The organism is uncultured Eudoraea sp., assembly GCF_947490415.1.
Classification (GTDB): Bacteria; Bacteroidota; Bacteroidia; order Flavobacteriales; family Flavobacteriaceae; genus Eudoraea.
In genome coordinates, this window is the sequence record NZ_CANLGX010000001.1 from 461372 (window position 1) to 519042 (window position 57671).

Annotated in this window: 52 protein-coding genes (2 of these 52 running past the window's edge); 35 read left to right on the forward strand and 17 right to left on the reverse strand. The window is 36.6% G+C overall.

The window, feature by feature from the left end:
• On the reverse strand, window positions 1-896 hold the 5' portion of the coding sequence (locus tag Q0874_RS01990) for a phytanoyl-CoA dioxygenase family protein (protein ID WP_299158718.1). It extends 79 nt beyond the left edge of the window; the window shows 896 of its 975 coding nt (coding positions 1-896); the start codon lies at window positions 894-896; its stop codon lies beyond the left edge, outside the window.
• A gap of 146 nt (window positions 897-1042) precedes the next feature.
• Here Q0874_RS01990 and Q0874_RS01995 point away from each other — a divergent pair, with 146 nt between their 5' ends.
• From Q0874_RS01995 to Q0874_RS02010, 4 genes are all read left to right on the forward strand, one after another.
• The gene (locus tag Q0874_RS01995; RefSeq protein WP_299158721.1) at window positions 1043-1897 is read left to right on the forward strand and encodes an AraC family transcriptional regulator; all 855 of its coding nucleotides are present in this window, start codon (window positions 1043-1045) and stop codon (window positions 1895-1897) included.
• A 386-nt stretch (window positions 1898-2283) separates the two neighbouring features.
• Window positions 2284-3285: an NAD(P)H-dependent glycerol-3-phosphate dehydrogenase gene (locus Q0874_RS02000; protein ID WP_299158724.1), complete on the forward strand. Its 1002-nt coding sequence runs from the start codon at window positions 2284-2286 to the stop codon at window positions 3283-3285.
• Between the two features lie 78 nt (window positions 3286-3363).
• Complete coding sequence (locus tag Q0874_RS02005) at window positions 3364-4380, forward strand: SUMF1/EgtB/PvdO family nonheme iron enzyme (protein ID WP_299158727.1); 1017 nt, start codon at window positions 3364-3366, stop codon at window positions 4378-4380.
• 11 nt (window positions 4381-4391) lie between these two features.
• On the forward strand, window positions 4392-5744 hold the full coding sequence (locus tag Q0874_RS02010) for a Gfo/Idh/MocA family oxidoreductase (protein ID WP_299158730.1): 1353 nt from the start codon (window positions 4392-4394) through the stop codon (window positions 5742-5744).
• A gap of 2 nt (window positions 5745-5746) precedes the next feature.
• Here Q0874_RS02010 and Q0874_RS02015 read toward each other — a convergent pair whose 3' ends face one another.
• The 3 genes from Q0874_RS02015 to Q0874_RS02025 all read right to left on the reverse strand — a co-directional run bounded on the left by Q0874_RS02015 (window position 5747) and on the right by Q0874_RS02025 (window position 8228).
• The gene (locus Q0874_RS02015; protein ID WP_299158733.1) at window positions 5747-7414 is read right to left on the reverse strand and encodes a glycerol-3-phosphate dehydrogenase/oxidase; all 1668 of its coding nucleotides are present in this window, start codon (window positions 7412-7414) and stop codon (window positions 5747-5749) included.
• Window positions 7415-7556: 142 nt separating this feature from the next.
• Window positions 7557-7865 (reverse strand): antibiotic biosynthesis monooxygenase, encoded by a 309-nt coding sequence (locus Q0874_RS02020; protein WP_299158734.1) that lies wholly within the window; start codon window positions 7863-7865, stop codon window positions 7557-7559.
• Window positions 7866-7871: 6 nt separating this feature from the next.
• Window positions 7872-8228 (reverse strand): hypothetical protein, encoded by a 357-nt coding sequence (locus Q0874_RS02025; protein WP_299158736.1) that lies wholly within the window; start codon window positions 8226-8228, stop codon window positions 7872-7874.
• 86 nt (window positions 8229-8314) lie between these two features.
• Between Q0874_RS02025 and Q0874_RS02030 the strand changes: the two genes are divergently transcribed.
• The 6 genes from Q0874_RS02030 to Q0874_RS02055 all read left to right on the forward strand — a co-directional run bounded on the left by Q0874_RS02030 (window position 8315) and on the right by Q0874_RS02055 (window position 13592).
• Window positions 8315-8824, forward strand: coding sequence for a CvpA family protein (locus Q0874_RS02030; protein ID WP_367275382.1), 510 nt, complete (start codon window positions 8315-8317; stop codon window positions 8822-8824).
• Window positions 8825-8973: 149 nt separating this feature from the next.
• Window positions 8974-9450 (forward strand): CAP domain-containing protein, encoded by a 477-nt coding sequence (locus Q0874_RS02035; protein WP_299158739.1) that lies wholly within the window; start codon window positions 8974-8976, stop codon window positions 9448-9450.
• Window positions 9451-9539: 89 nt separating this feature from the next.
• Window positions 9540-10085: a 3-hydroxyanthranilate 3,4-dioxygenase gene (locus tag Q0874_RS02040; protein ID WP_299158742.1), complete on the forward strand. Its 546-nt coding sequence runs from the start codon at window positions 9540-9542 to the stop codon at window positions 10083-10085.
• 3 nt (window positions 10086-10088) lie between these two features.
• Window positions 10089-10457, forward strand: coding sequence for a DUF1304 domain-containing protein (locus Q0874_RS02045; protein WP_299158745.1), 369 nt, complete (start codon window positions 10089-10091; stop codon window positions 10455-10457).
• A gap of 83 nt (window positions 10458-10540) precedes the next feature.
• The gene (locus Q0874_RS02050; protein WP_299158747.1) at window positions 10541-12094 is read left to right on the forward strand and encodes an aldehyde dehydrogenase family protein; all 1554 of its coding nucleotides are present in this window, start codon (window positions 10541-10543) and stop codon (window positions 12092-12094) included.
• 973 nt (window positions 12095-13067) lie between these two features.
• Entirely contained in the window at window positions 13068-13592 is a 525-nt protein-coding gene (locus Q0874_RS02055; RefSeq protein WP_299158749.1) for a hypothetical protein, read from the forward strand.
• A gap of 33 nt (window positions 13593-13625) precedes the next feature.
• Here the strand turns inward: Q0874_RS02055 and Q0874_RS02060 are convergent, their stop codons facing one another.
• Window positions 13626-14621: an acyl-ACP desaturase gene (locus tag Q0874_RS02060; protein ID WP_299158752.1), complete on the reverse strand. Its 996-nt coding sequence runs from the start codon at window positions 14619-14621 to the stop codon at window positions 13626-13628.
• Between the two features lie 64 nt (window positions 14622-14685).
• The gene (locus tag Q0874_RS02065; RefSeq protein WP_299158755.1) at window positions 14686-15411 is read right to left on the reverse strand and encodes a metallophosphoesterase family protein; all 726 of its coding nucleotides are present in this window, start codon (window positions 15409-15411) and stop codon (window positions 14686-14688) included.
• A gap of 238 nt (window positions 15412-15649) precedes the next feature.
• On the opposite strand from Q0874_RS02065, the gene Q0874_RS02070 reads away from it, so the two are divergent.
• Together Q0874_RS02070 and Q0874_RS02075 are read left to right on the forward strand one after the other, a co-directional pair.
• Window positions 15650-16594 carry a carbohydrate kinase gene (locus Q0874_RS02070; RefSeq protein WP_299158759.1) on the forward strand — a complete coding sequence of 315 codons (945 nt, stop codon included), beginning with the start codon at window positions 15650-15652 and terminating at the stop codon, window positions 16592-16594.
• Window position 16595: 1 nt separating this feature from the next.
• Window positions 16596-18533, forward strand: coding sequence for an alpha-amylase family protein (locus Q0874_RS02075; protein WP_299158762.1), 1938 nt, complete (start codon window positions 16596-16598; stop codon window positions 18531-18533).
• Here the strand turns inward: Q0874_RS02075 and Q0874_RS02080 are convergent.
• Genes Q0874_RS02080 through Q0874_RS02090 form a run of 3 tightly spaced genes read right to left on the reverse strand, consistent with a single transcriptional unit; the run spans window position 18530 to window position 21319 of the window.
• Entirely contained in the window at window positions 18530-19666 is a 1137-nt protein-coding gene (locus Q0874_RS02080; RefSeq protein ID WP_299158765.1) for an ATP-binding protein, read from the reverse strand. The genes Q0874_RS02075 and Q0874_RS02080 overlap by 4 nt on opposite strands.
• Window positions 19663-20418, reverse strand: a complete 756-nt coding sequence (locus Q0874_RS02085; protein WP_299158768.1) for an SDR family NAD(P)-dependent oxidoreductase — start codon at window positions 20416-20418, stop codon at window positions 19663-19665. The genes Q0874_RS02080 and Q0874_RS02085 overlap by 4 nt, the downstream gene beginning before the upstream one ends.
• Window positions 20419-20443: 25 nt before the next feature.
• Window positions 20444-21319, reverse strand: a complete 876-nt coding sequence (locus Q0874_RS02090; RefSeq protein WP_299158770.1) for an aldo/keto reductase — start codon at window positions 21317-21319, stop codon at window positions 20444-20446.
• 159 nt (window positions 21320-21478) lie between these two features.
• Here Q0874_RS02090 and Q0874_RS02095 point away from each other — a divergent pair, with 159 nt between their 5' ends.
• From Q0874_RS02095 to pheS, 13 genes are all read left to right on the forward strand, one after another.
• Window positions 21479-22480: a MoxR family ATPase gene (locus Q0874_RS02095; RefSeq protein ID WP_299158772.1), complete on the forward strand. Its 1002-nt coding sequence runs from the start codon at window positions 21479-21481 to the stop codon at window positions 22478-22480.
• A 67-nt stretch (window positions 22481-22547) separates the two neighbouring features.
• Window positions 22548-23414, forward strand: a complete 867-nt coding sequence (locus tag Q0874_RS02100; RefSeq protein WP_299158774.1) for a DUF58 domain-containing protein — start codon at window positions 22548-22550, stop codon at window positions 23412-23414.
• 15 nt (window positions 23415-23429) lie between these two features.
• Window positions 23430-25073: a BatD family protein gene (locus Q0874_RS02105; RefSeq protein ID WP_367275384.1), complete on the forward strand. Its 1644-nt coding sequence runs from the start codon at window positions 23430-23432 to the stop codon at window positions 25071-25073.
• A complete protein-coding gene (locus Q0874_RS02110; protein WP_299158777.1) occupies window positions 25074-26072 on the forward strand; it encodes a VWA domain-containing protein in 999 nt (332 codons plus the stop codon). It begins immediately after the preceding gene.
• 3 nt (window positions 26073-26075) lie between these two features.
• On the forward strand, window positions 26076-27122 hold the full coding sequence (locus Q0874_RS02115; protein WP_299158780.1) for a VWA domain-containing protein: 1047 nt from the start codon (window positions 26076-26078) through the stop codon (window positions 27120-27122).
• A gap of 1 nt (window position 27123) precedes the next feature.
• Window positions 27124-27975: a tetratricopeptide repeat protein gene (locus tag Q0874_RS02120; RefSeq protein WP_299158783.1), complete on the forward strand. Its 852-nt coding sequence runs from the start codon at window positions 27124-27126 to the stop codon at window positions 27973-27975.
• Window positions 27976-28040: 65 nt separating this feature from the next.
• The gene (locus Q0874_RS02125; protein ID WP_299158785.1) at window positions 28041-29762 is read left to right on the forward strand and encodes a BatD family protein; all 1722 of its coding nucleotides are present in this window, start codon (window positions 28041-28043) and stop codon (window positions 29760-29762) included.
• Window positions 29763-29764: 2 nt separating this feature from the next.
• Window positions 29765-30523 (forward strand): tetratricopeptide repeat protein, encoded by a 759-nt coding sequence (locus Q0874_RS02130; protein WP_299158788.1) that lies wholly within the window; start codon window positions 29765-29767, stop codon window positions 30521-30523.
• A 59-nt stretch (window positions 30524-30582) separates the two neighbouring features.
• The gene (locus tag Q0874_RS02135; protein WP_299158790.1) at window positions 30583-30894 is read left to right on the forward strand and encodes a hypothetical protein; all 312 of its coding nucleotides are present in this window, start codon (window positions 30583-30585) and stop codon (window positions 30892-30894) included.
• Between the two features lie 65 nt (window positions 30895-30959).
• Entirely contained in the window at window positions 30960-32546 is a 1587-nt protein-coding gene (locus Q0874_RS02140; RefSeq protein ID WP_299158792.1) for a SulP family inorganic anion transporter, read from the forward strand.
• 31 nt (window positions 32547-32577) lie between these two features.
• Window positions 32578-33204 (forward strand): carbonic anhydrase, encoded by a 627-nt coding sequence (locus Q0874_RS02145; RefSeq protein ID WP_299158794.1) that lies wholly within the window; start codon window positions 32578-32580, stop codon window positions 33202-33204.
• 101 nt (window positions 33205-33305) lie between these two features.
• Window positions 33306-35207, forward strand: a complete 1902-nt coding sequence (locus Q0874_RS02150; protein WP_299158796.1) for a SulP family inorganic anion transporter — start codon at window positions 33306-33308, stop codon at window positions 35205-35207.
• 73 nt (window positions 35208-35280) lie between these two features.
• Entirely contained in the window at window positions 35281-36300 is a 1020-nt protein-coding gene (pheS, locus tag Q0874_RS02155; RefSeq protein WP_299160085.1) for a phenylalanine--tRNA ligase subunit alpha, read from the forward strand.
• Between the two features lie 27 nt (window positions 36301-36327).
• Here pheS and Q0874_RS02160 read toward each other — a convergent pair whose 3' ends face one another.
• A complete protein-coding gene (locus Q0874_RS02160; protein ID WP_299158798.1) occupies window positions 36328-36801 on the reverse strand; it encodes a CYTH domain-containing protein in 474 nt (157 codons plus the stop codon).
• A gap of 36 nt (window positions 36802-36837) precedes the next feature.
• Window positions 36838-37506 carry an NAD-dependent epimerase/dehydratase family protein gene (locus tag Q0874_RS02165; protein WP_299158801.1) on the reverse strand — a complete coding sequence of 223 codons (669 nt, stop codon included), beginning with the start codon at window positions 37504-37506 and terminating at the stop codon, window positions 36838-36840.
• Window positions 37507-37539: 33 nt separating this feature from the next.
• Between Q0874_RS02165 and dinB the strand changes: the two genes are divergently transcribed.
• The 3 genes from dinB to Q0874_RS02180 all read left to right on the forward strand — a co-directional run bounded on the left by dinB (window position 37540) and on the right by Q0874_RS02180 (window position 41899).
• On the forward strand, window positions 37540-38640 hold the full coding sequence (gene dinB, locus Q0874_RS02170) for a DNA polymerase IV (protein WP_299158804.1): 1101 nt from the start codon (window positions 37540-37542) through the stop codon (window positions 38638-38640).
• A gap of 338 nt (window positions 38641-38978) precedes the next feature.
• A complete protein-coding gene (locus Q0874_RS02175) occupies window positions 38979-41315 on the forward strand; it encodes an arylsulfatase (RefSeq protein WP_299158807.1) in 2337 nt (778 codons plus the stop codon).
• Between the two features lie 62 nt (window positions 41316-41377).
• Window positions 41378-41899, forward strand: coding sequence for a PAS domain-containing protein (locus Q0874_RS02180; RefSeq protein WP_299158809.1), 522 nt, complete (start codon window positions 41378-41380; stop codon window positions 41897-41899).
• 31 nt (window positions 41900-41930) lie between these two features.
• Here Q0874_RS02180 and pyk read toward each other — a convergent pair whose 3' ends face one another.
• The 5 genes from pyk to Q0874_RS02205 form a co-directional block, all read right to left on the reverse strand.
• A complete protein-coding gene (gene pyk / locus Q0874_RS02185; RefSeq protein ID WP_299158812.1) occupies window positions 41931-43373 on the reverse strand; it encodes a pyruvate kinase in 1443 nt (480 codons plus the stop codon).
• A gap of 4 nt (window positions 43374-43377) precedes the next feature.
• Window positions 43378-43833 (reverse strand): IPExxxVDY family protein, encoded by a 456-nt coding sequence (locus tag Q0874_RS02190; RefSeq protein WP_299158814.1) that lies wholly within the window; start codon window positions 43831-43833, stop codon window positions 43378-43380.
• A gap of 39 nt (window positions 43834-43872) precedes the next feature.
• Window positions 43873-44616, reverse strand: a complete 744-nt coding sequence (gene rnc / locus Q0874_RS02195; protein ID WP_299158816.1) for a ribonuclease III — start codon at window positions 44614-44616, stop codon at window positions 43873-43875.
• Window positions 44617-44624: 8 nt separating this feature from the next.
• Complete coding sequence (gene fabF / locus Q0874_RS02200; protein ID WP_299158818.1) at window positions 44625-45875, reverse strand: beta-ketoacyl-ACP synthase II; 1251 nt, start codon at window positions 45873-45875, stop codon at window positions 44625-44627.
• Window positions 45876-45985: 110 nt separating this feature from the next.
• Window positions 45986-46219, reverse strand: a complete 234-nt coding sequence (locus Q0874_RS02205) for an acyl carrier protein (RefSeq protein ID WP_009778413.1) — start codon at window positions 46217-46219, stop codon at window positions 45986-45988.
• Window positions 46220-46485: 266 nt separating this feature from the next.
• Between Q0874_RS02205 and Q0874_RS02210 the strand changes: the two genes are divergently transcribed.
• The 4 genes from Q0874_RS02210 to Q0874_RS02225 all read left to right on the forward strand — a co-directional run bounded on the left by Q0874_RS02210 (window position 46486) and on the right by Q0874_RS02225 (window position 50643).
• Complete coding sequence (locus Q0874_RS02210) at window positions 46486-47055, forward strand: phosphoribosylglycinamide formyltransferase (RefSeq protein WP_299158820.1); 570 nt, start codon at window positions 46486-46488, stop codon at window positions 47053-47055.
• The gene (locus Q0874_RS02215) at window positions 47055-47690 is read left to right on the forward strand and encodes a ribonuclease H family protein (protein WP_299158822.1); all 636 of its coding nucleotides are present in this window, start codon (window positions 47055-47057) and stop codon (window positions 47688-47690) included. The genes Q0874_RS02210 and Q0874_RS02215 overlap by 1 nt, the downstream gene beginning before the upstream one ends.
• Window positions 47691-47771: 81 nt before the next feature.
• Window positions 47772-48698 carry a PfkB family carbohydrate kinase gene (locus tag Q0874_RS02220; protein WP_299158824.1) on the forward strand — a complete coding sequence of 309 codons (927 nt, stop codon included), beginning with the start codon at window positions 47772-47774 and terminating at the stop codon, window positions 48696-48698.
• 46 nt (window positions 48699-48744) lie between these two features.
• Window positions 48745-50643 carry an amidophosphoribosyltransferase gene (locus Q0874_RS02225; protein WP_299158826.1) on the forward strand — a complete coding sequence of 633 codons (1899 nt, stop codon included), beginning with the start codon at window positions 48745-48747 and terminating at the stop codon, window positions 50641-50643.
• Between the two features lie 906 nt (window positions 50644-51549).
• On the opposite strand, the gene Q0874_RS02230 is transcribed toward Q0874_RS02225, so the two are convergent.
• Entirely contained in the window at window positions 51550-52158 is a 609-nt protein-coding gene (locus Q0874_RS02230; protein WP_299158829.1) for a superoxide dismutase, read from the reverse strand.
• 118 nt (window positions 52159-52276) lie between these two features.
• Here Q0874_RS02230 and Q0874_RS02235 point away from each other — a divergent pair, with 118 nt between their 5' ends.
• The 3 genes from Q0874_RS02235 to Q0874_RS02245 form a co-directional block, all read left to right on the forward strand.
• Window positions 52277-55384 carry an exodeoxyribonuclease V subunit beta gene (locus tag Q0874_RS02235; protein ID WP_299158831.1) on the forward strand — a complete coding sequence of 1036 codons (3108 nt, stop codon included), beginning with the start codon at window positions 52277-52279 and terminating at the stop codon, window positions 55382-55384.
• 2 nt (window positions 55385-55386) lie between these two features.
• Window positions 55387-56580 carry a glycine C-acetyltransferase gene (gene kbl / locus Q0874_RS02240; RefSeq protein WP_299158834.1) on the forward strand — a complete coding sequence of 398 codons (1194 nt, stop codon included), beginning with the start codon at window positions 55387-55389 and terminating at the stop codon, window positions 56578-56580.
• Window positions 56581-56694: 114 nt separating this feature from the next.
• On the forward strand, window positions 56695-57671 hold the 5' portion of the coding sequence (locus tag Q0874_RS02245) for an OmpA family protein (protein ID WP_299158836.1). The gene runs 367 nt beyond the window's last position; only the first 977 of its 1344 coding nucleotides appear in the window; the start codon lies at window positions 56695-56697; the stop codon falls past the right edge of the window.

Consider the following 57671-nt stretch of genomic DNA (forward strand, 5'->3'; position numbering starts at 1 on the left):
CTTGGATCACCTGGAAATGCATAACCTTCAGGGGCTATTCTGTTTTTCCAGGAATTAATGCGCCATTGCCTTAGTTCTTCATTTTCTTCCTCTGCAGGCATCATAGAAATGTATTGGGCAATCCTAACTTTATCCGCAGATTTATTTGGTCTGATCCCATGTGGCTGCGTACTATTAAAAATTAGAAGATCACCAATTTCCAGTTTTACTTTTACAATTTTATCCTCTAATTCTGAAATGTCTGGTTGAAAGTGATCCCGATCTTCTGGTTGTGTAAGCTTCCAACTATTATAATTCCGGTACAACCATGGAATGCATTGAAAACCTCCCATATTCTCATCCGTTTGGTCTGCAAGTGCCAATACTCCCTGCACATTCTGTGGTTTAGTTTCAGGGTCATAATCCCAGTGAATAAATCCCTTCCTTTCAAATCCCGGCCTTTGAGGAAAGTTAAGGTTTGCCCTATCAATTGTAACCCATAATTTTTCGGTCCCCCAAACGTCAACAAAAGCATCATACACACGTTGCATTTGCCTGTTATTCCATAGGTGCTGGTTATTGTAAACCTCAACCATCCCTGTTCCTGTTAGTTCTTTCATTTGCATTTCAGCCCTTGGTGGAGCATACCATGTTTCACTATCGTTAGGGTCCTTTTCATCAAATTCCCACAAAAAATCTGCTGTTGCCTTTGCCTGGGCTACAGGGACCGCATTTTTAATTACTATATAGCCATTATGCTTCCAAAATTCCCAGTCCTTTTCGCTAAGAACCCTTAAAGGAACTTTATTAGACCGATCATTTAATTCTATTTTGCTACTTGTTGCTGTTGAAGGGTTTCCAGGAATATCTTTATGGGCCTTATTGGCCATTTCCAGTTTGGATGCTGCTTTTTCCATAATAATTCAGTATTGTGATTAAAAGATAGTCAAAACTAAATAGATCAAATGCTGATCTCCACCTTGATTTTGATCAATATTTGAATTATATTGATATTTTCTGTCATTATTACAGTCCATAATAACAACTTTGTTAAATTTTTGATTTGAAAATTCAATTAGAACAAATAAATCCGGATGCTAAAAGCTCCTTCCGATTACTACACAATCCCAGGTTGAATGATTTATTCTATTGGCATTTTCATCCGGAATATGAACTGGTGTATATAGAAGGTGCCAATGGAACGAGGCATGTAGGAGACCATATCTCTCAATATGAACATAGCGATCTGGTGTTAATAGGGTCAAACATACCCCATCTAAACTTTGATTATGGCATACAGACCGAGTACAAAAAAGAAGTTTTACATGTTAGTTCAGCATTCAAGAACAAAATATTTACTGAAATCCCGGAGCTATCAGATGTATTTGAACTTTTTGAAAAATCACAGCATGGAATAGCCTTCACGGGAAATACCAAAGTAACTATTGGTTCGAGGCTGAAAAAACTTCATGTTTTGAGTCCTTTTACACAGTTTCTGGAAGTATTGCATATCTTCTCAATTTTAGCTGCCACTAAAGAATATGTATTGTTGCATGATTATCCGGTAATAAATAAATACAGTCAAAAACAACAGGACCGTTTAAAAAACATTTATGCCTTTATAGATGAAAACTACCAAAGAAAAATAGAGCTTAAAGAAATGGCTGCGCTTTGCAATTTGAGTAAAGAGGCTTTTTGCAGATATTTTAAAGGTGCCACGGGTAGTCCTTTTACCTCTTTTTTAAACCAATATCGCATAAGCCAGGCAAAGCGTTTGCTTTTGAAAGGAAAAAATATCAGTGAGACTTGCTACGACTGTGGTTATGAAAGTCTTTCCTATTTCAATCGTGCTTTTAAAAAAATTACTGCAGAAAATCCTTCTGATTTTAAAAAAAGATACCTCAAAAGACAACTATAATCAATACCCAAATTCCGGGAAATTTACTTTTACACTTAACCTCCTAAATAGTTTTTCTTTACTAGTAGCAACCAAAATTATTGATAACACAAAAAAACCGCCCTGAATTTTAATCCGGGGCGGTTTCTAACTAAATAACCAACCAAAAATAATTTTTCATTAGCATACCATTCTCTACTATCTTAAATAACGCATAATCCAAAGTTTTCATTGTACAGAAACAGGTAAACCAGTGTTAAAGTTTTGAGCATTTCATCGTTTTCTAAATTGAACGTTTGATAGTCTATGTTAAAATATACTTACATGCAAATTGTTATAAACTCATGATTATCAATTAAGTAAGCCGTTACTTTTTTTAGTTACATTTGATGGTCTAATTTAATTTGATGGAAAAAGAATTAAAAATTGCAGTTCTGGGTGGTGGAAGCTGGGCAACAGCCATTGTAAAAATGCTCACAGAAAACCAGGATAAAGTAATCTGGTATATGCGCAATGAGGATGCTTTAGAGTATATAAAAGCCAATAGACACAACCCAAATTATCTTACTTCTGTTGAGTTTCAACTGAAACAGTTAGTCCTTACCAATAATATGGACGAGGCGGTTTCTATGGCCAATCTGTTGATTTTTGCAATTCCATCTGCTTTTTTAGAGAGTGAACTCAAAAAACTTACTATCCCTTTAAGGGATAAAATTATATTCTCAGCTATCAAAGGAATTGTTCCGGAAACAGGCTTAATTGTTGGTGAGCATTTTCATAAAAAATATGGTATCCCAATTGAAAATATTGGGGTGATTACAGGTCCCTGTCATGCTGAGGAAGTAGCTTTAGAGCGCCTGTCCTATTTAACAATAGCCTGCGCGGATACTGCAAAGGCCAGGATGCTCTCTGAACATCTGAACAGCCATTATATTAAAACCAAGATTTCTGATGATATCATAGGAACCGAATATGCTGCAATGCTTAAAAATATTTACGCGTTAGCAGCAGGTATAGCTCACGGATTAGGATATGGCGATAATTTTCAAGCTGTTTTAATGAGCAATGCCATCCGCGAAATGAAGCGTTATATTTTCAGGGTTCACAAGATGAAACGGAATATTAACAATTCTGCCTATTTAGGAGATTTACTTGTTACAGGTTATTCAACTTTTAGCCGCAACAGGATGTTTGGAAATATGATTGGCAAAGGGTATAGAGTAAAAAGTGCTATGATGGAAATGAAAATGATAGCAGAAGGTTATTATGCAACCGAAAGTGCCTATAAATTAAAATCAACATTTAAAAAGAAAGTTAAGACGCCAATTATTGATGCAGTATATGATATACTTTATAACCAGAAGAGCGCCAAAATAACTTTCAAAGCACTTACAGATAAATTAGATTGAGCCTGAAATTTTTTTATTAGCTTCTAAATGAATATTTTAGAAATATTTTGGTGCCACGTTATTTCTAAATATTTTGAAATGAATCTAAAATATATCATTCTTTTTATAGCGGTATCTGTCATTTTTTTAACCATGGCTTTCACTTCTGATGGAAGCTCTGAATCTCCGGAAATGACAAAAAAAATAAATTCCTTCATTGCTTATTCGCAAGAAATTCCAGGAAGTGAAATTACTGTTAAAATGAACCCTATTAAAGGAGGTAAATTTTTCATGGGAAGTGATAGCCATAAAGAAGATGAAAAACCTCGACACAAGGTTTTGGTAAATGATTTCTGGATTAGTGTGTTTGAAATAACATGGGATCAATATGAACTTTTTTTAGAGAGACAAATCGATACTTTTGGATTGAAAGATTTAGGTACTGAAGTTACTATAGATATTGATGCCATATCTTCCGCAACAACCCCATATGTAGATATGAGTCACGGCATGGGTAAAAAGGGGTATCCAGTTGTAAATATCACCCAATATGCAGCAATAACATTTTGCAAATGGCTTAGCGCAAAAACAGGGAATTTCTATAGACTGCCCACAGAAGCAGAATGGGAATATGCGGCCAGGGCGGGTAGTACTTCCGCCTATTATTTTGGTGATGACCCCCTGGAATTAAATATTTATGCCTGGTACGAATACAATAGTGAAGGCAAATATCAGCAAGTAGGTGCTAAGCAACCTAATAAGTATGGCCTTTATGATATGCACGGAAATGTTGCTGAATGGACCATGGACCAATACGCTGCTGATACATATGCCAATAGATCAGGAAAAACGACCGACAATCCTTGGGTAAAACCTACAAAACTATATCCAAGATCTGTTCGAGGGGGCTCCTGGATGGATTCCGCTACAGTGCTCAGATCATCTGCCCGGATAGGCTCTTCAGCAGAATGGAAAAGAATTGACCCTCAAATTCCCAAAAGCCGCTGGTGGTTTACCAATGCCCCAAATATTGGCTTTAGAGTTATTCGCCCGAAAGAAACCCCTCCAAAGGAAGAAATTGAGGCTTATTGGCTTACCGCAATTGATGATTATTAAAAACTTTAAAAATGGAAAATAAAAAGCAAGCCCTTACCCGTAGAAATTTTTGCAAAAACACTGCTCTGGCAGCAGGTGGAATATTAGCTGTCCCTTTAGACGTCGCAGCTTCAGCACATGTCCTTGGGGACGATGCCATTAAAATTGCACTGGTTGGATGCGGTGGCAGAGGTACCGGCGCCGCCGCGCAAGCCTTGAGCACCAAAGAAAATGTAAAATTGGTTGCGATGGCCGATGCATTTCAGGATCGATTGGATAACTGTTATGAAATTTTATCCAAAAAATTTATTGATACAGATAAAATTGCGGTTAAAGATGAAGATAAACACCAGGGTTTTGATGCCTATAAAGCAGCTATTGATAAAGCAGATGTGGTAATACTAACTACTACACCTGGTTTCAGGCCTATTCATTTTGAGTATGCAATAAGTAAAAATAAGCACGTTTTTATGGAGAAACCAGTAGCTACGGATGCCCGGGGAATACGAAGCGTATTGGAAACTGCCAAAATTGCGAAAATGAAAAGACTGAATGTTGTGGTTGGACTGCAACGACATTATCAAAGGAATTATTTAGCATGCCTTGAAGAGATAAGAGCTGATAAAATTGGCCAGATCGTTTCAGGACAGGTGTATTGGAACAGTTCTGGGGTATGGGTGAAAGAGCGTCAGGAAAACCAAACAGAAATGGAATATCAAATGCGGAATTGGTATTATTTTAACTGGTTATGTGGTGATCATATCGTAGAACAACACATTCACAATATAGATGTTGCTAATTGGTTTATTGGGGAGTTCCCCATACATGCCCAGGGGATGGGTGGCAGAGAAGTGAGAAAAGGAAAAGAATTCGGCCAGATATTTGACCACCATTTTGTGGAATTCACTTATCCCTCCGGTGCGGTAATTTCCAGTCAGTGCAGACATCAAAAAGGTTGTTTAGACAATGTGTCCGAAAGTTTTATGGGTACTAAGGGAAAAATTTACACCGATTCACAGAATAAAGGCATTATTACCGGCTATGATGGCAGCACCATTTATGAACATCAGGGGAATAATGATCCGAATCCTTATCAGACAGAACATGATGCCTTGTTCGCTTCTATTAAAGCTGGAGGAGTTATAAGTGATGCAGAACATGCTGCAAAAACAACTATGACAGCAATTCTTGGGAGAATGGCCACCTATTCAGGGCAGTTAATCACTTTTGAAGATGCCTTGAACAAAGGAAGGAGTCTAATGCCTGAAACATATAGTTGGGATACTGTGCCTCCCGTAATACCTGATGAGAATGGCTTTTATCCAATTCCAGTACCCGGAGTGACTGAAGTATTAGAAAAAGGTTCCGGAGTAATGGAAAAATAGCATTAACCCCTGTCCAAAGAAAAAACAGAATGCTCATGTATTTCTTGCAGCATTTTTTCTTTCCAGGCCCGGATTTGTGAATCATCCAATTTAAAAATTGACTTGAATTCACCCAGAATCGGATCCAATAGAAATGGTATGCTCTCAATATCGAAATATAAGCGACCCGTCCTGCGGATAAAAAAGTCCATGGGAGTAGTTATCATCTCATAATTAATTCCATAATGAAGTTCGGCTTTGGCCATTCTTATGTAGGGATCTTTATCTTTCTGAATTGAATAATCCTCCAAAATAACCTCGGTTTGCTTGCCATAGGTTGTTACCAGATACCAGGCATCATATTCTGTAAAACCATCTGCTCCAATTCGCTGAAATATTTCTGAAATGTACTTTTTGACGTGTTTGGATTTTTTGAAATCATTGCCACATAGAGGGATCTGTACCGTTGTACATTCCGCCAGCTCAATTCCTTCTTCCTCTTCCATTTTTTTGGATAGCAGGTTTACGACTCTTTCTGCCATCTTTCGATACCCGGTAAGTTTGCCTCCAGCCATACTTATTAGACCAGTATCTGAAATAAATATCTCATCCTTACGGGATAATTCGGAGGTAGATTTTCCCTCTTCATGGATTAAGGGTCGCAAACCAGCCCAGGAAGAGATAATATCGTCCAATTCCAATTGAATTTTAGGAAACATATTATTAACGGCGGAAATTAAATAAAGGGCGTCTGCCAAATCCAGTTTAACATTGTCTTTATCCTGATCATAGTTAGTATCTGTTGTACCCACATAGGTTATTTTACCACGGGGGATTGCAAAAATCATCCGTCCGTCAGGAACGTCAAAATAAACAGATTGATTTACAGGTAATTTTGTATGTGGAAATACCAAATGAACTCCTTTTGTCAGATGAAGGCGTTTTCCCTTTTTTGAGTTATTTAAACTTCGTAATTCATCTACCCATGGGCCGGCAGCACTTATCACATATTTTGATTTAATAGTAAATTCATGACCGGACATAAGGTCCTTAAAATGTAACCCTGAAATAATATTGTCAGTATAATCAAAGGCCGAGACCTCTGCATAATTCAATGCAATCGCACCGAATGAAAGACTAGTCTTTATATTTTCAATTGTAAGCCTGGAGTCGTCTGTGCGATATTCAGCATAATAACCGGCCCCTTTTAATTTTTTCTTTGGCAATAAGGGCTCCAGTTCTAATGCTTCTTTTTTTTCAAGCATTTTACGCTTGTCATCGCCTGATACCTGGGCCAAAATATCATAGACCTTTAACCCAATAGATGTAAGCCATTTTCCATAAGACCCACCATCAATTAAAGGAAGTAACATTTTTTCGGGAAGTACCAGATGCGGCGCGAGTTTGTGTACTATGGCCCGTTCAGATCCAACCTCTTTAACTAACCAAAAATCAAATTGCTTAAGATATCGAAGGCCTCCATGAATTAACTTAGTAGATTTACTACTCGTCCCTGATGCAAAATCCCCCTTTTCTAGCAGAGCCACTTTTAGTCCCCTTGCAGCTGCGTCAAGGGCAATACCCCCTCCTGTAATTCCACCTCCAATTATTACAAGATCGAATTTGGTTTTGGTTAGGTTTTGAATGATTTTATTCCGGTCCAGGTTTGAAAATGGTACGTTCTCCTTCATGTTTTGCAATTCAAGGTATCTAATTATTTATACCCTATTACAAATGTAAAGGTTTATACCCCCAATACAAATGCACAGGTTTTAAGCAAATGTTATCTTTAATTTACCGTTGAAATATTGAACAAAAAAATGATAGCTTGTTTTAAGATGCGGCAGTAAATTCATATTCCCTTTCAACAAGGCAGATTCTTATTTTGTACCATTTATACCATTCTTTTTTCCCAAGTTCCTGTGCAGCCAGGTGTTTAAGATTTGATTTCCATCCTGAAATAGATTCCAGGCTTTCCCAATAACTTACAGATATCCCAAGTTCCCCTGTTGCACTATCAAATCCCAAATAACCAGGTTGCTTTTTGGCCAGTTCTTCCATTTGCTTGGCCATTAGGCCATATCCTTTATCCCCGTAAGTCCTGGTGCTGGTAAAGATTACGGCATAATAGGGTTTTATCATGACGGTTTATAAAATAAAAGCTCGTTCTACAAAATAATTCACTATTGCCTCTTTCATTAATACAGATTGCTCTCCTGCTTTTAAAGGCGGAAGTGTCTCCTTGACACTATAATGTGGCCAACCTTCCTCATCAAAAAACTCAAACTCATAGTAGCCATAGGGTTCCAATAGTCTGCAAATGGCAATATGCATCAGATTAACTTTCTCATCCTTTTTATACTCCCTGTGATATTGACCCAACTCCTGGATGCCAATAAGGTATATTATCCCATCTATATCCATTGGATCTCCATCGGAAAACCTGGCAGATAATTTCTTAATGAGTTCTTCCCACCTATCTTTTAATTGACTATCTCTACTCATTTTTAGTATCAAAAATGATTTAAAAATTAAAATTAAACCTGAACCCTTCTTTTAAAAAATCAAAGGTACAAATCAAAATTCTATATTTGTGCAAACGAATTTCCGTGAATCTTCTGGATATTATTTTGGGTTTATTACTGGCTTATGGCCTTTATAAAGGTCTGAAAAATGGACTCTTTGTTGAAATCGCCTCGCTCGCCGCTGTTATTATTGGGCTTTATGGTGCAATTCAATTTTCTTACTTAACGGGGAGCTACCTTTCTCAAAATATGGACTGGGATGAAAATTACATTAATTTGACGGCGTTTATTATTACTTTTCTGGCTATTGTCATTCTGGTGAATATGGCTGGAAAAATACTTACTAAAATTGCAGATTTTGCTATGCTTGGATTACTCAATAAACTTGCAGGTGGTTTATTTGGTGTATTAAAAACTGCCGTTATCCTCGGTACGCTTTTGTATTTTTTTGAAAGTGCAAGTTGGTCATTTAATCTAATTGAAAATAATACGGTTGCAGAATCTATTCTTTATAAACCCGTCAGAGATATTGGTGCTCTGGTTTTTGGAAACGTAATTGAAGTATTTAATGACTGATAATTGATAAAAAGTGCAGTTCATCGAAAAAAAAAGGTTTTTCATACGCCTTTTTCATAATTTCTTTAATATTACCTAGATGATCTTTTTAATAAGATCTCAGAGAACACCCCACTCTTCCTTTACCCTACTTACAAATAGAACACTATATGAAAATGAGATTGCCTATAGCTGTCTCGGTTTTATTTGTATTGTTGGCTGGATCTTGTAATACTGAGTCCATTGAAAATACAAATATCCCGAGTTCTGAAAATGCCGTATTGGTGGAACAGGAACTTTTAGGTATAGTGAATGACCATAGAATCAGCTTGGGTTATTCATCATTACTTTATAGTAAAGTTGCCTATGAGTATGCCAATACTCATACCGATTATATGATTGCCAAAGGCAGTTTAAGTCATGACAACTTTAGTTCAAGAGCCTCCAGAATTTCCAGTGAAGTTAATGCTGAATACGTAGCCGAAAATGTTGCCAAAGATTATCCGGATGCTGCCACAGCTTTAGAGAATTGGCTTGAAAGTCCTAATCATCGTAAAACAATTGAAGGTGAATTTACGCATACTGCCGTAAGCGTAAAAAAAGACTCTAGTGGTAAATTCTATTTTACTCAGTTGTTCTACCGATAATCTACTCCGGAAAATTTTCTTTTCTTACATTTGATAGGGAATATTACTTTTAGTATTTCCCAATAACATTCCTTAATAATTAGAAAACAATGGCAATAATACCTCCATTTAATCTTTACAAGTGGATTGAAGAAAACAGAGACTTACTAAAACCTCCGGTTGGAAATAAGAATTTATATAAAGATGCCGATGACTATATAGTCATGATCGTTGCCGGCCCAAATGCGCGAAAAGACTATCACTACAACGAAACAGAGGAACTTTTTTTTCAATTAGAAGGGCATATAGAAATACATGTCCAGGAAGACAGACAAAAAAAAACTATGAAACTGGGGCCTGGCGATATGTATCTGCATCCTGCAAAAGTCCCACATTCTCCTCTAAGGCATGCAGGCTCCATTGGCCTGGTAATAGAACGAAAAAGGGACCATATGCAAATAAAGGACGGTCTTCTTTGGTTTTGCGATAATTGCAACCATAAACTTTACGAAACTTATTTTACACTTCACGATATTGAAAAGGACTTTTTACCACATTTTTTATATTTCTACGGCTCTGAAGAGTTAAGGACCTGTGATAATTGCGGAACAGTTATGCCTGTTGATGCCAGGTTTACTGCTATAGAAGAAAGATAAACAATGAAATTTACGATTACTATTTTTATCGGAATTGTCGCAGCACTGCACCTATATTTTCTTTGGTTCGAAATGTTTGCCTGGACTACCAGGGGTAAAAAGATCTTTAAAAAATTCCCCAAGGACATGTTTGAACCAACAAAATCTCTGGCAGCAAACCAGGGCCTGTATAACGGATTTTTAGCTGCTGGCCTTATTTGGACTTTTTTTATTCAGGATATATTTTGGAATGCAAATATTTCTATATTTTTTCTGAGTTGTGTTGCAATTGCCGGCATTTATGGGGCTCTAACTGCGGATAAAAAAATATTCATTGTGCAAGCATTACCTGCCTTAATTGCACTGCTTCTAATCTTTATTAATCAGGCCTAAGATTCCATAACTTTCGGATTACATAATCACTATTATTCGTAGCTTTGTCAGAATCTAACAAATTACCTTTTAAAAGTTATAAAATGACACTAGTAGCCGTGGATTTTGGAATTGACCAAGCATTAGAAAAATTAGGAATAAAGGAAATCAATAATGGCACTTCAACCGGTTCCGATTATTTTTCCTCAGGGGAAATTATCGCATCATATTCCCCGGTAGATGGTGCTTTAATTGGTAAAGTTAAAAGCACGTCCCAAAACGATTATGAAAAAGTTATAGAGACTGCTTCTAAAGCTTTTCATCTTTGGCGATTAAAACCCGCTCCTCAAAGAGGCGAAATTGTCCGCCAGTTTGGTGATAAACTCCGCGAATTAAAGGAGCCCTTAGGTAAGTTAGTATCTTATGAAATGGGGAAGTCTTATCAGGAGGGTCTAGGCGAAGTACAGGAAATGATAGACATATGTGATTTTGCTGTAGGGCTCTCTCGGCAATTGCATGGACTGACTATGCATTCAGAAAGACCAGGACATAGAATGTATGAACAATACCATTCTTTGGGAATAGTAGGAATAATTTCGGCTTTTAATTTCCCTGTCGCTGTCTGGGCTTGGAATACAGCACTTGCATGGATTTGCGGCGATGTTTGTGTTTGGAAGCCTTCAGAAAAAACGCCACTTTGTGGTATAGCTTGTCAAAATATAGCCGCTGAGGTATTCAAAGCAAATGGACTTCCCGAAGGTATTTCCTGTTTGATAAATGGGGATTATAGAGTTGGTGAAATGATGACAAATGACGCTAGAGTTCCTTTAATTTCCGCAACAGGTTCTATTCGCATGGGAAAAATTGTTGCCCAGGCAGTTGCCGCTAGGTTAGGTAAATCTCTCCTTGAATTAGGTGGTAATAATGCAATTATTGTTACCCCGGATGCGGATATAAAAATGACAGTTATCGGAGCAGTATTCGGAGCGGTTGGTACAGCAGGCCAACGGTGCACCTCTACAAGAAGACTTATCATACATGAATCTATTTACAACCAGGTAAAAGATTCATTAGTTACTGCCTATAAACAATTGCGTATTGGGAACCCGCTGGACGAGAATAATCATGTAGGTCCCTTAATAGATAAAGATGCCGTAGCTATGTATAAAAAGGCCCTTGAGCAAGTAGTGGCCGAAGGTGGAAACCTGATCGTGGAAGGCGGTGTTTTAGAGGGGGAAGGTTACGAAAGTGGTTGTTATGTATATCCGGCCATTGCCGAAGCGGATAACAACTATGAAATAGTACAACATGAAACTTTTGCACCTATTCTTTATTTGATAAAATATTCAGGTGATGTAGAAAATGCGATAAAGATTCAAAATGGTGTTGTTCAGGGACTTTCCTCGGCCATTATGACCAATAATTTAAGGGAAGCCGAGAATTTTCTTTCAGTCGCCGGCAGTGATTGTGGTATAGCCAATGTAAATATTGGTACCTCGGGCGCCGAGATTGGTGGAGCTTTTGGAGGAGAAAAGGAGACAGGAGGTGGACGTGAAAGTGGTTCTGATGCATGGAAAGTATATATGCGAAGACAGACAAATACGATTAACTATACTACTGAATTACCTTTAGCCCAGGGGATAAAATTCGATCTTTAAACCTAATACCTGCAGAAACTTTAGCTTTTTCATTTCACAAGAAATGCCGCTGCCTCAAAGTTTCTGCAGGTATTTTTAATAAAACACTAAGACTTATTGTGTTTAATATCGCGGGGTGTAATTAAAAGAATTATATTCTGATCTTATTGAATTTGGCTACTTAATCTTCCGGCTATCTTGGAACATAGTTTGAATTCCAGGTAATCGTATCATGCAGCAGAAAGTGAAACCTTCCTTAATTTGTTTTTTTAAGTTTCTCATTTCCCTCGGATATGTTAATTTATCTTTAAAAAACAAATTCTTAGTAAGGGGCCATCAAAATCATGTTTCGCTTGCAGTAAAAATTATACAATTGGAAGATGGAGTTGTATGTTTTCAATAATTTAAAAAAAACCGCTGTTATTTATGGACGAAATAACAACGGGATTCTTTAACTAACTCAAAGTATTAAGAAGCAGTAGACCCTATTTCAATACCGGATCATTGTCGGGATAAATAGCAGTGCAGCTTAATTTTTAACAAATGTCCTAAATGGTGGTTTATTTCAGTTAAAGAAAGTTATAAATGGATCAAAAAAATGTGTAATTGGTAGTTATTAAGGTATGTCTTGTATTTATTTCTGTCCATTAGGAGCATCTTAATCATTATTAGAGGGTTAACCAGGTAACTCAAAGTATAAAGCCTTTCAATTTTAACAAAATTTAAGATTTTTTTAATACATTGTATACAGAACAACAAATAGTCAATTACTTATGACAAAAAAGACTACGAACCTGCTTGGGATTATAATTACCATATTAGCAGGGATTTATTTTTTTATAATGTACTGTAGTGAATGTGGATTATAAGATGACCTTGCCGCCTTAAAAAGTGTCTATTCTTTTGTCGCTATAAAAGGCAATAGATTTTGAAAAGCCAATGATAATAACACGGAAAACTTATTGTATAAGAACTAATTAATTAATATCAACTTATGAATTTTGAAAGTATAAACATTTGGTGTTGGCTCATCCCTCTTCTTGTAGGGGTTCTTTGTGCTATTTTTGGATATTTATTGGGTAAAGGCAGTAATACAGGCATTGACCATTCTTCAGAACTAAATTCACTCAAAGATTTAAATGCAAAATTAGAAGCAGATCTTGCTGCCTGTAATAAAAAAATGACTGCTGAAAGTTCAGCAGTGATTTCTTCTGAAATTGCGTTTAATAAAAGTGCCGCTAAGGCGGCTTTTGGTAAAAATATAAAACCAGATGATCTGAAGGTGGTGGAAGGAATAGGTCCCAAAATTGAAGGCCTTTTTCACAATTATGATATTAAGACCTGGAAGGACTTGTCTAAAACTTCTGTTTCCAAGTGTCAGGAAGTATTGGATTCAGGAGGTGATCGTTACAAAGTTCACGATCCGGCATCCTGGCCAATGCAAGCAAGAATGTGTTATGAAGGTAAATGGAAAGAATTATACAAATGGCAGGTAGAACATAAACGTGGTAAATTATAATAAAAGAGACCGGATTAAATCCGGTCTCTTTTATTATAGCATTCCGTTGGCCTCAACCCATTTAAATCGGAATTGATCCTCACTTAATTTCATTCTTTCGGCGATTCGCTCTAAACGATCTGGCATTCCCAAAAGGTAATCCCTGGCTTTTTGGGCCTCATCTGAAAGGCTTCTAAGTGTCTCCAGATCCCAATACTGGTTCAATTTATTAAAGATGTCTATATAATCCTGCGAAGTATAAACCCCCAACCTTTGTGCGCAGTTGGAAAAATTTTCAAACGCAAGTCCGATTCCCTCTCCAGATTCCCTTAAAAAATGAGCCGGCATTACAATTTTTCTCTTCATCATATCTGCATATGCAAGCATCATGCCATTGGGATCTTGTCCAAATATGGTCTTTACGAATTCTCTATAGGCCAAATGATGACGCATTTCATCGCCCGCAATTATGCTGCACATTTTACTTAGAAGTATATTTCCTTTTTTCTTGGCCATCTGACCTACCCTTTTATGAGAAATATTGGTAGCTAATTCCTGAAACGAAGTATATACAAAATTCTTATATGGGTCTCTGTCTGTCCCTATGTCAAACCCATCATTAAGCAAGTACTGAGTTGAGATCTCAACTTCTCTCATATTTACTCTTCCTGAGAGGTAAAGAAATTTGTTAAGTACATCACCATGCCTGTTTTCTTCTGCTGTCCATGCTCTCACCCATTTGGACCATCCACTGGGTTCTTCAGTGTGTTGATTAATTCCCTCAACATCCATTAACCAGGATTCATACGTTGGTAAGGCTTCTTCCGTAATTGTATCGGCAACCATGGTTACCCAAAAATCATATCCCAACTCTTTAGATTCCTCTCGGATCTGTTCAACCTCATCAAAAAAATTTTCACTACGTGAATCGGGAAGAAAATCTGACGGTTGCCATATCTCATCAATAGGAATCAAAAAAGAATCCATAAACCCGGCAACCTTAGGTTCGATTGCCTGCATCACCTCCAGCCTTATATTTTTAGTGGACATATATTATTTTCTTTCAAAGTTACGACAATAAAATCATGAAATTATTGCAGTTATAATTCAAATATTAATTTCTTCCGCTTTCATCAGGGTAAAAAAGATGGACCGGATCACTTTGCCAAACTTGTTTTGAATTTACATCCATAATTGACAAAGGTCCTTTAAAAGCAGCTCCTGTATCCATATTCCAGACATTTGCTGCCCTTTGAGGTATGGTTTTTCCAATTCTGGTTACAGGTGTATGACCAATGAAAATTTCCTGGTAATTGGCAAGTCGTTCCGGATAAAATAAATCCGTTTGGGCTAGTTCCGGATCCAGAGATAATGCCAGCTCCCATAAAGTTCTGTCCCAGTAAAATATTTTGGGAAAATATTCAAATTTTACGCCTTTTAAGTTGGTAAATCCTGCATGTACAAACAGACGGTTTTTATCATCCAGGTAGTAATTATCCAGATTATCATAAAAATCCATATGAACTCTCTGCGAACCATCCTCCAGTACCTGATAGGAAGTCTTGCTCGCCATACCCCCGTGTTGCAACCACATAGGTTTATCCTCTCCCGTTCTCAACCATTCATAACAAAGCTCATCATGGTTGCCCCTTAAAAAAATACATTGATGCGTTACTCTTAGTTCAATCAAAAAATTAACGGTTTCAACAGCCTGACTCCATCCGTCAACATAATCTCCTAAAAAAATAAGTTGATCATCCTCACTAACCCTGGCCCTTTCCAAAACTTGTTGCAAAGCTTTGAGTCCTGAATGTATATCTCCGATTACCAAAGTTCTCATTCTGCAAAATTCGTAATAATTCCAATTATGTCAACAAAAAAAGACAAGAAAGAATACTTCCCAAAAGGTAGAGGTTCCTATACCTTGAATATGGTCGGTTTATCCATTTATATAAAAATTGTATTCGTTTATTGGTACTATAGCAACTTTATTTAACCGGTATTTACAAATAGTAGAACTTTTTTTGGAGTAACACCTTATTTCTCATTACTTTGGGAATTGCTTTAAGTATAGATCCATGAAAGAAGTGTTTTGTATAGGTGAATTGCTCATAGACTTTGTTGCCGAAAAACAAGGTAGTAATTTATCTTTAGCCAAAGAATTCACAAAAAAAGCAGGTGGTGCTCCGGCTAATGTAGCGTGTGCTATAGCCAAACTGGGAGGAAAAAGTGCTTTTATTGGTTGTGTTGGTAAAGATCCGTTTGGTACATTTTTATTAAAGGTGTTGGAAAATGAAGGCGTGGACATTTCTTTAGCTCAACGTTCAGAAATTTTTACCACCCTTGCCTTTGTCTCTATTGATGAAGACGGAGAACGTGATTTTGTCTTTAGCAGGGGTGCCGATAAGGAACTTAAATACAGTCCGGCAATTAAGAAAAAATTTAATAAAAATATTGTCCATTTTGGAGCTGCTACGGCACTTTTGGGGGGAAGTTTAGAAGAAGCTTATGGACGATATTTATTTGATGCCATAACTCAAGAGGCCTTTATCAGTTTTGATCCTAATTACAGAGCAGACCTATGGAAAAACAAAACGGATATCTTTATAAAAAAATGTATGCCATTTATTCAAAAATCTACACTATGTAAGTTTAGTTTGGAAGAAGCAAAATTACTTTCAGGAAAGGAAAATATGTTGGAAGCATGTGAATTTTTTCATGAAGCCGGCTCCCCCATCATTACCATTACTCTTGGTTCTGAAGGCACATTTGTAAGTGCTCAAGGGCATTCACAAACAATCCCCAGTGTCATGGTAAAGCCTGTTGATACCACAGGTGCCGGAGATGCCTTTATTGGCTGTTTGTTAAAACAAATTTCTACACTGGATAAAATAGAGAGCGCTATAAGCAATACGGATTTACTTTTCAAAATGATCGCTAAAGCAAATAAAGCCGGGGCAATAACAACAATGAATTACGGAGCAATAAAGTCATTGCCAACCCAAATTCAACTTGACAATTAGAATGAACCAAACCTCATTACACAGGTTGTTGGCTTCAAATGAGCTCGATAACCCGGAGAAAGCAAATCTAAAAGAATTATTTGATTTAAGGTTATCCACTAACCTTTCTATTATACAAAACCTATTCTTATCGCTATACCCTGAGCCAATCTTACCAAATTCATTTCCTTTACTGGAACTTTTACCAGAACTTTTTAAGAAAAGACCTGTAAACCTCCAGATTCAGGACTTGAAAAGACTTAAAAATGCTAATTGGTATCAGTCAGAAAAAATGGTTGGGATGCAATTGTATGTCGATCACTTCAATAAGGATCTGAAAGGTCTTGAAACTAAAATTCCATATTTTGAAAAATTAGGTGTCAATCTTTTACATATCATGCCTGTCACTACAAGGCCCAAAGGAGAAAATGATGGAGGATATGCCGTCAATAGTTATACCCAGGTAGACAAAAAGTATGGTTCTAAAACAGACTTGTTGAATCTAACCAAAAAATTGCGTTCCAAAAATATGCATCTGATGATGGATTTTGTGGTAAACCATACTTCAGATGAGTTTCCCTGGGCAAAAAAAGCAATGGCCGGAGATAAAAAATACCAGGACTATTATTATACCTACCCAGACAGGAATTTGCCCGATGAATTTGAACATTCCTTGCCGGAAGTGTTTCCTCAAACCTCCCCGGGAAACTTTACTTTTAATACGAAGATGAACAGGTGGGTTATGACTGTATTTAATGACTATCAATGGGATCTCAATTATACAAACCCAAAGGTATTTATGGATATGCTTACTAATCTGGTAGAATTGGCCAACTTAGGGGTAGATGTTATTCGCTTTGACGCCCTGGCGTTCCTGTGGAAAAAATTGGGTACAAATTCTCAAAATCTTCCAGAAGCACATAGTCTAATTACCCTCTTTCGCATGTGTTTACAAGTCGTTGCACCGGGGGTTGTTCTATTGGCTGAAGCAATAGTTTCTCCTCAGGAAATTATCAAGTATTTTGGTGAAGGCATTAAAAAAGGTAATGAATGTGAAATTGCTTACAACGCCACCTTGATGGCACTACTATGGAATTCAGTAGCTACAAAAAAAACTCATCTTTTGTACAAAAACCTGATGAATTTGCCAATGAAACCCATAGAGGGGACCTGGATAAATTATATCAGATGTCACGACGACATTGGACTTAGTTTTGATGACCGCTATATATATGAAGTGGGCTGGGACGCGTCTTCGCATAGAAAGTTTTTATTGGATTACTATTGTCAAAAACTGGATTGGTCACCCGCTATGGGAGAAATTTTTATGTATAATCCAAAAAATGGTGATGGGAGGATTACCGGTAGTGCCGCCTCTTTGCTGGGATTGGAAAAAGGATTAGCGCAGAACAATCAGGAATTGATAAAATTGGCAGTAAATAAAATTCTAATGCTACATGCCATTATATTATCCTATGGAGGAATTCCAATGATCTATGCCGGTGATGAAATAGGGACATTAAACGATTATTCTTATCTTAAAAATAAAGCTTTAAAAGAAGATAGCAGATGGGCTAACAGACCCAAACAGGATTGGAAAATTGTGTCTGAATTAGATAAAATTGATACCCCTCAGACACAAATATTCCACTCCCTTAAAAAACTAATTAGGATTAGAAAAAATACTCCGGTATTTGCTGACAAGAATAATTTAGTGCTACATCAAACCTCAAACCCACATATTTTTATGTTTGAAAGAACAAGTAATTCTGATAAAGATGTGCTTGTAATTTGCAATTTTGATGAAAGTATTCACGTGATTGATGCCGCCCTTGTTACCTCCAAGGGTTATGCGACAAAGGGTAAATTGAAGGACTTGGTATTAGGTGAAAGTATCACTTTAAAAAGTGGCTTATTAGAAATAAATCCCTTTCAAATTCTATGGCTCAGTAAGTCTTAGCTATATTTTACTTTTCTTAAAATTCGAAAAGACTCCTTTAAGGATTCATAAATGTTTACATCGTATTTCTTTAATAGTGGACGAGCAGTTTCCATTAAATCTTTTGCCTCTTCAAAACCATTAAAATAGCAAATAAGATACGTTGCCGGTAATAGTTTTAAATCTAATTCTTCTGAACGTTTAAGTAATACACCCTTTTCAATTTTTTGAAGTAGAGCCCTGTTTGAATTAAAAATATGATACAAGGTCTTTTTGTCATATTGTGGTGGTTCAAAAATTAAATCACTTTGAATTTGATAGGTTCCGTTATCTGTGAAATATATATCCACTTTTTCCAAGGGATAGTATTTTTGTTGATTCCCCAAGCCCAACTTCACATACTCCATGATAGTAAAAGATTCATCATTATAGCTTATTGAGATTTCATCCAGTGCAGAAAAGAAAAGTTTAACCTGTTCATTAATAAGTTCTATATCAACTCTTGAATAAAAAACTTCATTTTTTACTTTTTTTTGATTCCCCGCCCAGCAGAGTACAAATTGTTCTTTAAAAACTTTATAGCTGCTAATCAGATCCCTATGTCTATGATTTATAAAATCTATTACGCCATCAAGGGTAAGTTCAATATTATTTCGGGCATGCTGTTCTATTGTAGCAACGGTTTCTGAGTTGATATCTTTTAATACAATATCAAAAGCCTTTGGCATGCTTATACTCCCATCTCTGAAAAAAACTGCGCCTCCGTAATACTTCCATATATTGCGCCGCAATGCGCAAACTTTGCCAGTAGAGCTTATCGTAACCAACCCCACAACCTTGCCTTCAGGCAAGTGCGGAAACGGAATATTTTCATAAGAGATCAAAGGAGGGTTGTCAAGATAGGCATTTACCAGGTTTTGAATTTTACTGTCATCAAAGAAATCTACCCCAACAATTTTATTGTCTTCATCCTCAACTCCAACAACAATAAATGAATTATTATTTGGATTGCTATTTGCCAATGCGCAAACATGCTTTAGGAATTTAGCTTTACCTTCTCGCTTACCTATATTGATAAACCTTTTTTTATCATAAAAACTATTCTCGTCATTATGAGCCAAAAGGTTTTTTACCAGTAGGCGCTTATTAATCATATTGTTTTCTTCACTATAGTACTACTTGCCTGTGCAGTGGGCATTACTACAAGATCTGCAATATTTACATGGGGAGGTCGTGATATTACAAAGTAAATTATATCTGCTATATCTTCAGGCTTTAAAGGTTGAAACCCCTCGTAAACACTATCGGCTCGTTCAACATCCCCTTTAAATCTGACATTGCTAAACTCTGTCTCTACCAAGCCCGGGTTAACAGCGCCCACGCGTATTCCATAAGTGTTCAAATCTATTCGCATTCCCTGATTAATTGCATCAACCGCATGTTTGCTGGCACAATAAACATTCCCTTTGGGATAAACCTCTTTGCCGGCGGTTGAACCTATATTTATTATATGTCCGGAACGGCGCTCCACCATTTGTGGCAAAATTGCCCTGGATACATATAAAAGTCCTTTAACATTAATATCCAACATCGCATCCCAATCTTCAAGGCTGCCTTTTTCTATAGGATCCATTCCATGAGCGTTACCCGCATTATTTATCAAAATATCTATATGAGAAAATTTCTCGGGCAATGAGTTAATGGCATTTGAAACAGCATTTTTGTCCCTGACATCAAAATTCAAGATATAGACATCAGTAAGTGGTTCCAATTGCTTCTGTAATTTTATTAAAAGTTCTTTTCTTCGCCCACAAATTACCAATCGGATATCTTTTGATGCGAAAAGTAGCGCCGTAGCCTTTCCTATGCCACTGGTTGCGCCTGTAATAAATGCTGTTTTTTTCATTAAATTTATTTGGAATGATTACTAATTAGGGAACCTTATGTCCCTGAGATGCAACTAATAATAAAAACCAATCTTCCAACTCCAGATCAATTTCAGTAGCTCTTACAGAAGCCATTAATCGTTCTTTGTTGGTGGTGCCAACAACTGGGTGAACATGGCAAGGGTGTTTTAAGATCCATGCCAGAAGAATTTGACTACTATCTGCTTTATATTTCTTTTTAAGGCGTTTTAACACCTTTTTTATTCGTTTCCTTCTTTTGTTATCCTCCCTAAAATAGCTACCCAAGGGACTCCACGCCATGGCAGTCCGATTATGAATAATACAATCATCAAAAGTACCGTCATACATTAACTTTTCGGATGTTAAGGAAAATTCAACCTGATTAGCGGTTACTGGTAATGCCGCCTCCAATAGATTAATCTGTGAAGGTGAAAAATTAGACACTCCAAACTCTCGTACTTTACCTTCTTTCTGCAAATAAAGAATGGCCTCTGCAATTTCATCGGGTTGCATTAACGGACTGGGTCTGTGCAGTAAAAAAAGGTCTAAATAGTCAGTTTTAAGTTTGGACAGAGAACGCTCTGCAGACCAAACAATGTAATCTTTTGAATAATCATAATGTTTTACATTATTATCTCTGGCCTTACACACATATTGTATTCCACATTTAGTAATAAGTTGTATCTGCTCCCTGGGGATTGAACTTTGAATAAAAGCGTTTCCAAACGCTTCTTCATTTTCATAACCTCCGTAAATATCTGCATGGTCGAAAGTTGTTATTCCATTTTCGAAACAGTAGCCAAAAAGGTCAGTCATTTCCTTTTTTGTAAGATTCTTTCCCCAACTTCCCCATGTCATGGTTCCAGCAATAATTTTTGAATAAGATATCCTGTTTTTCATAAGTATGTGAAAATATAAAATAAATCCCTTAAATACTTCATAAAACTTAGGGTTCTAGACAATTTTTAACCAATCATTAACAGCACTTATATAAATAAATTTTCAATTTGCGCCCTACTGTAAGACCAACAGGTTAAAAACCAAAAAATAAAAATATTAATGGAGGAAAATACTACTATAGATATTAGTGCTGTTAATGAGAAGATTGCACAGGAAAGTGCTTTTATAGACCTGCTTATTCTGGAAATGAATAAAGCTATTGTAGGTCAAAAGCATATGATAGAACGATTGTTGATCGGACTTTTGGGACAGGGTCATATTTTGCTGGAAGGAGTCCCCGGACTTGCAAAGACACTTGCTATAACCACTCTGTCAAAGGCGGTTAAAGGTAGTTTTAGCAGAATTCAGTTTACTCCTGATCTTCTGCCAGCAGATGTCGTGGGAACAATGATATACAATATGAAAGAAAATGACTTCTCCATTAAGAGAGGTCCAATATTCGCCAATTTTGTATTAGCTGATGAAATTAACCGTGCTCCTGCCAAAGTGCAGTCAGCACTGTTGGAAGCCATGCAGGAAAAACAAGTTACCATAGGTGATGAAACTTTTATACTTGATAAACCGTTCCTCGTTATGGCTACTCAAAACCCGGTGGAACAGGAAGGAACATATCCGCTCCCTGAGGCTCAGGTGGATCGTTTTATGTTAAAAACGGTTATTGATTATCCAAAGATGAATGAAGAACAGCTTATTATAAGACAAAATCTTCAGGGTATACTTCAGGAAGTTAAACCTGTTATATCACTTAAACAAATTCTCAGCGCTCAACAGGCGGTTCGGGAAGTCTACATGGATGAAAAAATTGAAAAATATATCCTCGATATAGTATTTGCCACAAGATATCCGGAAAAATATGATTTGGCAGATCTTAAGCCACTCATAAGTTTTGGAGCATCACCACGTGGGAGTATTAATCTGGCAAATGCCGCTAAATGTTATGCTTTCATAAAAAGACGTGGGTATGTGGTACCCGAAGATGTGCGTGCAGTTGTGCATGATGTACTTAGGCATCGAATTGGAATTACCTATGAAGCAGAGGCCGAAAATATTACTTCAGAAGAAATAATCAACCGGATTGTTAACGAAATTGAAGTGCCATAATAGTTCAACCTATGTAGTTCAATGCCGTAATGGGCATTTGCTTATAAACTAAAAAGCTTGAACCCGAATGGATACCAAGGAGTTATTAAAAAAAGTTCGTAAGATTGAAATTAAGACCCGTCGTCTTTCAGATCACATATTTGGAGGGGAATACCATTCTACTTTTAAAGGTCGTGGAATGACTTTTAGCGAGGTCCGCCAATATCAGTTTGGCGATGACGTAAGAAGCATTGATTGGAATGTCACAGCCAGATATAACGAACCTTATGTAAAAGTTTTTGAGGAGGAAAGGGAGCTAACCATGATGCTTATGGTAGATGTCAGTGGCTCTGAACTTTTTGGTACAACGAATAGTTTTAAAAAAGATATAATTACAGAAATATCGGCCACACTTGCATTTTCCGCTCTCCAAAACAATGACAAAATTGGTCTACTCCTTTTTACTGATGAAATTGAACTTTTTATACCTCCAAAAAAAGGTAAAAGCCATGTCTTGAGAATAATAAGAGAATTACTGGAATTTTCACCGAAAAGCAATAAGACGAATATCGCGGAAGCTCTTAAATATTTAACTAACGTCATGAAGAAAAAAGCAATTGTATTTGTGCTTTCAGATTTTATGGCTGCAGATTATAAACAAACGCTCAGAATTACAGGCAAAAAACACGATGTTACTGGTATTCGTATTTATGACGAAAAAGAAGAATATATTCCAAATTTAGGAGTAGTACAAATGCTGGATTCGGAAACCGGTTCAGTAAAACTTGTAAATACACAATCTAAAAACGTTCGGAATGCTTACGGGGAATACTACAGAAATCGGGTAGACTATTTTAAAGATACTTTCAATAAATCGGGATGTGGTGTTTTGGATTGTCGAGTAGATGAGAGTTATGTTAAAAAGTTATTGGGTTATTTTAAGCGAAGAGGATAAATGGATATGATTTCAATGAATTTAAGAGGTATTATCAGTTCCTGGTCTGGACCGGTGTTCCTGTTATATCTTTTATTTTTTGGGAGTCCTATTTTTGCTCAGTCGCAACCCGTAATAAGCTCAAAAGTAGACACGACGAACATTAAAATTGGTGAACAAATTCATTTTACGGTTACTGTTGAAGTAGATACAACTGCCCAGGTATTCTTCCCTGAAGGGCAAACCTTTTCACCCTTGGAAACTGTTGAAGCTTTTAAAACAGATACAACCCGAAAAAAAGATAGGATAACTCTCCAGAAAATATACGCGCTAACACAATTTGATTCCGGATCATACGTGCTGCCAGCTCAGCGCATTGAAATTAACGGGGCCGGATTTTTTACTGACTCCCTAAAAGTTGATGTTGCCACGATACCGGTTGATACGGTCAACCAAAAAATGTATGATATAAAACCTTTAATAAGCGTACAAAAAAGCAATAGTGAATTTTGGAAAATCCTCCTGATTGTTTTACTTATTGCGGGAATTGCGGGTGGCCTTATTTATTGGTTCATACTTCGAAAAAAACCATTGACAGAAGAGGAAAAGGTAGCATTGCTCCCTCCTTATGACAGGGCGCTTTTGGAATTGAAACGATTAGAAAATTCTAAATATTTAATTCAGGATAAGTACAAAGTGTATTATTCAGAATTAACCGCAATAGTACGATCCTATCTTGAAGAAGAGGTGCATATTTCAGCTCTGGAAAGTACCACAGGTGAATTGATTCAAAAATTAGAATTACTGCAGGATGCTGGTGAATTAAAACTTCAGGACAATACAATCAAACAATTTGAAAAAATACTACAAACAGCAGATCTTGTAAAATTTGCAAGGTCCAAACCTCCTACAGCGGTGGCCGAGCAGGATAGAAAAGCAATTGAAGAGATCCTCGTTAAAACAAAAGAAGCCCTGCCTGAACCTACCGAAGAAGATTTATTAGAACAGGAAGAGTATCAGGAAATTGTTGCTCAGAAAAAACGGAAAAAGAAAATAATATCAATTGTGTCTGCTGCGGCAATTGTATTGCTAGTCTCCCTTGGGGGACTTATAACCTATTTGGGTCCTTCTTATGTTTGGGATACCATTACGGGACATCCTACAAAAACACTTTTAGAAGGAGAATGGGTTTCCAGTTCGTACGGATATCCGCCAATTATTGTTGAAACTCCAGAAGTATTAGTACGACAAGACGTTAAGCTCCCCCCGGATGCAAAGGCAAATATCAAAGAGCTGCAGGCTTTTATGTTCAGGAGTGAAAAAGGTTTACTCACTATTGGCACTACTTCGACCACATTAAATAAACCTGAAGAACCTGATTTCAATCAGGTTGTTGAACAAATATTGAAAAATTTTGAAGACCAGGGTGCAAAAAATATAATTACTAAACAAGAAGAATTCGTTACAGTATCCGGTGTAAAAGGAATTAAAGTTTTTGGCCGTGGAAAATTTGTAGTCCCCGACTCAAAAGATTTAGTTAGCGGGCAATACACTATAATTCTTTTTGGCGGAAATGGTTTTCAACAGCAGTTAATCTTATCATGGTTAGATAAAGATACTTACGCCGAAGAAATTATAAACAGGATATTAGGTTCATTAGAAGTAAAAACAGAGGCATAAATGTTAGACAATATTGAATTTGCAAATCCTCAGCTTTTTTGGTTGCTTTTATTGCTCCCTCTGGTTTTGATATGGCATATATTCAAGCGCAAAGAGGAGACTGCAACTCTTAAAATTTCAAGCGTTGATGGGTTTACTTCGAATGACCTTTTGCCAAAATTAAAACCTTTATTATTTGTGTTCCGTTTGTTAGCATTGACAGCAATTATAGTAGCAATGGCTCGTCCTCAAACTGAGGATATTTCCACTCGAACAAAAACCACAAAAGGCATTGATATTGTAATGGCCATAGATGTTTCTTCAAGTATGTTGGCAAGGGATTTAAAACCAAACCGACTATCGGCGCTTAAAGAAGTGGCAGCAGATTTTATTAGACAAAGACCTAATGATAGAATTGGTTTAGTGGTTTATGCAGGTGAAAGTTATACTAAAACACCAATAACAAGTGACAAATCTATTGTATTAAATGCGCTTAAAGAAATTACATATGGTCAGTTGAACGATGGAACAGCCATAGGTATGGGATTAGCAACTTCCGTCAATAGGTTGAAAGAAAGTAAATCTATAAGTAAGGTAATTATTTTGCTTACTGATGGAGTTAACAATTCAGGATTTATTGAGCCCCAAACGGCCGCTGATCTTGCTGTGGAATTTGACATCAAGACATATACTATCGGCTTGGGCACAAATGGAAATGCGCTCTCACCAGTTGCTTACAATGAAGACGGTTCCTACAGGTATGGGATGAGACAGGTTGAAATAGACGAAGAATTACTTAAAGCTATTGCCGACGCAACCGGTGGGCAATACTTTAGAGCAACAGATAATGAAAAATTAGAGGCAATTTATGATGAAATAAATAAATTGGAGAAAACAGAAGTAGAAGAATTTAAGTATTATAAATATGAGGAGAAATTCAGACCATGGATTCTATTGGCAGGGGCATTGCTAATTGTTGAATGGTTGCTGAGAAATACCCTCTTCAGGAGTTTTATCTAAAATATGATTCAGTTAGACGAGAAAATATATTTCTATCTTTTATCCATTATTCCGGTAATGGTCGTAATATATATATTGCTTCATATCTGGAAAAAAAGAACGCAGAAGAAATTTGCAACTCCCGATCTGTTAAAAAGACTATCCCCCAACAAGTCTAATTTTAAATCCGTATTAAAATTAATTTTCCTGATTTTAGGGCTTTCATTTTTGGTTTTGGGTCTGGTTAACCCAAAAATTGGAACAAAATTAGAAACAGTAAAACGAGAAGGTGTTGATATTGTATTTGCTATTGATGTCTCAAAAAGTATGTTAGCTGAGGATATTGCTCCAAACAGACTAGAGAAAGCCAAACGCCTGGTTTCTGAAATTATTAATCAATTGGCAAGTGATCGAATAGGTATTATAGCATACGCTGGTCAGGCTTTTCCCCAGTTACCAATAACCACAGATTACGGTGCGGCCAAAATGTTCCTCCAAAGCATGAATACGGATATGCTCTCATCACAAGGGACTGCCATCAATGAAGCTATAGAGTTGGCCTCTACTTATTTTGATGATGAGGAGCAAACGAACAGGGTTTTGTTTATTGTTTCAGATGGCGAGGATCATTCCGAGGGCTCAACCATAGATGCCGTTGAATTAGCTGTTGAGGAAGGAATAAGGATTTTTACAATTGGTGTTGGAAAAACAAAAGGAAGTCCAATTCCCATTAAAAGAAATGGTATCGTAGAAAGTTTAAAAAAAGATTCACAGGGTGAAGTGGTTATCACTAAACTAAATGAGGATATATTAGAGGAAATTGCAGACGAGGGTAATGGGGAATACGTAAACGGATCAAATACAGAAGATGCTGTCGACTTTATTAAGGAGCAATTAAATCAAATGGACAAAAAAGAATTTGAAGCCAAACAATTTGCCGAATATAAAGACCAATTTCAATGGTTCCTGGGAATTGGTCTTTTGTTTCTATTTTTGGAAGTTTTCCTACTAGACCGAAAAACCCAATGGCTGAAAAAAATGAATTTGTTTAACGAGAAGGAAATTCACTAAAATGAAAAAGATCGTTTTATTTACTTTTATAATAAGCACTGTCGTTTTTCCGCAAGACGATTTGAAAGACAAGGAAAAAGCACTTAAAGCCTCAACAGATATAACCTTTGAAGCAAATAAAGAATTAGCTGACAACGATTTTATTGATGCAGAAGTGAACTACAGAAGAGCCATTTCTAAAAGTAATGAGAACACGGCAGCCCCATATAATTTAGGAAATGCCTATTATAACAAAGAGAGTTTTTCTGAGGCTTTTGGGCGATTCAAGGAGGCGGGAGAATTGACATCCGAAAAACCTGTTAAGCATAAGGCGTTTCATAATATGGGTAATGTATTTATGAAAAACAAAGAATACGCCAAAGCAGTTGAAGCTTATAAGGAAGCGTTGCGTAATGATCCCTCTGATGAAGAAACCCGGTATAATCTGGCACTGGCTAAAGAACTCCTAAAAAAAGATAAGGAGAATCAGGATAAAAACGAGAATAAGGACAATCAGGATCAGGAGGAGCAAAAAGACAAAAACCAGGATCAACAAGACCAGGGAGATAACAAAGATGAGAACAAAGGCGATCCCAAAAACGAAGAAAACGACCAAGAGAGCAATGAAGGAGATAATGGTGAGGAGGAAAAAGAAGAAAATAAAAAAGGGGATGGGGATGAAAAAAAAGAAGAAAAAAAGCAGCCCGAGCAGGGAGATCAGCAACAGCAGAAACAACCCAGACCAAACCAATTATCTCAACAACAAATAAAAAATTTACTTGAGGCAATGCAAAATGAAGAGAAAAAAGTTAAGGAAAAAATGGATGCCCAGAAAGTTAAAGGTGTCAAAACAAAAAATGAGAAAGACTGGTGATATTTAATAAACTTAAATATTATATCATTTGTATATCTTTTCTATTACTGGCCAATAACCATGTAATGGCACAAGATAAAGAAGCTGTTACTTTTGAAGTAAAGCTCAGTAAAAGCAAATTGGGAATAAACGAGCGTTTGCGGGTAGATTTTGCCATGAACAAAGATGGAGACAATTTTACCCCTCCAGATTTTCAAGGCTTTAGAGTACTCATGGGGCCTTCTCAATCTATTAGTTCTTCATGGATAAATGGTGTCAGAAGCTATTCCAAAACATATTCTTATACCCTTGCACCTACTGCCCAGGGTAATTTTACTATTAAGCAGGCAACAATTACCATAGATGGAAAGGTATACAAATCCTTAGCAAAAAATGTAGAGGTTACGTCGGCGGTTGATAAACCAAATGATCAGATGTCTGTAGATGATATTGCTGATGATAATTTACATTTAGTTGCAGAAGTATCTAAAACTTCACCCTATCTCAATGAGGCTATAAGTGTTGTTTACAAATTATACGTAAGTCCTTCAATTAATGTTTCAAATTTTCGGCCGTTGGACAATCCTAAATACAATAACTTCTGGAGCCAGGATATGCCTTTTACAAGATACGATGTTCAAAATGGCACTTATGAGGGCAAGTCTTATCGTTTCGTAGTTCTTAAAAGAGTAGTGCTCTATCCCCAAAAGAGTGGTCAATTGACCATTGAGCCGCTTTCTTTAGATGTAACATTGGAAGTGCCTTCCAACAAGCGTGATTTTTTTGGTGGCAGAATATATACTCAAACAAATAAAACGGTCTCCGCTGGAAAGCGCGTGATAAATGTAAAACCCTTACCATCTGAAGGAAGACCGGCAGATTTTGGGGGTGCAGTTGGCAGTTTTGAGTTTTCTGTTTCAACCAGCAAAACAACATTAAATGCCTCAGAGTCCTTACAAGCCACAATTACGGTAAAAGGGAATGGTAATTTAAAACTGTTTCAATTACCCGAACCTTCGCTTCCCGGAGCTTTGGAAGTTTATGAACCCGAATTTAATGAAGAGGTGAGAACCACTCTATCAGGTATGAAGGGTAAGGTGAGCAATAATTATACGATAGTACCTTCATTCAGAGGTAAATATCCTATCCCTGGTATTACATTCAGTTATTTTGATCCGGAATTAGAGAGCTACAAATCAGTAACTTCAGATGAAATTATGATCAATGTACTGGAAGGGCCATTAGGATCAGGGGCAGTGGCAAGTGCCCCCACCTCAACAAACAAGCAGGCTGTTATTGGCTCAAATGATCAATTCAATTTTATTAAACTTAAGCCAAACTTAACTGTTATTGGCAAAAATTATTTTTTTGGTTCTACAAGGTTTTATTTTTGGTTGTTTTCACCCTTTTTGCTTATCCCAATTGCCGTGCTTTTTGGTAAAAGGCGGGAAGCTATTGCCAGCGATGTAGCTGGCAATAAAATTAAGAAAGCTAACAAACTTGCAAGGAAATATCTCTCTGAGGCCAAAAAGGCATTAGGTAACAAGGTTGCATTTTATATTGCACTTGAAAAAGCTTTACACAATTATCTGAAAGCCAAATTAAAAATAGAAACCTCGGAGTTCAGCAAGGACAAAATAGCTTCCCTATTATCTAAAAAACAAATAGACGAGACAACTATTCACGCTTTTGTAGATCTGCTCAAGAATTGTGAAATGGCTCGCTATAGCCCTTTTTCTGATGTACAAATGCAGCAGGATTACAATAAAGCCAGTGAAACAATTTCATCAATAGACAAAAAGCTTTAGCCATGAAGAAATTAATCATCTTATTATTGATGTTGCTTTCATTTACAGCTAATGCACAAAATGAAGCTCTTTTTAACAGAGCAACAACCTATTACAATGAAGGTGAATATGAAAAAGCATCTGAGAACTATTTTAAAATCATAGAGAACGGTGAGCATTCGGCAGCTGTTTACTATAATATAGGCAACTGTTACTACAAATTAAACCAGATAGCACCCAGCATTTACTATTATGAAAAGGCTTTGTTGCTCAAACCCAATGATAAGGAAATAAAGAATAATCTCGCATATGCTCAAAACATGACCTTAGATGCTTTTGAGCCACTTCCGGAGACAAGTCTATCAAAGTTATACAAAAACATCACCGGATTCCTCTCTTTCGATCAATGGTCCTATGCGGCCGTTTTTTTTGTATTCCTATTTGTCCTGGCCTATATTTTATTTTATTACTTAAGATACTCTACCCATAAGCGAATAGCTTTTATCGCCAGTATTACTTCCTTCTTTATTGCGGTTTTCTGCATAGTAATTGCATTAATTCAATTCCAGGATTTTGAAGCAGACATACCGGCCATTGTTTTTTCCGAAGAGCTAATAGTTAAATCTGAACCTAATAATAGAAGTTCACAAGCATTTATTTTACATGAAGGAACCAAAGTATATGTTCTGGATCAATTAGATGATTGGAAAAAAATAGAACTGAAAGATGGGAAAACAGGTTGGGTACCTTCAAATCAAATTAAATTGTTGAAAGATTTTTAATTTTTTTTAACAAATATATGATGTAGTTCCAAGTATATTTGTCTTCTAACCAATTTCAAATGATAAAACCTGCCGTTTTAGCTTTACTTATTTCCATTTGGCTTTTCGCGGTATTTGCACCCTCTGTGATATCATTGGTGAATAACGAGGATAATATTTTTATTTCTTTAAATTTAAATGAAGAGGAACAACAAGAACAGGTAAAGAAAGACGACAGCGAAGAAAAAATACTACTCGAAAATTGGCTGGCACAAATCCACTTATTGCAAAATGAAAGAATACTTTTTTCACACACATTGCAGATAAATTTTTCTTCTCATGCAATTGAAATTCCATTACCCCCACCGGAATTTTTAATCAAACAAGCATAAATCTATTTACAAATTAATTTCTAACCAACCTTTAATACTCTATTAAAGGCTATATATTTTTAGTTATGTTAAGATATTTGAAAAACGACATCCCCGCCAGTATTGTGGTTTTCTTTGTTGCACTTCCATTGTGTTTAGGAATTGCACTAGCCAGCGGCGCACCCTTATTTTCAGGATTAATAGCAGGTATTGTAGGAGGCATTATCGTTGGAGCTCTTAGTGGATCCCAGATAGGTGTGAGCGGACCTGCAGCCGGACTAGCGGCCATAGTTTTGACCGCAATTGGTGCATTAGGAGGATATGAAAACTTTTTAGTGGCTGTCGTATTAGGCGGTGCCATTCAAATCATATTCGGTATCCTTAAGGCCGGTATTATCGGCTATTATTTTCCATCTTCTGTTATTAAAGGAATGCTTACTGGTATTGGAATCATTATAATTCTAAAACAAATTCCTCACTTTTTTGGATACGATGCAGACCCCGAAGGTGATTTTGCGTTTTTTCAAATAGATGGAGAAAATACCTTTTCGGAGATATTTAATATTGTGAATTTTATAAGCCCGGGAGCTACAATGGTAGCTTTTCTTGCCCTTGGAATATTGGTTCTATGGGATAGTTTTCTTACCAAGAAAGCTAAAATTTTTCAACTAATTCAAGGGCCTTTGGTTGCTGTAGCCGTAGGGATACTATTTTATTATTTGTCAAAAGATAATGCCATATGGAACATCTCTTCGGATCATCTGGTTAGCGTACCCATCCCGGATACGGTTGAATCATTTTTGGGTCAGTTTAGTTTTCCTAATTTTCAGGTAATAGTTCGTCCGGAAATATGGATTACGGCGTTTACCATTGCTTTGGTTGCAAGCCTTGAAACCCTTTTATGTGTTGAAGCTACAGACAAGCTAGACCCTCGAAAAAGAGTAACTCCTACCAACAAAGAGCTTTTGGCTCAAGGGACCGGGAATATAATTTCAGGGCTTATTGGAGGTTTACCTATTACCCAGGTAATAGTGAGGAGTTCTGCCAATATACAATCTGGGGGAAGATCAAAAATGTCTGCAATAATTCATGGTTTCCTTCTATTGATCTCCGTAATTCTCATCCCTAGACTATTGAATATGATACCTCTCTCAGTTCTGGCAGCCATTTTATTTATTGTGGGCTATAAATTGGCAAAACCCGCGCTCTTTAAAAAAATGTATCAGCTGGGCTGGAAACAATTTGTCCCTTTTGTAGTTACGGTCCTAGGAATCATTTTTACCGACTTGCTTATTGGTATTGGTATGGGTTTAGGTGTTGGAATAGCCGTCATTCTACTTAAAAGTTATCAAAACTCCCATTTCCTGCATATTGAAGATAAAAGCAATGGTAAGCACAAAATAAAAATGACTTTAGCCGAAGAGGTCACTTTCTTTAATAAAGGAGCAATTCTCAAAGAACTTGATTCGCTTCCCAGCAATTCCTATCTTGAATTAGACGTTTCCAAGACCAGATATCTCGATAATGATATTATTGAAATTCTTGAGGAATTTACTGTAAAGGCTTTTAACAGAAACATCGATATTAAGCTAATTTCCGAAAGGGGAGTTGTTGAAAATCCAGATAGTTATATTGAATTTTTTAGGTTGAGACCAAAATTGGGAGAATTGTAATAACTTAAACAAAATTTTAAACAAAGAAAAAATGAACATAGATAAAGTTTTTGAAAACAATAAAAAGTGGATTACCGATAAGCTATCTGGCGACAAAGAATATTTTGAAGAATTAGGTAAGGGTCAAAGCCCGGAATTGTTATATATAGGTTGTTCAGACAGTAGGGTAACAGCAGAAGATTTAATGGGCCTGGGGCCTGGAGAAGTCTTTGTTCACAGAAATATCGCTAATATGGTAATCAGCATTGATTTAAATGCAATGTCTGTTATAAACTATGCGGTGGAACACCTTAAAGTGAATCATGTTGTCGTCTGCGGCCATTATGCATGTGGAGGAGTGAAAGCAGCAATGCAATCTGCAGATTTGGGTATTTTGAATCCCTGGCTAAGAAATATAAGAGATGTATATCGTATCCACAAGAAGGAACTCAATGCTATTGAAGATGAGGACAAAAAATATGATCGTTTAGTAGAACTAAATGTCCAGGAACAATGTGTTAACCTGATAAAAACGGCTGCAGTACAGAAAGCCTATCGCGATCGAAATCTAAAAGTACATGGTTGGGTATTTGATGTCCATACAGGTAGACTAATTGACTTAAAAATAGATTTCGAAGGTATTTTAAAGAATATTATGGAAATTTATCATTTGGATTAAATCATAATTACAGAAAGAAAAAGGGCCGGTGTAGTACACCGGCCCTTTTTCTTCATAAAATATTCTATCTTGTTAACCCGTACATATTCATATTCATAACTATGAAAACCCTGTTCTCAAATTTTAAAGGAGATCTTTTTGGCGGAATAACCGCAGGAATTGTAGCGCTCCCCTTGGCGCTGGCTTTTGGAGTTTCATCAGGATTGGGTCCTAGCGCAGGATTGTACGGTGCTATATTTATAAGTTTTTTTGCCGCTCTTTTTGGCGGTACAAGTACTCAGGTTTCTGGGCCAACTGCACCCATGACGGCTGTGAGTATGGTTGTAATTGCCGGGATTGTTGCAATCTACGATGGCAGCATTGAAAAAGCCTTGCCCGCTATTTTAGGTGTTTTCCTCCTGGCAGGACTCTTTCAAATTGGTTTGGGAATCCTTGGAATAGGCAGATATATAAGATATATACCTTATCCTGTTGTATCGGGTTTTATGACAGCTATTGGAGCAATAATTATCATTACCCAAATTCTTCCGGCCATTGGTTATTATCCCAAAGAAGATTCAGAATTTGTAGATCAGTTTAAGCCAGAAGCGGAAGAGTTAATTCTTGAGAATATTTTACGAGAGGAAGCGGGAGAGGGTATCCTGGTTCTTGAAGATTTTGAAGAAACTATCAACCGGTCTGGAGAAATTACCGAAAATGCGATTTTAGATGAAGCAAGGACGCTTGCTTCTTCTGAAGCTTCAGGGGTTTTAGGATCTATAAAAGTACTTTCCAAAGCAATAAATAATATTAATTGGCTTGAACTTATTCTTGCAATGAGCACCATTCTTATTATATACGGATTTAAAAAAATTACCACAATCATTCCAAGTACACTTGTAGCCCTGATAGTTGTGTCTGGAATTGCTTACGGATTTGATTTAGAATATAGATCTATAGAAAAAATACCGGAGGGATTTCCGATGCCTAAATTAGAGATTTTTACCAAATTTAAGCTTAACGCTATCACTCCCTACATTTTTACAGCTCTTACACTAGCCTTATTAGGTGCTATTGATTCGCTTTTAACTTCTGTTGTTGCTGATAATATGACTAAAACCAAACATAACCCTAACAAAGAACTGGTAGGACAGGGCATTGGTAATAGTATAGCCGCTATTTTCGGAGGTCTGCCGGGTGCTGGCGCAACAATCCGAACCGTAGTAAATATAAATTCCGGAGGGAAAACTAAATTGTCCGGAATGCTTGCAGGCATAATTTTATTGACGATTTTATTGGCAATTGGTCCTGTTGCTTCACAAATACCAGCTGCCGTTCTTGCAGGGATTCTTATCACCGTAGGAATAAGTGTTATGGATTATAAAGGCTTACGGGCAATTCCAAGCTTGCCAAAAGATATGAAATTGGGACCCTTACGACTTAGTTCTGAAGTTATGGTAATGTTGGTTGTATTGGTACTTTCCACATTCTGGAATCTGGTTTATGCTGTTGGCATAGGTCTTATCATTGCTTCTTTAATGTTTATGAAAAAAATTGGAGATCTTACCGCTCAACGGTCGGATGTTAAACCTTTACTTAAAGAAAAATCATGGGCAGATGAGAAGAACTTTCCTGAAAACCTAAAACAGGATGTTTTTATTAAACATCTAAAGGGTCCACTTTTTTTCGGAACTACGAGTGATTTTCTGCGGCTGGCGGAGCAAATTCCCAAAACAGCCAGGATAGTTATCTTACGACTTGGCCGGATGCAATATATGGACCAATCGGGACTTTATGCAATGGAAGAAGTACTGCAAGAATTGAGGAAGAATGATATCATGCCTCTTTTTGTAAATATTTTGGACCAGCCAAAATATATGATGGAGCGGATAGACATTATTCCAGATCTTGTTCCTAAGGAACATATTTTTAAAAAGTTTGATGAATGTGTTAAATGGATAGAGCAATGGGATATGGTTGACAAAGTAAAGAAAGATGGTTTTATCATAAATATGCCGCCTTGATAGATAATTATTATAAATTTGCCTTTTCTATTGCCTTTTGCTATGATTAGAAGGCTATTTATTAAAAATGATGATGATAGACCAGCTGAAAAAGCACCTTACCGAAGTAAATGACTTCTCTTCAGATAATGCTCAGGAAATTGAGGCTTTCCGAATTCAATATCTGGGAAAAAAGGGTCTCTTGAATCATTTCTTTTCCGAATTCAAAAATATCCCTGCCGAGGACAAAAAAGAATTTGGTCAAACCATTAACGAACTTAAAAGTAAGGCAACTGAAAAGGTAAATACCCTTAAAAAAGCCATTGAACTTGGAAGCCAGGAAAAAAGGATATATAATGATCTTACAAGACCTTCCGAGCCTATGGAACTCGGAGTGCGCCATCCTATTTCCATAGTAAAAAACCAAATCATAGATATTTTTTCCAGAATAGGTTTTAATGTTTCCGAGGGTCCTGAAATTGAAGATGACTGGCATAACTTCACTGCTTTAAACTTGCCGGAACACCATCCCGCCAGAGATATGCAGGACACCTTTTTTATTCAAACTAATCCAGACGTGCTCTTGCGTACCCATACGTCTTCTGTTCAGGTGCGGTATATGGAAAACAACAAGCCACCAATCCGAACTATCTCTCCAGGCAGAGTATATAGAAATGAGGCAATTTCTGCCAGGTCGCATTGTTTTTTTCATCAGGTAGAAGGACTCTATATCGATAAGAAAGTATCCTTTGCAGATCTAAAGCAAACACTGCAGTTTTTTACCACAGAGCTTTTTGGGAAGTCCAAAATCAGGCTTCGTCCATCGTATTTTCCGTTCACAGAGCCTAGTGCTGAGGTAGATGTCTATTGGGGACTGGAAACAGAAACAGACTACAAGATGACTAAAGGAACTGGCTGGTTGGAAATAATGGGATGCGGTATGGTAGATCCGAATGTCTTAGATAATTGTGGGATTGATAGTAAAACCTATTCTGGTTTTGCTTTTGGAATGGGTATAGATCGCATCGCTTTGCTGCTTCATCAAATTTCAGATATCCGCTTGCTCAGTGAAAATGACGTAAGATTCCTAGAACAGTTTAAAAGTGCTTTTTAGATTGAGTCCTGTTTAATAATTTTCATTTCACACTTTCCATTCTTTAAAAGGGCTTTTGCTTAACTGAGAGTTGTAATATTTGATATCCCCTGTTACCTCTAATCCAACCCAGGACGGCACTTCAATATTGTCCTCTTCTTTTTCAAATTCAATTTCTGCTATCACCAACCCCTGGTTTGAACCAAGAAATTCATCTACTTCAATTATATGGGTTCCTGTTCTCACAAAATAGCGGATTTTCTCCAAAATTTCTTTTTCACATAGCTCTAAAAGTAGCTTAGCCTCCGGGGTTGGTATCTCTTTTTCCCATTCAAATCTGGTAGTGCCTGCAGAATTTGATCTGCCCTTCACAGTCAAAAAGGCTTTATCATCTGCTATTCTTATTCGCACTACTCTATCCGGATGTGAATTTAAAAACCCCTGAACAATATGTGACTTGGAAAAGGCTAAAGATCTATAATCCTTTGAATTCACCAGATACTTTCTTTCTATTTCTATCATATTTGTTCAAACTTAAGCTTTAGATGTGGATAACTCTTAAGTTTCAATTTCTCCCAACTTTACGATCTCATCAGAAGGAATTTTAACTCTTTTATATGAATTATTTGCCAGCCATACCATACAACGGGCTATTGTTTGAGGATATATAGATCTGTATTTCCTAAATGGTCCTACTAAAATAGCATTCAAAATAAGAAAGGCTTTCTTTGCAAGCCATTCCCCGGGCCTTTTCTCCTCCCTATAACCCCCAATAAGTGATGGCTGTAAAATATGAATTTTTGGAATTTTCTTAGAAACCACAGCATTTTCCATTTGCCCCTTTAGTTTATTATAAAAAACATTGCTTTCAGCGTTTGCTCCTAATGCAGAAATTACAACAAATGTTCTTATTTTGTTTTTTTTACACAATTCTGCAGCGCTGACAGGAATGCCGTAGTCAATTTTTTTATAAAGGTCTTTATCCGGGGTTTTAGCCTTGGTAGTTCCTATACAGCAAAAAACTTCATCTGCCAGGAAATCACTCTCGTAATCGGATAATTCTAGCAGGTCAATCAAGTGCTCCTGCAGCTTTTCATCCTTTATTCCAACTGTTTTCCTCGAAAATAATTTTATTTTCTTATACCGCTCGTCATTTAGAAGCATGTGCAATAGAATGCTTCCGCATAAGCCGGTAGCTCCTAATATAATTGCTGTTTTTTGTCCCATTTCAATTAGACTAAATATACCTTAAATTTGAATATGCACAATGATTTCCCTTTACGAAAAATAATACATGTAGACATGGATGCATTTTATGCCTCGGTTGAGCAATTGGATAATAGTGAGCTTAGGGGTAAGCCAGTTGCAGTGGGTGGGAGTGAAAAAAGAGGGGTGGTATCTGCTGCAAGCTACGAGGCTCGAAAATATGGGGTGAAAAGTGCGATGAGCGGATATTTGGCAAGGCAAAATTGTCCGCATATTATATTTGTAAAACCACGATTTTACAGATACAAAGAGGTATCGCAACAAATTCGTGAAATCTTCCTGGACTATACGGATTTGGTGGAGCCACTTTCATTGGATGAAGCTTATCTGGATGTTACGATGAATAAAAAGGGTAACCCTTCCGCCACCCTAATTGCCCAGGAAATAAGGCAGAGAATTTTTAATGAATTAGGCTTAACCGCTTCGGCAGGAATATCTATTAACAAATTTGTAGCCAAAATTGCCAGCGACTATAACAAACCCAATGGACAAAAAACAGTAAATCCTGAGGAAGTATTTCAATTCCTCGAGGATCTAGAAATAAGAAAGTTTTACGGTGTTGGCAAAGTCACTGCTGATAAAATGTATAAACTGGGTATTTTCACTGGGAAAGATTTGAAAAGCAAATCACTGGAATTTTTGGAAGAACATTTCGGAAAGAGCGGAGCTCATTATTACCATGTAGTAAGAGGTATTCATGATAGTGCTGTCAAGGCGGAACGGATTCCTAAATCCGTAGGTGCCGAACGAACTTTTAGTGAAAACCTTAGTAGTGAGATTTTCATGTTAGAACGATTAGATCATATTGCCAAGGAACTGGAAGACAGGTTAAAGAAATCGGAAATAGCAGGTAAAACAATAACCTTAAAGATAAAATATAGTGATTTTAGTCTCCAAACACGAAGCAAAACTTTACCCTATTTCGTAGCAGGTAAAGATCTAATATTAGAAACCGCCAAAGAGTTATTATATCAGGAAAAAATGGAAAATTCGGTTCGCTTATTGGGTATTTCGCTTGCTAATTTGAATACGGACATCAGGGAAACGGATAAGATGAAAGATGTTGTAACAGTTCAACTCAGGTTTGATTTCTAATTTACCACCTAATTTCTTCTTATTTATCCTGTCAAAAATCCCCTTTTTAAAGAACATACTTTATCATTAATTAGCAGTCTTACCAATAGAAAATAAAAAAAATTTGTTTATAGTTAAGAAATAAAAATAGCCCTGTTCGCTTCAATTATTAAACAAAACTGTTAATAAGCACTGTAAATTTTACCACTCAAATATCTTTTAGTACTCTTGATGTAAATTGCTATAAAAAAGAACACCTTTTTTAATGGTCTTCCTGGCTTATTATTTAAACATGCCAGGAATTCTTTAATTATGTTTTTAATTTTTAAACAATGATTAGAAATGAAAATAACTATAAAATGAAAATAAAACTGAACCTAATTTTATTCGTACCCATTCTTTTCTTCCTTATAGGGTGTAGCGAATCGCAACAAAATTCTGAATCCGAAAAAGAATCTCAAGTTGAGTTCAAAGGAAAAATTGCCAAAACATATGAAGAATCTGTTGAAGCTTGGCCTGAGAAAAAAAGACCTCCGAAAGATGCCCCTAACGTTATCATCTTCTTGCTAGATGATGTCGGTTTTGCGCAAGTTGGAAGTTTCGGTGGATTAATTGAAACACCAAACATTGATCAATTAGCTGATAACGGATTACGTTATAATAATTTTCACACCACCGCATTATGTTCCCCATCCAGAGCTACACTCATGGCAGGTAGAAATCCTCATATGATTGGGTTGGGTAGTCATGCACTTACAGCCATGGGATTTCCCGGCTATAACGCGATTGTGCCTCCATCTGCTAAATCAGTTGCAAATTATCTTGAAGAGGAAGGTTATGTAAATTATGCACTTGGGAAATGGGATCATACTCCTTTATATGAAGTTTCGCAAGTGGGCCCATTTGATCGTTGGCCAAGTGATGAAGGATTTGCGCATGCTTATACTTTTATGGCTGCAGATGTTCATCAATTTATACCAGTGATGTGGGACGATCATCATCCTGAGCCATACAGAAAAGCCGATCACCTTGATAAGGATTTAGCTGATAGGGCTATAGAATGGATAACCGGTCATAAGTCATTGGACAAGGATCTACCGTTTATGATGCTATGGGCTTCTGGATCAATGCATTCACCTCACCATGCTCCGGATGAATATATTGCCAAGTATAAAGGCAAATTTGACATGGGTTGGGATAAAGCCAGGGAAATGATTCTTGAAAATCAGAAAAAGTTGGGTGTCGCCCCTGGAAATACAAAGCTCTCCGCCAGAATAGCAGAAATTCCAGCTTGGGATTCTTTAAATGATGATGAAAAAAAAATGTATGCTAAGCAAATGGAAGTTTTTGCAGCTCAAATGGATCATGTGGATCATCAGATTGGTAGGGTAATTGAGACCCTAAAGAGAATCGGAGAATTTGATAATACCTTGATTATGGTCACTGCAGATAATGGAGCTTCGGGAGAAGGTGGACTTGCAGGTACATTTAATGAAACCTATGTCTTAAATGGAATGCAAACCCCTTTTGATGCTAATATGAGGAATTATGATAATTGGGGACAATGGGATAGTTATCCACATTATCATGCTGGTTGGGCAATGGCAGGAAACACTCCATTTCCGTATTTTAAACAATCAGAACACAGAGGAGGCCAACAAGATGCGTTAGTGGTTCACTGGCCGAACGGAATAAAGTCAAAAGGAGAAGTCAGAAGCCAATATCATCATATCAGTGACATTGCGCCTACCATTATGGAGGCAGTTGGAGTTGAAAGACCAGATGAATACCATGGAATAGAACAACAACCCTTCACTGGTGTATCTATGAATTACTCTTTTGATAATGCTGATGCACCAAATGCTAAAAAGCGCCAGTATTACGAAATGTTTGGCAACAGAGCCATATGGGTAGATGGATGGAAAGCTGTTACCTTGCATGCTAATAGAATGCCATGGGATGTTAACTTAGTTGCGCCATTTGAAGATGATGTGTGGGAGCTATATCACGTCGCAGAGGATTTTTCTGAAAGCAAGGATCTTGCGGAAGAATTTCCAGAAAAATTAGAAGAGCTTAAGAAAATATTCGAGGAAGAAGCATGGGCAAATCAAGTTTACCCCATGTATGACGATATGCTGGCGAGATTAAATGCAGTTAACTATGTTCTTTTTGGGGATAAGAAGGAGTTCACCTATTATGCTCCCGGAGCCGTCCGCATAGCGGAAAAAGCATCTGTTCCTGTTAAAGGCAGATCACATAAAATTGAAACCACCATCGACCTAAAAGGAGATGAAAAGGGCGTAATTGTTGCCTGTGGTGGTATGACCGGTGGATATACTATGTACATAAAGGGTGGCAAGCTACACTTTGATTATAACTTCCTGGACGGTGTACATTATCATTTAACATCTCCTAAATTACCGACAGGGCAAACCGATCTGAAATTCAATTTTATTCTTGACAGATCAAAGATAGATGGAACACTTAAACCTTGGTCAGGAACAGGTGAACTCTATGTGAATGGTGAAAAAGTTGATGAGGATTATTTTGAAATGATGCATATATCCACCTATTCGCTTGCTGAAACATTTGATGTCGGAATGGATTCCGGGACACAAGTTGACAAGGATTATGAAGGTGATCCTTTTACGTTTACAGGAATTTTGGATCGAGTAATCATAACACTGACCGACTAATCACTATTTACAACATTGTCTAGAGGGCATTATTATGCCCTTTAGACTAACAGATAGAGTATATGAAAGAACTAAACAATTATGACAGAGCAGCGTCTAAGTTCTATACCAATAAAAAGCTAAATAGCTTTCCAATATCTTCCTGGGATCATTCAGGGCCTAATTTTGATCAGATTTGCAGAGATTTTGATGATCTTAGATTTCTAAAAAACCTTGCTCAAGCTAACCGTTGGTCATACAGGAACTCTTTTAATGAGGAACTCTTAGATAAAGAAGAAGTTATCCTTGTAACAGATCCTGAATTAAAAATTGTCTATGCCACGAATAATGTTTTTAATATGAACGGTTATACCCTAAATGAGATTAAGGGTAAAACTCCGAGAATTTTTCAGGGTGAAGAGACCAGCAGGGAAGTTAGCGCAACCATAGGAAAAGCTGTTAAAAACAAGAAGCCTTTTGAAGCAATAGTAGTTAATTACAGAAGAGATGGCTCAACTTACAACTGTTGGATTAAAGGCGAACCCATTTTCAACAAAAAGGGTAAGATTGTAAACTTTATTGCTTTCGAGCGAGAAGTGGCTTAAAATATTCTAATAAATTATTCTGAAAATAGGTCTAGAAGCTACATGTTTCAATTTCTGTAACCCTTAGAGTATTTACCATACCCTTGCTCTTTATTGGCATTGCAGCCAAACTTATAAGCATATCACCGACGTCTAAAAAACCTTTTTTACAAGCAATGCTGTTTACATCTTCAATGGTCTCGTCTGTTGAAACAAATTTATCATAATAAAATGTTTTAACTCCCCAAAGCAGGTTTAGCTGGGTTAATATTCGTCTGTTAGAGGTAAATACCAATATATGAGCACTTGGTCGCCATGCTGAAATTTGGAAAGCTGTATAACCACTGTTGGTCAGTGTAGATATGGCTTTTGCTTTAATTTCATTCGCCATAATGGCCGCATGATAACAAACAGATTTGGTAATATACCTTTTTGTGCGAATATGTGGTGGTTCCTGAGGAACTTGAATTAAATCAGATCCTTCAACACTATGCAGGATACTGGCCATTTTTTGTATAACTTCAACCGGATAATTTCCTACAGAAGTCTCCCCCGAAAGCATTACCGCATCTGCCCCATCCATTACAGAGTTTGCCACATCATTAACCTCAGCCCTTGTAGGCGTAAGGGAGGTAATCATAGTTTCCATCATTTGAGTGGCGATAATTACAGGAATCCTTGCTCTTTTCGCTCTCAGCACCAATTTCTTCTGGATAAGTGGCACTTCCTGAGCGGGAACTTCCACTCCTAAGTCTCCTCGTGCAACCATAATCCCATCACAATAAGAAACAATTTTGTCAATATTTTTTACTGCTTCTGGTTTTTCAATCTTTGCAATAATTGGAATCTTGTATTTAGAGTGTTCTCTGATTAAGTTTTGAAGGTCAATAAGATCCTGACTAAATCTTACAAAAGACAAGGCAATCCAATCTACATCGAGAGATATTGCGAAAATAGCATCTTCAATATCCTTTTCAGTAAGAGCAGGTAAGCTAATGTTTGTGTTTGGCAGGTTTACTCCTTTTTTCGATTTCAATGGACCTCCCTGAATTACTTTCGCCTTTACCTCATTCTCCCTATTCGTGGTAAGGACTTCAAACATCAGTTTTCCGTCGTCTAGCAAAATACGCTCCCCAGGGTTTACATCTTTTGGAAAGCTCGAATAATTCATATAAACTTTTTCGGCATTTCCTTCAAATGGTTCACCAGTTACAAAAGTAATTTCGTCTCCTGGTACGACAATAACTTCACCCCCCATAACCCCAACTCTTAATTTCGGGCCTTGTAAGTCGGCAAGAATGGCCGTATACATTCCCAATTCCTCGTTAAGTGAACGAATCATTTCAACGCGCTGGGAAACATCTTCATAATCTGCATGGGAAAAATTAATTCTAAAGACATCCACTCCGGATACTATCATCTCCTTTAGGACCTCTCTTTTACTCGTTGCCGGCCCCAAGGTGGCTACAATTTTTGTCTTTTTTGTATTAGGCATACTGCTATATAATTAAGTTTTGCTTGGATTTTAGATTATTGGTTTCAATTTGGTATGCAGTAATTATCTTGGGTATTTCAAGAATAGTATCCAGCATATCACTATCTATTTCATCTTCTTCCTGCTCAATTTTTAATAAATAATCAACATCCTTGTATTCCGGTATTACGTGATAAACGGTAGAGGATGTTTCATTGCTAAAAAGATCATGAAATTCCAAATATTCCTCCTTAATACTGGTATTAACAATTAAAGTCCAATACCTTTCATTTAGTTTATCTTTCCATTCATAAATAGGAAAGGAGGTTTCATTCGATATATCAAGATCTGTCTTCGATCTTATTAAACTTATTTTAAGTGTCCTATTTAATGTATAGGCTAAAGCATAATCTTCCAAATCACTATGTAATGCAATGAGTACATAATTTTCTTCACAAAAATCATCAGAAAATTTATGCATTGTGATCATTTCTTCGAGTAAACTGTAAATATAAGATTATTATATCTGTATCTTCCCCATTTTATCCTGCAGCGCAAAAAATGCTCTTTTAGATGCTTTTTCTTCAGCTTTCTTTTTTGAAGTAGCCCTTGCCTTAGCCATTACTCTTTCATCTATTGAAAGTTTCACCGCAAAATGCTTTAGAGGATCTTTACCGGTATCCTCATATACCTTGTAATTGAATTCCTTTTTCTGCTTTTGGCACCATTCAATAACCAGGCTTTTATAACTAATTACTTGTCCTTCCAGCTGTTCAATATCTACATACGGCTCTATTACCCGATCGTTAATGAACTTTTCGCAATATTTATAACCCCTGTCTAAATAAATTGCCCCTACCAGAGCTTCAAAAACATTTCCATGTATATTATCGCCAAAATGTGATTTGGGGATTCTACTTTCTACATATGATATAAGATTTAAATCTTTCCCCAATTCATTTAAATGTTTTCTGCTCACTATTTTAGAGCGCATTTTAGTTAAGTACCCTTCATCCCCATTGGGAACTTCATTATATAAGTATCGGGAAATAATAGTCCCTAACATAGAATCGCCAAGAAATTCAAGTCTTTCATAATTCAATGGAAGGCCATTTTTATCTTTTTTATTAGCAGATCTATGAAGAAAGGCTTTTTTGTAAACACTTAGTTTTTTGGGTTTAAATCCTAATATCTTTGAAATCCCTAAAAAAAAATCCCCATCCTCTTTAGAATGGGAATTAAATATATTTGAAGGAAAGTTCATCTTGCTTTTTAGCTATATTTCTTGAATACCACACACGCATTGTGTCCGCCAAAACCAAAAGTGTTGCTCATTGCCACATTAACCTCCCTTTTCTGGGCTTTGTTAAGCGTTAAATTTAACTTTGGGTCTATATTTTCGTCTACCACAGAATGATTTATAGTCGGTGGAACCAAGCTATACTTCATTGCTAAAATTGAAGCTATTGCTTCAATCGCACCAGCAGCACCCAATAAATGTCCTGTCATTGATTTAGTAGAATTAATATTTATATTCGGAGCATGATCACCAAAAACCTGGCTAATTGCTTTTAATTCAGCAACATCTCCCAACGGGGTAGCTGTTCCGTGTGTATTTATGGCATCAACATCTTCTGGTCTAAGATTCGCATCGCGTAAACAATTTTCCATTACCCTTACAACGCCAATACCTTCAGGATGTGGCGCGGTCATGTGATATGCGTCACTGGATAATCCTCCTCCAACTAATTCTGCATATATTTTGGCTCCTCTCGCTTTTGCATGTTCCAATTCCTCCAGAATTAATGCCCCGGCTCCTTCGCCAAGAACAAATCCATCTCTGGTTGCATCGAAGGGTCTAGAAGCTGTTCCCGGGCTATCGTTGCGGGTTGACAGAGCATGCATGGCATTAAAACCTCCCATCCCTGCAATCGCCACTGCTGCCTCGCTTCCTCCTGAGACAACAATATCACAATAACCCAATCTTATATAATTTAATGCATCAATCATAGCGTTGGCAGAAGATGCACATGCTGAGACTGTGGTGTAGTTAGGTCCCATAAAACCGTGCTTAATTGAGATATTGCCCGGGGCAATGTCTGCAATCATTTTAGGAATAAAAAAAGGATTGAACCTTGGTGTTCCGTCTCCGGCAGCGAAATTTAATACCTCATTTTGAAAGGTTTCCAAGCCACCAATTCCAGCGCCCCAGATAACGCCTACTCTAAATTTATCTATTTTTTCTAAATCTAATCCTGAATCTATAATAGCTTCATCTGAAGAAATTAAGGCATATTGAGCAAACTTATCTAATTTCCGCGCCTCTTTTCTATCAAAGTAGTTTTGAGCATCAAAATTTTTTAACTCGCAGGCAAATTTAGTTTTGAATTTTTCAGTATCGAAATAGGTAATAGGTGCCGATCCGCTTTTGCCTTCCTTTAAGCCTTGCCAGTATTGTTCAATGTTATTGCCAATAGGTGTTAAGGCACCAAGTCCAGTAACCACAACTCTTTTTAATTGCATTTAACCCAATTTTAAATTGATGTCTAACCCAAGCGTAAATTAAAAAAAATTATCCATGCAGCACGATTACCGCATGGATAATTATAAATCTTTATCAAGAAATCATAAATTTATTTGGCTTCTTCTATATAACTAATAGCTTGGCCAACTGTTGCGATATTTTCTGCTTGATCGTCAGGGATTTGAATATCAAATTCCTTTTCAAATTCCATTATCAACTCAACAGTATCCAATGAATCTGCCCCTAAGTCGTTGGTAAAGCTAGCTTCGGCTACAACTTCATTCTCATCAACTCCTAATTTATCAACGATGATAGCTTTTACTCTTGATGCAATGTCTGACATAATAATTTTGGTTTTAAAAATTTAAATCGATGGCAAAAATAAAAAACTTATGGTGTAATAACACTATTTGACGTAAAAATGTATCGTAATTTAAGAAATTTAAACTCAAGAATATTAGTTTGATCACAAATTTTCTGTCTACAAAATGCCTAAAATCAATAAAACGTATGCTTTTTTCTATTTAAGAAGTAGCCAATTCCGGGCAGTGACGTATCTTATCTTCAATAAACTTAGGACTTAATTTCAAAAAGAATAATTTTGTCTAAATGAAACGAATAGTTCTTTTTGCTTCAGGCTCGGGTTCAAATGTTGAAAACATTATTCAATATTTTTCTGATAATACACAAGTTGAAATAGTCGCTGTCCTAACAAACAGAAAAGACGCCAAAGTTTTAGACAGGTGCGCGCGACTTAATATTAGTGCTTTATATTTTAACAGGCACGCCTTTGTGGAATCTAACTTAATTTCAGATTTTTTAAATAATCTCAATCTCGATTTAATTGTCCTCGCTGGTTTCCTATGGCGAATTCCAAAAAGATTAATTGATTATTTTCCAGATAGAATTATAAATATTCATCCTGCGTTACTACCAAAATACGGAGGAAAAGGAATGTATGGAATGAAGGTTCACGAGGCTGTAAAAGAGAATTCAGAACCCGAAACAGGAATTACTATACATTATGTTAATGAGCATTATGATGAAGGGGCCATTATCATGCAGGTAAGAACATTTGTAGATGCCGGGGATACCCCAGAAATTATAGCACAAAAAGTACATGAACTGGAATATGAGCATTTTCCAAGGGTAATCGAAGAACTGTTATTTAAGGGGTAATGGCAAAAAAGGACAAATTTTATGTGGTTTGGAAAGGCAAAAGACCCGGGATATATGAAAGTTGGGATGATTGCAAAGCTGCAATATCTGGTGCAAAAGGAGCCCAATATATGTCATTCCCCAGTTTTGAAATAGCCAAAAAAGCCTATAACAGTAATTACGATGCTTATAAAGGAAAGAAAAAAAACAGCCCTCAGCTTTCCCCTCAGGATCTTCTTAAAATAGGAGAACCAAATTATCATTCTATTTCTGTGGATGCGGCATCCAGTGGAAATCCAGGAATAATGGAATACCAGGGTGTTGATACCAAGACAGGGAAAAGACTATTTAAACAAGGCCCCTTCCAAGAAGGCACCAACAATATAGGTGAGTTTCTTGCGATAGTTCACGGATTGGCTTTTTTAAAGCAGAAAAATAGCGATCGTGTTATTTATACAGATTCCAGGACTGCTATGAGCTGGGTGAGGAAAAAAAGCTGTAATACCAAGCTTTTGGAGAACAAAAAAAACAAAGCCTTATTCGATCTCATCCGAAGGGCGGTTGAATGGTTAAAAAATAATTCATATAACACCCCGATTGTCAAATGGGAAACAAAGGCATGGGGAGAAATCCCTGCAGATTTTGGTCGAAAATAATTATGCCCTTTTTAGTTTTTAATTACGATTATTTGGGATTTCAAAAGTGTATATTTGCAGCGTATTTCAAAAAAAATATCTATGGGAAAACTTTTAATTGTTGGTACTGTTGCCTTCGATGCTATTGAAACCCCTTTTGGCAAAACCGATAAAATTCTTGGAGGAGCTGCCACATTTATTGGTCTGGCAGCTTCGCAATTTGATGTAGATGCAGCGATTATCTCTGTAGTAGGCGATGATTTGCCTTATGAATATCTACAATTTCTGGCAGATAAAAATATTGATATTTCCGCTATAGAAATTGTAAAAGGGGGTAAGACCTTTTTTTGGAGTGGTAAATATCGTAACGATCTCAACACCAGGGATACAATTAGTACAGAACTGAATGTACTGGCAGATTTTAATCCAGTTGTGCCCGAAAACTATAAAAATTCAGAGGTGGTTATGTTGGGGAATTTACATCCCAGCATCCAAATGAGCGTTATCAATCAAATGGAGAAAAGACCAAAGTTAATTGTCCTAGATACTATGAACTATTGGATGAATAATACTTCGGAAGAATTAAAAGAGGTCATAAAACATACAGATATTATTACCATAAATGATGAAGAAGCAAGACAACTAACTAATGAATATTCTTTAGTAAAAGCTGCAGCCCAAATTCATACTATGGGACCGAAATATGTAGTCATAAAGAAAGGGGAGCATGGTGCTTTACTTTTCCATAATGATAATATATTCTTTGCCCCAGCTCTTCCTTTAGAAGAAGTTTTTGATCCTACCGGCGCAGGTGATACTTTTGCAGGAGGTTTTGTAGGTTATCTGTCAGAGACACAAAACGAATCATTCAACAATTTAAAGAATGCTGTTATCCATGGATCCAATCTCGCTTCATTTTGCGTAGAACGTTTTGGAACAGAAAGAATGGCAAATTTAAAAAAAGAAGACGTGGAGAGAAGGTTACATCAATTCAGGGAATTGACACAATTTGATATTGAATTACAATAATAAAACACGCCTCGAATTAACGGGGCTTTTTTAATTCATTTAAATAATGAGTGACGCCATTAAACACGAATGTGGAATATCTTTAATAAGGCTATTAAAACCTTTAGATTATTATAAGGAAAAGTACGGCACTATTTTTTATGGTGTAAACAAGATGTATTTAATGATGGAAAAACAGCACAATCGCGGTCAGGACGGTGCAGGTTTTGCCAGTATTAAATTAGACATGGCTGCCGGAGAGCGCTATATGAGCAGAGTGCGTTCTGTAGAAACACAACCAATACAAGATATTTTTGCGCAGATTAATGACCGTATTAATACTGCTTTAAAAGAAAACCCTGAATATATAGACAATACAGATTTACAAAAAAAGAATATCCCATATATTGGTGAAGTACTCCTGGGGCATGTTCGATATGGGACTTTTGGAAAGAACAGTATTGAAAATGTACATCCTTTCCTTAGGCAAAATAACTGGATGCATAGAAATCTTATTGTTGCCGGTAATTTTAATATGACCAATGTTGATGAACTCTTTGATAATTTGATACAACTGGGCCAGCATCCTAAGGAAATGGCAGATACCGTTACGGTCATGGAAAAAATAGGGCATTTTCTTGATGATGCCGTAGCAAAACTATACCGGCAAATTAAAAAGGAGGGCTATAATAAGATGGAGGCATCACCTTTGATTGCCGAAAGATTAAAAGTTTCCAAAATACTCAAAAAAGCTTCAAAGAATTGGGATGGTGGTTATGCAATGGCCGGGATGTTCGGGCATGGAGATGCCTTTGTGCTAAGAGACCCTTCAGGAATAAGACCTGCCTATTACTTTAAAAATGACGAGGTAGTTGTAGTAGCTTCCGAAAGACCTGCTATTCAAACAGTTTTTAATGTCGGGTATGACGATATCAAAGAACTTGACCCCGGCAACGCATTAATTATTAAGAAAAATGGAACGGTAAGCGCTACTGAAATTTTAGAGCCAAAAGAAAGAAAAGCCTGCTCATTTGAACGAATATATTTTTCCAGGGGCAGCGATAAGGAAATATATCAGGAGCGCAAAGAATTGGGTAAGTTAATTTTCCCGCAAATATTGACTGCTATTGATGAAGATATTAGAAATACGGTTTTTTCTTATATCCCCAATACCGCAGAGACTTCTTATTTAGGAATGATCAAAGAAGCGCAGAATTATTTGAATAAGAAAAAAGAAGAACAGATCCTTAAATTAGGACCCGGCATAACAAGAGTGCAACTAAATGAAATTTTAGATGTTCGCCCCAGAATTGAAAAAGTAGCCATAAAGGATGCAAAATTAAGAACGTTTATTACACAGGATAGCAGCAGGGATGATCTCGTTGCACACGTTTATGATATTTCTTATGGCTCTGTAAACAAAAATGACAACCTTGTTATTATAGATGATAGTATTGTTAGGGGTACTACATTAAAGAAAAGTATTTTAAGGATTTTGGACAGGCTATCACCTAAGAAAATAATAGTTGTTTCCTCCGCACCGCAAATTCGCTATCCCGATTGCTATGGCATAGATATGGCTAAACTGGAAGATTTTATAGCTTTCAAAGCTGCGCTTGAATTGCATAAGGAGCAGAATTCAATGCAGAAAGTAGAAGAGATATATCATAAATGTGTTCAACAAATTCGCACCGCTGATAAAGATGTCGTTAATTATGTAAAAGATTTCTATCAGCCGTTTACCGCTGATCAAATATCGAAGAAAATTGGTGAGCTACTGAGCCCGGCAGACATTAAAGCTGAAGTGCAGATCATTTATCAAACTATTGAAAGTTTACATCAGGCCTGCCCAAAAAACCTGGGCGATTGGTATTTTACAGGTGATTATCCCACTCCCGGTGGAAACAGGGTTGTAAACAGGGCCTTTATAAACTTTTATGAGGGCAAAAACGAAAGGGCATATTAACATTTTTATCGATGAAATGCACAATTTTGTGCGTTTCATCGATAATATGTGCTATTTATCGGCTTTTTAGCTGCAGCGAACTAAAGGCGGTTACTTTAGACCTGCCATAGCATAAGTAGGTTAAGTTCATGGTAAGATTTGGGGCAAAAAAGGTGGAGACTTCTCCACCTTTTTTATTTATAATTAATTTTGATTTTATTTTTCCACACATTTAATACGACTTTTCTTCACCTATTATAGTATAATAGCCAGTCAAAGGTATTTCAACCAATTAAAAAGAAGTTTAGCCAAAATTTTAAGGGACTCCAATGCATTAGCATACATTTGGTGGACCATAGCATAAGTAGGTTAAGTTCATGGTAAGATTTGGGGAAAAAGGCAGGTGAAAACCTGCCTTTTTATATTATATGCCCTCTCCAAATACCTCCTTTCACATATAATTCAATTTTACACCTTTTATAATAAAATATCAGGTAGCGCATTTCAACCGATTAAAAAGAAGTTTAGCCAAAATTTTAAGGGACTCCAATACTATTAGTTTACATTTGGAGGACCATAGCATAAGTAGGTTAAGTTCATGGTAAGATTTGGGGAAAAAGGCAGGTGCAAACCTGCCTTTTTTATTTCTGATTCTCAGTAAATTACAACTTTTAAGGTCAATATTTTTCTTCCTTTTCCAGCCTGAAGTATTAGTTGAAAGCCTAAAATTTACCAAAATTTCTTTGTTATTTCTCACAATACCAGTAATTTAGTACTGCCATAGCATAAGTAGGTTAAGTTTATGGTAAGATTTGGGACGAAAAGGGTGGAGGCTTCTCCGCCCTTTTCTATGGAATAAAAAAACCCCCTTAATTAATTAAGGAGGTTTAATTTCAAATAAATTTTGGATTAAAGTCTAATTTGTTCTTACATATTTGAACTGTACAACTCAGCAACTTTATCCCAGTTGATAATATTAAAAAAAGCGCTAATATAATCTGGCCTTCTGTTTTGATAATTTAAATAATAGGCATGTTCCCAAACATCCAGTCCCAAAATTGGGTGGCCTCCACATCCGGTTCCAGGCATTAATGAATTATCTTGATTTGGTGTTGAGCAAACTTCTACCTTGCCTCCCTTATGTACACAAAGCCAAGCCCAACCAGACCCAAATCTTGTCGCTGCAGCTTTGCTGAAAACTCCCTTAAAGGCATCAAAAGAACCAAAGGCCTGATTGATGGCTGCAGCAAGGTCTCCGCTTGGCTCACCTCCGCCATCAGGGGACATTATTTCCCAATATAAGGAATGATTGTAATAGCCTCCTCCATTATTGCGGACCGCAAGATTGGACATGTCTAAATTTTTCAATATATCCGTAATAGATTTATTTGCAAGATCTGTGTTCTCAATGGCTGCGTTAAGATTCGTAGTGTAGCCATTGTGATGCTTTGTATGGTGTATTTCCATAGTTCTTGCGTCAATATAAGGTTCTAATGCATCATATGCATATGGTAGTTTTGGTAATTCAAATGCCATTTCTAAACGTTTTAAGTTAATAATTAGAGTCACTCAAAGTTACTCTATTTAACATATATATTGGCCTAATTATTTGTTAAGAACTCTTTAAGATTATGTAATTTGCAACAAAAAATTAGTGCAGAGCAACTCATTTAATATCTACAATGCTTCGGCCGGATCGGGGAAAACCTTTAAACTGGTACAAGAATATCTGAAAATTGTACTCTCTACAGAAAATTCAAATAGTTTTAATCAAATCCTAGCAATCACTTTTACCAATAAGGCTGCCAACGAAATGAAAAGTCGCATTCTTGATAGTCTTTTCGAATTTAGTCATCCTGAAAATCCTGAAAAAACTTCCACCTTATTTCAATTATTAGCTAAGGATCTAAATATTGAATATGATCATTTACAAAAAAGGGCTAACATCACATTAAAGCAAATCCTTCATAATTATGCTTTTTTTGATATATCGACCATCGATAAATTTACACACCGACTTATTAGAACCTTTGCTAAAGACCTTAAAATTCCTCAAAATTTTGAAGTTGTATTGGATACAGACCTTTTATTAGTAGAAGGAATTGACCGGTTAATAAATAAAGCCGGAACGGATAAGGTTTTAACAAAAGTTCTGATCGACTTTGCTTTGGAAAAAATTCAAGACGATAAAAGCTGGGACATAGCGTACGACCTTACTAAAATGGGTAAATTGTTATTTGAGGAAAATCAATCTTATCATCTTGACCTATTAAAAAATAAAAGTCCTCAGGATTTTTTAACCCTCAAAAAATTAATTCAAAAAAAAGTCACCCTTATAGAGGATGAAGTTAAAGACCTGGCAAAGCAAGCTACAGAAACAATAGCCGAATCCGGTATTGATTTGGAAGTATTTCCCAGGAAAACCTTGCCCAACCATTTTACTAAAATTTGTGATTTGGAATTTAATCCTGCTAAACTTTACAATAACCAATTAGAAAATAATCTAAAGGAAGGTAAAATTTTTAAATCAGGATTTCAGGCGCCTAATACGGAATTGGTATTCGTCCTTCAAAAATATTTTTTAGAAATTAAAAAAAGGATCTACGATAGAGCCTTTTTACGGAATGCTTATTTAAATATTGTGCCATTAACGGTTTTAAATGCCATCCAACAAGAAATTAAAACAATTCAGTCAGAACGGGATCAGATACCAATATCCTCATTTAATACGATTATTTCAGATGAAATACGTAACCAACCCGCACCCTATATTTATGAACGATTGGGCGAAAAATACCGTCATTACTTTATTGATGAATTTCAAGATACTTCACGAATGCAATGGGAGAATCTCGTTCCTTTAATAAGTAATGCACTCGAAAGCGAAGATGAACAGGGCAATATGGGGACCTTATTATTGGTTGGCGATGTAAAACAAGCCATCTACAGGTGGCGTGGTGGACGCGCTGAACAATTCCTGAACCTGATTAACAAAGAAACAAATCCTTTTGTGGTAGAACCACATATCAGAACACTGGAAACAAATTATAGAAGCCGAGAGGAGATTGTAAAATTCAACAACGCCTTTTTTACAGTTACCAGTCCTTTCCTTACCAGTCCGCAATACAATTCACTTTTTACAGATGGAAATAAACAAGATTTTAATAAAAAAACAGGTGGGTATGTAGATTTGAATTTTATTAAAATGCCCAAGGAGAATAAGGATTTAGAGTATTGTAACGAGGTTTTGAGAGCAATTAAAGATGCAAGCGTCGATAAGTATAATTATGCTGACATATGTATTCTCACCAGAAAACGAAAGCATGGTATAATTTTAGCCGATTTTCTTATAGAACAAAATATTCCAATAATTTCTTCTGAGACGCTTTTGCTGAAGAATAATCCAAAAGTCAACTTTCTAATCAATTTATTAAAGCACATTAACGCACCCGAGGATTCAGAAATTTGCTATGAGGTTCTATATTTTCTTGCCTCAAACAGAGAAAACAAACATGAGTTTATTCAAAAATATATAAACGATTTGCCATCTCTACTAAAAGAGGATTTCAACTTTAACATGGAACAAATAAGGTATACCTCTTTATATGATGGGCTGGAATACGCAATAAAACAATTTAAGCTGGTTGAGCATTCAGATGCTTACCTGACTTACTTTATGGATGAAGTCATAGATTCTGAACAAAGGGACGATAACAGTATCACTTCATTTTTAGACCATTGGGAAAAGAAGAAAGAGAGGCTGAGTATTGTAGCTCCCGAAAATTTAGATGCCGTGCAGATAATGACTATACACAAGGCAAAGGGATTAGAGTTTCCAATTGTCATTTACCCTTTTGCCAACACTAAAATTTATGACGAACTAGAACCCAAATTGTGGCTGCCTGTTGAGGATTTTGGAGAATTTAAGGAAGTACTGATAAATAAGAAATCAGAAGTTTTACATTATGGGGAAACAGCCAAAACAATTTATGAAGAAGAACAACATAAACTCGAATTGGATGCATTTAACCTGCTATATGTAGCACTTACACGCGCTGTCGATAGGCTGATCATAATAACAGAAATGCTGCTTAATGCTAAGAATGAATTTAGATTGGATAACTATTCCGGATTATTTATCCACTTTTTAAAAGCACAAGGAGTTTGGGATATAAACAAAGTCAGATATTCCTTTGGATCAGCTGAATTAAAGGAACAAGAACGACACCTCCCCAAAGCGCAACCTCATATTCCTTTTATCTGTACTCAAAAGAATGATGCCAATTTTAATATCATTACCCAGTCTGGTAATCTTTGGGACAGCAAAAGAGAAGAAGCAATTATAAAAGGGAATGTAATACACTATGCGCTGGGACTTATTAAAACCGAGAGCGATATTGACCCCTCAATTACCCATATGATCAGAAAAGGAGATCTTAAAGTTGAAGAGGGGGCTCAAATAAAAGAAACTGTACAACAAATCATTTGGCATCCCAAACTGAAATCATTCTTTACAACCGAAAATAACGTTAAGAATGAAAGTGAAATTATAACAGAAAATGGCCTAATTTTGAGACCGGATCGCATGGTATTTAATAATAACAAGGTCACAATAATTGATTATAAAACCGGGAAAAAAGCTCAAAAATATTATGAACAATTATACACCTATGCCGATGCACTGAAAACCATGGGATATTTAGTTGAAAATAAGATAATAGTCTATATTGATAAAAAAATTACACCAGAATTTATTAATTAATTATGTACGGAAAAATTAAAGAATATTTAAAAGAAGAACTTAAGGAAATAAAAGACGCAGGGCTTTATAAAGAAGAACGCATAATTACTTCGCCTCAGGGAGCAGTGATTAGAGTTTCCAGCGGACAGGAAGTAATAAATTTTTGTTCAAACAATTATTTAGGTTTATCCGCTCATCCCGAAGTAATCAGAGCAGCCAAAGAAACCCTTGATAGCCATGGCTTTGGAATGTCTTCAGTACGTTTTATTTGTGGCACCCAGGATATCCACAAGGAATTGGAAGACAGAATTGCTAAATTCTATGGTACAGAGGACACCATATTATATGCCGCAGCTTTTGATGCCAATGGTGGTGTATTTGAACCATTGTTTTCAGAAGAGGATGCAATTATATCAGATGCCCTAAATCATGCGTCGATAATTGATGGTGTTAGATTATGTAAGGCCAAGCGATATAGGTACGCCAATAGTGATATGGTTGATCTGGAGACTAAATTAATACAGGCTAATAAAGATAAGGCCCGTTTTAAAATAATTGTTACAGATGGTGTATTCTCTATGGATGGCTTATTGGCACCATTGGATAAAATATGTGATCTGGCAGAAAAATATGATGCCATGGTAATGATAGATGAATGCCACGCAACCGGGTTTATAGGGGAAACCGGGAGAGGTACTTTGGAGGAAAAAGGGGTAATGAACAGGATAGATATTATTACCGGAACGCTGGGCAAAGCATTAGGCGGTGCAATGGGCGGTTATACAACCGGTAAAAAAGAGATCATTGATCTGTTAAGGCAACGATCCAGGCCATATTTATTTTCAAACTCACTTGCCCCGGCAATCGTTGGAGCTTCTATTAAAGTATTTGAAATGCTTGAAACGGATACCACTTTAAGAGATAAGTTGGAAAAAAATACAAAATACTTCAAAAAAGGAATGCAAAAAGCCGGGTTTGATATTATTGATGGCGATTCAGCAATAGTACCTGTAATGCTCTATGACGCCAAATTATCACAAAAAATGGCAAATATGTTGCTCGAAAATGGTATTTATGTTATTGGTTTCTTTTATCCCGTGGTTCCGAAAGATAAGGCGAGAATACGGGTGCAATTATCTGCCGCTCATGAAATTGAGCATTTAGACAAAGCCATCAATGCTTTTATAAAGGTAGGTAGAGAGTTAAAAATTATCTGAATCTTAGTTTAAACCTTAAAAAAGCCTTAAAAAAAATAGGAAATTGATTTTGTTAATAATTTTTAACAACTTACATTTGCAGCTAAATAAACACTTAAACTTAAAATTTTGAACATGAAACAGCTTAGCAGATTATTAGTTGTTGGCCTATTAGTATTGGCCTCTAACAGCATACAAGCGCAAGATGAAGATAATCCTTGGCAAATTGGATTTGGAGTAAACGCAGTTGACTTTTATCCAACAGGTAAAGTAAGTTCATTCGGTAGTCAATTCTTTAATGCCAATGATCACTGGAACATCCTGCCATCCATCTCTTATGTTGGAATTTCGCGTCACGTTGGTGATGGTATCTCCGTTGGCGTTAGAGGTTCTTTAAACCGTATTAAGAAAATTGGTGACCTTCAAGTTGACGACTTGTCTTACTATGGCTTGGATGGAACTATTAAATACAATTTTATAAAAAACACAACTATTGATCCCTTCGTTGAAATTGGAGGTGGTTATAGCTGGGTTGCTGATATTGGAGCCGGTACTATTAATGGTGGTATAGGTGCCAATGTTTGGATGAACGATAACATTGGTTTCACTCTTCAAACACAGTATAAGCACTCTTTTGAAGACTATTTGCTTCCACATTTCCAACATATGTTGGGACTTTCCATAAAATTTGGTGGATCTGATACAGATGGAGATGGAATCTATGACAAAGATGATGCTTGCCCAGAAGTACCTGGTTTAGAAGCATTCAATGGTTGTCCTGATACTGACGGTGATGGAATTGAAGACAGCAAAGATGCTTGTCCAAATGAAGCCGGTCCTAAAGAATTGAATGGTTGTCCTGATTCTGACGGCGATGGAATTGCTGATAAAGATGATGCTTGTCCAAATGAAGCTGGTTTAGCTGCTTTAGCTGGTTGCCCAGATGCAGACGGTGATGGTATTGCTGACAAAGATGACCAGTGTCCTAATGAAGCAGGTCCTGCTGAAAACAACGGATGCCCATGGCCAGACAGAGACGGTGATGGTATTTTAGATAAAGATGATCTATGTCCAGATCTAGTAGGAACTGTTGCAAACAAAGGTTGTCCTGA

Bases quoted from the DNA above. Each gene is read 5' to 3' on its own strand.
- Q0874_RS02000 (WP_299158724.1), top strand. From the start codon at position 2,284: ATGGAAAAAGAATTAAAAATTGCAGTTCTGGGTGGTGGAAGCTGGGCA.
- Q0874_RS02005 (WP_299158727.1), top strand. From the start codon at position 3,364: ATGAATCTAAAATATATCATTCTTTTTATAGCGGTATCTGTCATTTTT.
- Q0874_RS02010 (WP_299158730.1), top strand. From the start codon at position 4,392: ATGGAAAATAAAAAGCAAGCCCTTACCCGTAGAAATTTTTGCAAAAAC.
- Q0874_RS02015 (WP_299158733.1), bottom strand. From the start codon at position 7,414: ATGAAGGAGAACGTACCATTTTCAAACCTGGACCGGAATAAAATCATT.
- Q0874_RS02020 (WP_299158734.1), bottom strand. From the start codon at position 7,865: ATGATAAAACCCTATTATGCCGTAATCTTTACCAGCACCAGGACTTAC.
- Q0874_RS02025 (WP_299158736.1), bottom strand. From the start codon at position 8,228: ATGAGTAGAGATAGTCAATTAAAAGATAGGTGGGAAGAACTCATTAAG.
- Q0874_RS02035 (WP_299158739.1), top strand. From the start codon at position 8,974: ATGAAAATGAGATTGCCTATAGCTGTCTCGGTTTTATTTGTATTGTTG.
- Q0874_RS02040 (WP_299158742.1), top strand. From the start codon at position 9,540: ATGGCAATAATACCTCCATTTAATCTTTACAAGTGGATTGAAGAAAAC.
- Q0874_RS02045 (WP_299158745.1), top strand. From the start codon at position 10,089: ATGAAATTTACGATTACTATTTTTATCGGAATTGTCGCAGCACTGCAC.
- Q0874_RS02050 (WP_299158747.1), top strand. From the start codon at position 10,541: ATGACACTAGTAGCCGTGGATTTTGGAATTGACCAAGCATTAGAAAAA.
- Q0874_RS02055 (WP_299158749.1), top strand. From the start codon at position 13,068: ATGAATTTTGAAAGTATAAACATTTGGTGTTGGCTCATCCCTCTTCTT.
- Q0874_RS02060 (WP_299158752.1), bottom strand. From the start codon at position 14,621: ATGTCCACTAAAAATATAAGGCTGGAGGTGATGCAGGCAATCGAACCT.
- Q0874_RS02065 (WP_299158755.1), bottom strand. From the start codon at position 15,411: ATGAGAACTTTGGTAATCGGAGATATACATTCAGGACTCAAAGCTTTG.
- Q0874_RS02070 (WP_299158759.1), top strand. From the start codon at position 15,650: ATGAAAGAAGTGTTTTGTATAGGTGAATTGCTCATAGACTTTGTTGCC.
- Q0874_RS02075 (WP_299158762.1), top strand. From the start codon at position 16,596: ATGAACCAAACCTCATTACACAGGTTGTTGGCTTCAAATGAGCTCGAT.
- Q0874_RS02080 (WP_299158765.1), bottom strand. From the start codon at position 19,666: ATGATTAATAAGCGCCTACTGGTAAAAAACCTTTTGGCTCATAATGAC.
- Q0874_RS02085 (WP_299158768.1), bottom strand. From the start codon at position 20,418: ATGAAAAAAACAGCATTTATTACAGGCGCAACCAGTGGCATAGGAAAG.
- Q0874_RS02090 (WP_299158770.1), bottom strand. From the start codon at position 21,319: ATGAAAAACAGGATATCTTATTCAAAAATTATTGCTGGAACCATGACA.
- Q0874_RS02095 (WP_299158772.1), top strand. From the start codon at position 21,479: ATGGAGGAAAATACTACTATAGATATTAGTGCTGTTAATGAGAAGATT.
- Q0874_RS02100 (WP_299158774.1), top strand. From the start codon at position 22,548: ATGGATACCAAGGAGTTATTAAAAAAAGTTCGTAAGATTGAAATTAAG.
- Q0874_RS02105 (WP_367275384.1), top strand. From the start codon at position 23,430: ATGAATTTAAGAGGTATTATCAGTTCCTGGTCTGGACCGGTGTTCCTG.
- Q0874_RS02110 (WP_299158777.1), top strand. From the start codon at position 25,074: ATGTTAGACAATATTGAATTTGCAAATCCTCAGCTTTTTTGGTTGCTT.
- Q0874_RS02115 (WP_299158780.1), top strand. From the start codon at position 26,076: ATGATTCAGTTAGACGAGAAAATATATTTCTATCTTTTATCCATTATT.
- Q0874_RS02120 (WP_299158783.1), top strand. From the start codon at position 27,124: ATGAAAAAGATCGTTTTATTTACTTTTATAATAAGCACTGTCGTTTTT.
- Q0874_RS02125 (WP_299158785.1), top strand. From the start codon at position 28,041: ATGGCACAAGATAAAGAAGCTGTTACTTTTGAAGTAAAGCTCAGTAAA.
- Q0874_RS02130 (WP_299158788.1), top strand. From the start codon at position 29,765: ATGAAGAAATTAATCATCTTATTATTGATGTTGCTTTCATTTACAGCT.
- Q0874_RS02135 (WP_299158790.1), top strand. From the start codon at position 30,583: ATGATAAAACCTGCCGTTTTAGCTTTACTTATTTCCATTTGGCTTTTC.
- Q0874_RS02140 (WP_299158792.1), top strand. From the start codon at position 30,960: ATGTTAAGATATTTGAAAAACGACATCCCCGCCAGTATTGTGGTTTTC.
- Q0874_RS02145 (WP_299158794.1), top strand. From the start codon at position 32,578: ATGAACATAGATAAAGTTTTTGAAAACAATAAAAAGTGGATTACCGAT.
- Q0874_RS02150 (WP_299158796.1), top strand. From the start codon at position 33,306: ATGAAAACCCTGTTCTCAAATTTTAAAGGAGATCTTTTTGGCGGAATA.
- pheS (WP_299160085.1), top strand. From the start codon at position 35,281: ATGATAGACCAGCTGAAAAAGCACCTTACCGAAGTAAATGACTTCTCT.
- Q0874_RS02160 (WP_299158798.1), bottom strand. From the start codon at position 36,801: ATGATAGAAATAGAAAGAAAGTATCTGGTGAATTCAAAGGATTATAGA.
- Q0874_RS02165 (WP_299158801.1), bottom strand. From the start codon at position 37,506: ATGGGACAAAAAACAGCAATTATATTAGGAGCTACCGGCTTATGCGGA.
- dinB (WP_299158804.1), top strand. From the start codon at position 37,540: ATGCACAATGATTTCCCTTTACGAAAAATAATACATGTAGACATGGAT.
- Q0874_RS02175 (WP_299158807.1), top strand. From the start codon at position 38,979: ATGAAAATAAAACTGAACCTAATTTTATTCGTACCCATTCTTTTCTTC.
- Q0874_RS02180 (WP_299158809.1), top strand. From the start codon at position 41,378: ATGAAAGAACTAAACAATTATGACAGAGCAGCGTCTAAGTTCTATACC.
- pyk (WP_299158812.1), bottom strand. From the start codon at position 43,373: ATGCCTAATACAAAAAAGACAAAAATTGTAGCCACCTTGGGGCCGGCA.
- Q0874_RS02190 (WP_299158814.1), bottom strand. From the start codon at position 43,833: ATGCATAAATTTTCTGATGATTTTTGTGAAGAAAATTATGTACTCATT.
- rnc (WP_299158816.1), bottom strand. From the start codon at position 44,616: ATGAACTTTCCTTCAAATATATTTAATTCCCATTCTAAAGAGGATGGG.
- fabF (WP_299158818.1), bottom strand. From the start codon at position 45,875: ATGCAATTAAAAAGAGTTGTGGTTACTGGACTTGGTGCCTTAACACCT.
- Q0874_RS02205 (WP_009778413.1), bottom strand. From the start codon at position 46,219: ATGTCAGACATTGCATCAAGAGTAAAAGCTATCATCGTTGATAAATTA.
- Q0874_RS02210 (WP_299158820.1), top strand. From the start codon at position 46,486: ATGAAACGAATAGTTCTTTTTGCTTCAGGCTCGGGTTCAAATGTTGAA.
- Q0874_RS02215 (WP_299158822.1), top strand. From the start codon at position 47,055: ATGGCAAAAAAGGACAAATTTTATGTGGTTTGGAAAGGCAAAAGACCC.
- Q0874_RS02220 (WP_299158824.1), top strand. From the start codon at position 47,772: ATGGGAAAACTTTTAATTGTTGGTACTGTTGCCTTCGATGCTATTGAA.
- Q0874_RS02225 (WP_299158826.1), top strand. From the start codon at position 48,745: ATGAGTGACGCCATTAAACACGAATGTGGAATATCTTTAATAAGGCTA.
- Q0874_RS02230 (WP_299158829.1), bottom strand. From the start codon at position 52,158: ATGGCATTTGAATTACCAAAACTACCATATGCATATGATGCATTAGAA.
- kbl (WP_299158834.1), top strand. From the start codon at position 55,387: ATGTACGGAAAAATTAAAGAATATTTAAAAGAAGAACTTAAGGAAATA.